At 63.2% G+C, this 56,483-nt stretch carries 52 protein-coding genes and 1 tRNA gene (2 of these 53 running past the window's edge); 24 read left to right on the top strand and 29 right to left on the bottom strand.

Annotated features, from left to right (window positions below):
* Both mscL and QQJ96_RS20640 read right to left on the bottom strand, forming a co-directional pair.
* Window positions 1-269 carry the 5' portion of a large-conductance mechanosensitive channel protein MscL gene (gene mscL / locus QQJ96_RS20645; protein WP_284333915.1) on the bottom strand. 133 nt of this gene lie to the left of the window's left edge, so only the first 269 of its 402 coding nucleotides appear in the window; it begins with the start codon at window positions 267-269; the stop codon falls past the left edge of the window.
* Window positions 270-354: 85 nt separating this feature from the next.
* Entirely contained in the window at window positions 355-1,041 is a 687-nt protein-coding gene (locus tag QQJ96_RS20640; RefSeq protein ID WP_284333914.1) for a fumarylacetoacetate hydrolase family protein, read from the bottom strand.
* A gap of 281 nt (window positions 1,042-1,322) precedes the next feature.
* On the opposite strand from QQJ96_RS20640, the gene QQJ96_RS20635 reads away from it, so the two are divergent.
* The 4 genes from QQJ96_RS20635 to QQJ96_RS20620 all read left to right on the top strand — a co-directional run bounded on the left by QQJ96_RS20635 (window position 1,323) and on the right by QQJ96_RS20620 (window position 5,859).
* On the top strand, window positions 1,323-2,591 hold the full coding sequence (locus QQJ96_RS20635; RefSeq protein ID WP_284333913.1) for an efflux RND transporter periplasmic adaptor subunit: 1,269 nt from the start codon (window positions 1,323-1,325) through the stop codon (window positions 2,589-2,591).
* A 70-nt stretch (window positions 2,592-2,661) separates the two neighbouring features.
* The gene (locus tag QQJ96_RS20630; RefSeq protein WP_284334045.1) at window positions 2,662-3,348 is read left to right on the top strand and encodes an ABC transporter ATP-binding protein; all 687 of its coding nucleotides are present in this window, start codon (window positions 2,662-2,664) and stop codon (window positions 3,346-3,348) included.
* A gap of 10 nt (window positions 3,349-3,358) precedes the next feature.
* A complete protein-coding gene (locus QQJ96_RS20625; protein ID WP_284333912.1) occupies window positions 3,359-4,528 on the top strand; it encodes an ABC transporter permease in 1,170 nt (389 codons plus the stop codon).
* 14 nt (window positions 4,529-4,542) lie between these two features.
* The gene (locus QQJ96_RS20620; protein ID WP_284333911.1) at window positions 4,543-5,859 is read left to right on the top strand and encodes an ABC transporter permease; all 1,317 of its coding nucleotides are present in this window, start codon (window positions 4,543-4,545) and stop codon (window positions 5,857-5,859) included.
* A 41-nt stretch (window positions 5,860-5,900) separates the two neighbouring features.
* Here the strand turns inward: QQJ96_RS20620 and QQJ96_RS20615 are convergent, their stop codons facing one another.
* On the bottom strand, window positions 5,901-7,340 hold the full coding sequence (locus QQJ96_RS20615) for an MFS transporter (RefSeq protein ID WP_284333910.1): 1,440 nt from the start codon (window positions 7,338-7,340) through the stop codon (window positions 5,901-5,903).
* 85 nt (window positions 7,341-7,425) lie between these two features.
* Between QQJ96_RS20615 and QQJ96_RS20610 the strand changes: the two genes are divergently transcribed.
* Complete coding sequence (locus QQJ96_RS20610) at window positions 7,426-8,304, top strand: LysR family transcriptional regulator (RefSeq protein ID WP_284333909.1); 879 nt, start codon at window positions 7,426-7,428, stop codon at window positions 8,302-8,304.
* A gap of 94 nt (window positions 8,305-8,398) precedes the next feature.
* Here QQJ96_RS20610 and QQJ96_RS20605 read toward each other — a convergent pair whose 3' ends face one another.
* The 4 genes from QQJ96_RS20605 to QQJ96_RS20590 all read right to left on the bottom strand — a co-directional run bounded on the left by QQJ96_RS20605 (window position 8,399) and on the right by QQJ96_RS20590 (window position 12,080).
* Window positions 8,399-9,787 (bottom strand): short-chain fatty acid transporter, encoded by a 1,389-nt coding sequence (locus QQJ96_RS20605; protein ID WP_284334044.1) that lies wholly within the window; start codon window positions 9,785-9,787, stop codon window positions 8,399-8,401.
* Window positions 9,788-9,885: 98 nt separating this feature from the next.
* Window positions 9,886-10,770 carry a drug/metabolite exporter YedA gene (yedA, locus tag QQJ96_RS20600; protein WP_284334043.1) on the bottom strand — a complete coding sequence of 295 codons (885 nt, stop codon included), beginning with the start codon at window positions 10,768-10,770 and terminating at the stop codon, window positions 9,886-9,888.
* A gap of 103 nt (window positions 10,771-10,873) precedes the next feature.
* Window positions 10,874-11,734 (bottom strand): methylated-DNA--[protein]-cysteine S-methyltransferase, encoded by an 861-nt coding sequence (locus QQJ96_RS20595; protein WP_284333908.1) that lies wholly within the window; start codon window positions 11,732-11,734, stop codon window positions 10,874-10,876.
* 70 nt (window positions 11,735-11,804) lie between these two features.
* The gene (locus QQJ96_RS20590; RefSeq protein ID WP_284333907.1) at window positions 11,805-12,080 is read right to left on the bottom strand and encodes a hypothetical protein; all 276 of its coding nucleotides are present in this window, start codon (window positions 12,078-12,080) and stop codon (window positions 11,805-11,807) included.
* Between the two features lie 76 nt (window positions 12,081-12,156).
* Here QQJ96_RS20590 and QQJ96_RS20585 point away from each other — a divergent pair, with 76 nt between their 5' ends.
* Window positions 12,157-12,501, top strand: a complete 345-nt coding sequence (locus QQJ96_RS20585) for a Rieske (2Fe-2S) protein (protein WP_284333906.1) — start codon at window positions 12,157-12,159, stop codon at window positions 12,499-12,501.
* Window positions 12,502-12,521: 20 nt separating this feature from the next.
* On the opposite strand, the gene QQJ96_RS20580 is transcribed toward QQJ96_RS20585, so the two are convergent.
* From QQJ96_RS20580 to QQJ96_RS20555, 6 genes are all read right to left on the bottom strand, one after another.
* A complete protein-coding gene (locus QQJ96_RS20580; RefSeq protein WP_284333905.1) occupies window positions 12,522-13,805 on the bottom strand; it encodes a nucleotide sugar dehydrogenase in 1,284 nt (427 codons plus the stop codon).
* A 58-nt stretch (window positions 13,806-13,863) separates the two neighbouring features.
* Entirely contained in the window at window positions 13,864-15,681 is a 1,818-nt protein-coding gene (locus QQJ96_RS20575) for an SLC13 family permease (RefSeq protein WP_284334042.1), read from the bottom strand.
* A 269-nt stretch (window positions 15,682-15,950) separates the two neighbouring features.
* Window positions 15,951-16,658, bottom strand: a complete 708-nt coding sequence (gene trmB / locus QQJ96_RS20570; RefSeq protein ID WP_284333904.1) for a tRNA (guanosine(46)-N7)-methyltransferase TrmB — start codon at window positions 16,656-16,658, stop codon at window positions 15,951-15,953.
* A gap of 11 nt (window positions 16,659-16,669) precedes the next feature.
* Window positions 16,670-17,470 carry a thiazole synthase gene (locus tag QQJ96_RS20565; protein ID WP_284333903.1) on the bottom strand — a complete coding sequence of 267 codons (801 nt, stop codon included), beginning with the start codon at window positions 17,468-17,470 and terminating at the stop codon, window positions 16,670-16,672.
* Window positions 17,471-17,493: 23 nt separating this feature from the next.
* Complete coding sequence (thiS, locus tag QQJ96_RS20560) at window positions 17,494-17,694, bottom strand: sulfur carrier protein ThiS (RefSeq protein ID WP_284333902.1); 201 nt, start codon at window positions 17,692-17,694, stop codon at window positions 17,494-17,496.
* 89 nt (window positions 17,695-17,783) lie between these two features.
* Window positions 17,784-19,874, bottom strand: coding sequence for a DUF6600 domain-containing protein (locus QQJ96_RS20555; protein ID WP_284333901.1), 2,091 nt, complete (start codon window positions 19,872-19,874; stop codon window positions 17,784-17,786).
* A 193-nt stretch (window positions 19,875-20,067) separates the two neighbouring features.
* Here QQJ96_RS20555 and QQJ96_RS20550 point away from each other — a divergent pair.
* From QQJ96_RS20550 to QQJ96_RS20530, 5 genes are all read left to right on the top strand, one after another.
* Window positions 20,068-20,141 (top strand) — tRNA-Gly (locus QQJ96_RS20550).
* 54 nt (window positions 20,142-20,195) lie between these two features.
* Window positions 20,196-20,648, top strand: a complete 453-nt coding sequence (locus tag QQJ96_RS20545) for an ATP-dependent zinc protease family protein (protein ID WP_284333900.1) — start codon at window positions 20,196-20,198, stop codon at window positions 20,646-20,648.
* Complete coding sequence (rimK, locus tag QQJ96_RS20540) at window positions 20,645-21,538, top strand: 30S ribosomal protein S6--L-glutamate ligase (RefSeq protein WP_284333899.1); 894 nt, start codon at window positions 20,645-20,647, stop codon at window positions 21,536-21,538. Before QQJ96_RS20545 ends, rimK begins: the two co-directional genes overlap by 4 nt.
* Window positions 21,539-21,873: 335 nt before the next feature.
* Window positions 21,874-22,560, top strand: coding sequence for a response regulator transcription factor (locus QQJ96_RS20535; RefSeq protein ID WP_115494911.1), 687 nt, complete (start codon window positions 21,874-21,876; stop codon window positions 22,558-22,560).
* Entirely contained in the window at window positions 22,544-23,830 is a 1,287-nt protein-coding gene (locus QQJ96_RS20530) for a sensor histidine kinase (protein ID WP_284333898.1), read from the top strand. The genes QQJ96_RS20535 and QQJ96_RS20530 overlap by 17 nt, the downstream gene beginning before the upstream one ends.
* A 117-nt stretch (window positions 23,831-23,947) precedes the next feature.
* Here QQJ96_RS20530 and QQJ96_RS20525 read toward each other — a convergent pair whose 3' ends face one another.
* A complete protein-coding gene (locus QQJ96_RS20525) occupies window positions 23,948-25,330 on the bottom strand; it encodes an L-serine ammonia-lyase (protein WP_284333897.1) in 1,383 nt (460 codons plus the stop codon).
* A gap of 75 nt (window positions 25,331-25,405) precedes the next feature.
* On the opposite strand from QQJ96_RS20525, the gene QQJ96_RS20520 reads away from it, so the two are divergent.
* Window positions 25,406-25,645, top strand: coding sequence for a glutaredoxin family protein (locus QQJ96_RS20520; RefSeq protein WP_284333896.1), 240 nt, complete (start codon window positions 25,406-25,408; stop codon window positions 25,643-25,645).
* A gap of 65 nt (window positions 25,646-25,710) precedes the next feature.
* Here the strand turns inward: QQJ96_RS20520 and QQJ96_RS20515 are convergent, their stop codons facing one another.
* From QQJ96_RS20515 to QQJ96_RS20505, 3 genes are read right to left on the bottom strand one after another with little or no spacing between them, the layout of a single operon-like run.
* Window positions 25,711-26,265: a YceI family protein gene (locus QQJ96_RS20515; RefSeq protein ID WP_284333895.1), complete on the bottom strand. Its 555-nt coding sequence runs from the start codon at window positions 26,263-26,265 to the stop codon at window positions 25,711-25,713.
* A complete protein-coding gene (locus QQJ96_RS20510) occupies window positions 26,262-26,837 on the bottom strand; it encodes a cytochrome b (protein WP_284333894.1) in 576 nt (191 codons plus the stop codon). The genes QQJ96_RS20515 and QQJ96_RS20510 overlap by 4 nt, the downstream gene beginning before the upstream one ends.
* Window positions 26,834-27,451, bottom strand: a complete 618-nt coding sequence (locus QQJ96_RS20505; RefSeq protein ID WP_284333893.1) for a YceI family protein — start codon at window positions 27,449-27,451, stop codon at window positions 26,834-26,836. The genes QQJ96_RS20510 and QQJ96_RS20505 overlap by 4 nt, the downstream gene beginning before the upstream one ends.
* A 179-nt stretch (window positions 27,452-27,630) precedes the next feature.
* Between QQJ96_RS20505 and QQJ96_RS20500 the strand changes: the two genes are divergently transcribed.
* Window positions 27,631-31,230, top strand: a complete 3,600-nt coding sequence (locus QQJ96_RS20500) for a hybrid sensor histidine kinase/response regulator (RefSeq protein WP_284333892.1) — start codon at window positions 27,631-27,633, stop codon at window positions 31,228-31,230.
* Window positions 31,231-31,292: 62 nt separating this feature from the next.
* Here the strand turns inward: QQJ96_RS20500 and QQJ96_RS20495 are convergent, their stop codons facing one another.
* On the bottom strand, window positions 31,293-31,715 hold the full coding sequence (locus tag QQJ96_RS20495) for a DNA polymerase III subunit chi (protein WP_284333891.1): 423 nt from the start codon (window positions 31,713-31,715) through the stop codon (window positions 31,293-31,295).
* Between the two features lie 8 nt (window positions 31,716-31,723).
* Window positions 31,724-33,214: a leucyl aminopeptidase gene (locus QQJ96_RS20490; RefSeq protein ID WP_284333890.1), complete on the bottom strand. Its 1,491-nt coding sequence runs from the start codon at window positions 33,212-33,214 to the stop codon at window positions 31,724-31,726.
* 97 nt (window positions 33,215-33,311) lie between these two features.
* Here QQJ96_RS20490 and lptF point away from each other — a divergent pair, with 97 nt between their 5' ends.
* The 4 genes from lptF to ltaE all read left to right on the top strand — a co-directional run bounded on the left by lptF (window position 33,312) and on the right by ltaE (window position 37,068).
* The gene (gene lptF, locus QQJ96_RS20485; protein ID WP_284333889.1) at window positions 33,312-34,415 is read left to right on the top strand and encodes an LPS export ABC transporter permease LptF; all 1,104 of its coding nucleotides are present in this window, start codon (window positions 33,312-33,314) and stop codon (window positions 34,413-34,415) included.
* Entirely contained in the window at window positions 34,415-35,518 is a 1,104-nt protein-coding gene (gene lptG / locus QQJ96_RS20480) for an LPS export ABC transporter permease LptG (RefSeq protein WP_284333888.1), read from the top strand. Before lptF ends, lptG begins: the two co-directional genes overlap by 1 nt.
* 22 nt (window positions 35,519-35,540) lie before the next feature.
* Window positions 35,541-35,969 carry a putative toxin-antitoxin system toxin component, PIN family gene (locus QQJ96_RS20475; RefSeq protein WP_284333887.1) on the top strand — a complete coding sequence of 143 codons (429 nt, stop codon included), beginning with the start codon at window positions 35,541-35,543 and terminating at the stop codon, window positions 35,967-35,969.
* 73 nt (window positions 35,970-36,042) lie between these two features.
* Window positions 36,043-37,068 carry a low-specificity L-threonine aldolase gene (gene ltaE, locus QQJ96_RS20470; protein ID WP_284333886.1) on the top strand — a complete coding sequence of 342 codons (1,026 nt, stop codon included), beginning with the start codon at window positions 36,043-36,045 and terminating at the stop codon, window positions 37,066-37,068.
* A gap of 65 nt (window positions 37,069-37,133) precedes the next feature.
* Here ltaE and QQJ96_RS20465 read toward each other — a convergent pair whose 3' ends face one another.
* Window positions 37,134-38,405, bottom strand: coding sequence for a polyhydroxyalkanoate depolymerase (locus tag QQJ96_RS20465; RefSeq protein ID WP_284333885.1), 1,272 nt, complete (start codon window positions 38,403-38,405; stop codon window positions 37,134-37,136).
* 136 nt (window positions 38,406-38,541) lie between these two features.
* On the bottom strand, window positions 38,542-39,036 hold the full coding sequence (locus tag QQJ96_RS20460; protein WP_284333884.1) for an RDD family protein: 495 nt from the start codon (window positions 39,034-39,036) through the stop codon (window positions 38,542-38,544).
* 84 nt (window positions 39,037-39,120) lie between these two features.
* Here QQJ96_RS20460 and xerD point away from each other — a divergent pair, with 84 nt between their 5' ends.
* The 6 genes from xerD (at window position 39,121) to QQJ96_RS20430 (ending at window position 47,587) form a co-directional block, all read left to right on the top strand.
* Window positions 39,121-40,044: a site-specific tyrosine recombinase XerD gene (gene xerD, locus QQJ96_RS20455; RefSeq protein ID WP_284333883.1), complete on the top strand. Its 924-nt coding sequence runs from the start codon at window positions 39,121-39,123 to the stop codon at window positions 40,042-40,044.
* 115 nt (window positions 40,045-40,159) lie between these two features.
* Window positions 40,160-40,936, top strand: a complete 777-nt coding sequence (locus QQJ96_RS20450; protein ID WP_284333882.1) for a disulfide isomerase DsbC N-terminal domain-containing protein — start codon at window positions 40,160-40,162, stop codon at window positions 40,934-40,936.
* A 168-nt stretch (window positions 40,937-41,104) separates the two neighbouring features.
* Window positions 41,105-44,965 carry a phosphoribosylformylglycinamidine synthase gene (gene purL, locus QQJ96_RS20445; RefSeq protein ID WP_284333881.1) on the top strand — a complete coding sequence of 1,287 codons (3,861 nt, stop codon included), beginning with the start codon at window positions 41,105-41,107 and terminating at the stop codon, window positions 44,963-44,965.
* Entirely contained in the window at window positions 44,953-45,708 is a 756-nt protein-coding gene (locus tag QQJ96_RS20440) for a hypothetical protein (protein WP_284333880.1), read from the top strand. The genes purL and QQJ96_RS20440 overlap by 13 nt, the downstream gene beginning before the upstream one ends.
* 119 nt (window positions 45,709-45,827) lie before the next feature.
* Window positions 45,828-46,694, top strand: coding sequence for a glycosyltransferase family 2 protein (locus QQJ96_RS20435; protein WP_284333879.1), 867 nt, complete (start codon window positions 45,828-45,830; stop codon window positions 46,692-46,694).
* Window positions 46,691-47,587: a DMT family transporter gene (locus QQJ96_RS20430; RefSeq protein WP_284333878.1), complete on the top strand. Its 897-nt coding sequence runs from the start codon at window positions 46,691-46,693 to the stop codon at window positions 47,585-47,587. The genes QQJ96_RS20435 and QQJ96_RS20430 overlap by 4 nt, the downstream gene beginning before the upstream one ends.
* Before the next feature lie 11 nt (window positions 47,588-47,598).
* Here the strand turns inward: QQJ96_RS20430 and QQJ96_RS20425 are convergent, their stop codons facing one another.
* From QQJ96_RS20425 to QQJ96_RS20410, 4 genes are all read right to left on the bottom strand, one after another.
* Complete coding sequence (locus QQJ96_RS20425) at window positions 47,599-48,087, bottom strand: DUF2127 domain-containing protein (RefSeq protein WP_284333877.1); 489 nt, start codon at window positions 48,085-48,087, stop codon at window positions 47,599-47,601.
* A 158-nt stretch (window positions 48,088-48,245) separates the two neighbouring features.
* Window positions 48,246-48,731 carry a DUF2127 domain-containing protein gene (locus QQJ96_RS20420; protein WP_284333876.1) on the bottom strand — a complete coding sequence of 162 codons (486 nt, stop codon included), beginning with the start codon at window positions 48,729-48,731 and terminating at the stop codon, window positions 48,246-48,248.
* 97 nt (window positions 48,732-48,828) lie between these two features.
* Window positions 48,829-49,017, bottom strand: coding sequence for a YbdD/YjiX family protein (locus QQJ96_RS20415; protein ID WP_284333875.1), 189 nt, complete (start codon window positions 49,015-49,017; stop codon window positions 48,829-48,831).
* Between the two features lie 3 nt (window positions 49,018-49,020).
* The gene (locus QQJ96_RS20410; RefSeq protein ID WP_284333874.1) at window positions 49,021-51,105 is read right to left on the bottom strand and encodes a carbon starvation CstA family protein; all 2,085 of its coding nucleotides are present in this window, start codon (window positions 51,103-51,105) and stop codon (window positions 49,021-49,023) included.
* Between the two features lie 178 nt (window positions 51,106-51,283).
* On the opposite strand from QQJ96_RS20410, the gene def reads away from it, so the two are divergent.
* Window positions 51,284-51,823, top strand: coding sequence for a peptide deformylase (def, locus tag QQJ96_RS20405; RefSeq protein ID WP_284333873.1), 540 nt, complete (start codon window positions 51,284-51,286; stop codon window positions 51,821-51,823).
* Between the two features lie 86 nt (window positions 51,824-51,909).
* Here def and QQJ96_RS20400 read toward each other — a convergent pair whose 3' ends face one another.
* From QQJ96_RS20400 to pyrF, 4 genes are all read right to left on the bottom strand, one after another.
* Window positions 51,910-52,740, bottom strand: coding sequence for an undecaprenyl-diphosphate phosphatase (locus tag QQJ96_RS20400; RefSeq protein WP_284333872.1), 831 nt, complete (start codon window positions 52,738-52,740; stop codon window positions 51,910-51,912).
* Between the two features lie 214 nt (window positions 52,741-52,954).
* Window positions 52,955-54,952 (bottom strand): S1 family peptidase, encoded by a 1,998-nt coding sequence (locus tag QQJ96_RS20395; protein WP_284333871.1) that lies wholly within the window; start codon window positions 54,950-54,952, stop codon window positions 52,955-52,957.
* Window positions 54,953-55,153: 201 nt separating this feature from the next.
* The gene (locus tag QQJ96_RS20390) at window positions 55,154-55,651 is read right to left on the bottom strand and encodes a hypothetical protein (protein ID WP_284333870.1); all 498 of its coding nucleotides are present in this window, start codon (window positions 55,649-55,651) and stop codon (window positions 55,154-55,156) included.
* Window positions 55,652-55,796: 145 nt separating this feature from the next.
* Window positions 55,797-56,483 carry the 3' portion of an orotidine-5'-phosphate decarboxylase gene (gene pyrF / locus QQJ96_RS20385; RefSeq protein ID WP_284333869.1) on the bottom strand. 126 nt of this gene lie beyond the right edge of the window, so the window shows 687 of its 813 coding nt (coding positions 127-813); its start codon lies beyond the right edge, outside the window; its stop codon occupies window positions 55,797-55,799.

The following is a 56,483-nucleotide window of genomic DNA, read 5'->3' as shown; positions in this document are numbered from 1 at the left end:
AAAGCAATGATGCTGTTGATGAAACTGCCGTAGGCGATGGCGATTTCGGGGATCTTGTGCGCAGGATTGCTGTTGTCGGCTTGCCGGATAACCACCTTCATGGCGGAGAAGTCGATGCCGCCGGTGATCCAGCCGAGCGGCGGCATGATTACGTCGTTCACCAGCGAGGTGACGATCTTGCCGAACGCGCCACCGATGACGACGCCTACCGCCATGTCGACCACGTTGCCGCGCATGGCAAATTCTTTGAATTCCTGCAACACGCTCATTGTCGTCTCCCCAGGTTGTACGCCGGATGGCATTGTGGACTGTAATGCATGGGTGTGCTGCCCGTGAGGCAAGGATCGAGCATCCTTAAATGACCCTGCCTTCGAGCATCGCGATGTCTTGCAGTTCGGCGCGGAAGCAATCGCCGCGTTGCAGTGCCGCTACGCCGGCTGGCGTGCCGGTAAAAATCAGATCCCCCGGCTTGAGCTCGAACAACTTCGACAAGGCGACGATGATGTCCGTCACGCCATGCACCATGTCGCCGAGCTTCGCTTCCTGGCGCAGTCCATCGTTCACTTTCAGGCTGATGCGAGTATCCGCGCGCGGGGCGGCCAAATTCGCCGGCATCAAAGCAGAAACGGGCGCCGAGTGGTCGAACGCCTTGGCCACGTCCCACGGATGGCTCTTGGCCTTGGCCGCTGCCTGAAGGTCGCGGCGGGTGAGATCGAGCCCGACACCGTAGCCGAAGATCGCCTGTGCAGCCCGCGCGGCATCCAGGTCGTGGCCGCCTGCCTGCAAGGCGACCACCATCTCCACTTCGTGGTGCAGCTCGCTGGTGGCTGACGGATAGGGCACGTCCGCACCGTCTGTCACCACCGCATCAGCAGGTTTACAGAAGAACATGGGAGCCGAAGCGTCTACAGTGGCGCCCATTTCGCGCGCATGCTCGGCGTAGTTGCGTCCAATGCAGAAAATGCGGCGGACCGGAAAACGTTCTTCGCGGCCGATTACCGGAAGGCTGGGCATGACAGGAGGATCGATGACGTAGCGCATGGCAAAAAGGGTAGCAGCTTCATGCACCTGGCAAGAAGATAGCCATGGCAGGTATCGCCGTTTGGCAGCAGTCAGCGCCACCTGCGATGGGAAGTCAGCGGCACGCAAGCGAGAATGACGACTCCAGGCAAATGGCGGGCGCCATCGGTAGTGTCGATTCCCGGCCCGCTCACACGTCGTTTGAACATGACAGCTGTCATTGGCATAGGTTGATGGGCGCACGTGGCAGGGCTCTCTCCGGCCCGTTATCGTGCGCATATCGGGGACAATAGGACACGAGCGTGAGCAATACCGATCTACTGAAGGAACTGAAGATCGAGCGTCACCAGCGCGAACATCATTCGGGTTCGGTTTCCGGCGCCGGTGGACGTGGGGGTGGAGGTCCAGGGCCTTGGCCGTGGATCGTCGGCGGCATCGTGCTGGTGCTGCTGGCACTCGGCTTCGGCGGCTGGTGGTTCGCTCATCGGCCCATACAAGTCCACGTCGCGCAGGCTGTCGCCGCGAGCAGCGACCCCTCTGCGGGCGCGGTGCTGCAGGCGACGGGTTATGTCACCGCGCGTCGCCAGGCCACGGTTTCCGCGCAGATCACCGGCACCTTGACGGCGGTGCTGATCGAGGAAGGCGATCGCGTCAAGCAAGGCCAGATCCTGGCCAAGCTCGATGACAGCCAGTACAAGGCCGCGCTCGATGCGGCTGTTGCCCAAGCCAAGGCAGGGCATGCTCTGGTGGACCAGTACGGGGCGCAGCTGGCGCAAAACCTGCGCGACGCCGACCGCGACGAAGCCTTGGCCAAGCAGGGCCTGGTGTCCAAGCAGGCGGCAGAGCAGGCGCGTACGCTGGCCAACAGCACGCGTGCGCAATTGGCCTCGCAACAGAAAAATGCTGTAGCCGCCGATGCGCAGGTGACCGAAGCACAAGTCAACTACGGCTACTGTCTTATTCGCGCGCCGTTCGATGGCGTGATCACCACCAAGGATGCGCAAGTGGGTGAAGTGGTGTCTCCCTTCTCCGCTGGCGGCGGCTTCACGCGCACGGGCATCGGCACCATCGTGGACATGGATTCGCTGGAGGTGGACGTGGACGTCAATGAAGCCTATATCGGTCGTGTCACGCCGAACATGCCGGCCGAGGCCGTGCTGGATGCATATCCGGACTGGCGCATTCCCGCGCATGTCATAGCCATCGTGCCGGCGGCCGATCGCGGCAAGGCGACGGTGAAAGTGCGCGTTGCCATCGAAAAGAAGGATGCCCGCGTGGTGCCTGACATGGGCGTGCGCGTGTCTTTCCTCGAAGCGAAACCGGCCGTCGCCACGCAGCAGGCGCCAAAGGGCGTGCTGGTGCCGGCCAAGGCTATCGTGAAGCGTGACGGCAGCGACAGCGTGTTTGTCGTGGTGGACGGCAAGGCACACCAGCAGACAGTGCAACCGGCCCCACAACAGCTTGGCGACATGCGTCTGATTCCCGCCTCGGTCAATGTGGGTGACAGCGTGGTGGTATCGCCAATGGATGATTTGCACGACGGTTCGTCCGTAAACGTGCAAGCCCAATAACCAGTTACAGGACCAGCGGAGCGCTCCCCTTATGCGCGACCAAAACAGTTCCACTCCGGAGGATGTAGCAATGGGTACGTTGATCGAGATTCGCGATCTTTCCAAGGTCTACGAACGCGGCCGGCAGAAAGTCGAGGTGTTGCATCACATCAACCTCGACATCGCCGAAGGCGATTTCCTCGCCTTGATGGGTCCGTCTGGTTCGGGCAAAACCACCCTGCTCAATCTGGTCGGCGGCCTGGATACGCCCAGCGGCGGCAGTATCGCTGTGGCCGGCCAGCGGATCGACCAGCTGGGCGCGGGCTCCCTTGCGCGCTGGCGTGCATCGAACGTCGGCTTCGTGTTCCAGTTCTACAACCTGATGCCGACCTTGAGCGCGCAGAGGAACGTGGAACTGCCGCTACTGCTGACCAAGCTTTCTGCCGCGCAGCGGCGCAAGAACGCGGCCATCGCCTTGCAACTGGTGGGACTGGCCGATCGCGCCTCGCACAAGCCGACCGAACTCTCCGGCGGTCAGCAGCAGCGCGTGGCCATTGCGCGCGCCATCGTGTCGGACCCGGCCTTGCTGGTGTGCGACGAACCTACCGGCGACCTGGATCGTCATTCGGCGGAAGAAGTACTGGGCCTGCTGCGCCAGCTCAACCGCGAACACGGCAAGACCATCGTGATGGTCACGCACGATCCGAAGGCGGCCGAATACGCCGACCACACCTTGCACCTCGACAAGGGCACGCTGGTCGAGCAGGCCACTGCATGAGGAACTGGTGATGAAATACTTTCATCTGATCTGGGCGGCGCTGTTCCGGCGCAAGACCCGCACCATCCTGACACTGGTGTCGATCACTGCTGCCTTCCTGTTGTTCGGCATGTTGGATGCCGTGCGCATCTCGTTCGACCAGGCCGGCAAGAGCGCCAATGGTGCGCAACGTTTGCAGACCGGCTCCAAGCTGTCGTTCATCCAGCCCTTGCCGCAAGGCCTGGGCGAGAAGATCGCCACCGTGCCTGGCGTAAAGTCGGTGGCGTATTCGAACTGGTTCGGTGGCGCGTATCAGGACCCGCACAACCAAGTGTTCACGTTCGCGGTGAGCGACAACTACATCGACCAATATCCGGAAGTGCAGGTTAGCGGCGATGCGCGCAAGGCGTTCACGAACACCCGCACCGGAATACTGGTGGGCGAAAAGCTGCTGGAGAAATACCACTGGAAGGTGGGGCAACAGATTCCGCTGCAATCGAATATCTTTCCGCAGCAGAACGGCAGCAAAAACTGGACTTTCGACATCGTCGGCGTGCTCCATCCCACCGACCAGAGCGTGGCCTTCTATGGCCAGATCATCCTGATGCATTGGAAGTATTTCGACGATGCAGTGATGAAGGGCTACAACAACGGTCAGGTAGGTTGGTATGTCGTGCGCGTCAACGACGTGCACCAGGCTGACCAGGTGGCCAGGGCCATCGATGCGTTGTCGGCCAATTCGGATCATGAAACACGCACCCAGACCGAAGCGGCTGCTACGGCATCGTGGATGAAGCAGCTGGCCGATATCGGCCTGATCGTGGGTTCGATCATGGGCGCGGTGTTCTTCACGCTGCTGCTGTTGACCGGCAACACCATGATGCAGGCCGTGCGTGAACGCACCTCGGAGTTGGCGGTACTCAAAACCCTGGGCTTTTCCGATCAAGGCGTGCTGGCCATGGTGCTGGCCGAATCCGTGCTGCTGGTGGTGCTTGGCGGTGTGATCGGCATTGGGCTGGCTGCGATGTTGATTCCAGGCGTCAGCGCCGGCAGTGGCGGCATGCTCAACTTGCCGACCGTCGGAGCGGACAGTTGGGGGCTAGGCGTCGGGCTGATGGTGGCCATCGGCCTGGTGGTGGGGGCGATTCCCGCGTGGCGGGCGATGCGCCTGAACATTGTCGATGCGTTGGCTGGCCGCTGACAGGAGCGAAGAACATGAAGTTCCTATTCAATCTTGGCGTGTTGTTGCTCTTGATCGCGGTGTTGTACGTGTGGGTGCACTTGCCCTGGTATGCAGTGCTTGCCTTGGTCGTCTTGTTCGCGGGGTGGATGGCGCTGACCCGGCGCGGCCGGCAGGCGGGATCGGTGACCGGCGTGGGTATCAGCACGCTCAGGCAACGCCTGGGTTCGTCATCGGTGGTGGTGATCGGCATTGCCGGCGTGGTCGGTGTACTGGTGGCGCTGCTTGCGATGGGCGAAGGCTATAGCGAAACGCTGAGCAAGACCGGTAGTGACGACACGGCCATCGTGATGCGTGGCGGCTCGGCCAGTGAGGTCAGTTCCGTGCTGAACCGCGACAGCATCGTGGTCATCGATCAAGCGGCAGGCATTGCCCGCGACAAACAGGGTAAACCCGTCGCGTCGGAGGAAATCGTGGTGGCGGCCAATCTGCCGGTCAAAGGCGGTGCTCCGGATGATGAGGGCAGCGTGCAGGTGCGCGGGGTAGGCGAGCAGGCTTGGACGTTGCGCCCGAACGCCAAGATCATCGCCGGTCGCAGCTTCCGGCCCGGTATGCGCGAGTTGGTGGTAGGGCAGGGTGCGCAGCGGCAATTTGTGGGCTTGCAACCAGGGCATGAGGTGAAGCTCGGAGCGCAAACATGGACTGTCGTCGGCGTGTTCGCTTCCGGTGATGCTTACGATTCGGAGATCTGGGGCGACGAGAATGTTGTCGCCGATACCTACCGTCGTGGCAGCAGCCGTACATCGGTGTTTGTGAAGCTTACCGATGCCAAGGCGCTGGATACCTTCAAGGCGGCACTGGCCGGGGATCCGCGTCTGCAAGTGGACGTGGACACCACGCTCAATTATTTCAGCAAGCAATCCGAGGGCATGGCCAAGGTGATGCGGGTCATGGGCATTACCGTGGGTTCGATCATGGCGATTGGTGCGATCTTCGGTGCGCTCAACACCATGTTCGCCGCCGTCGCTGTGCGTGCACGCGAAATCGCCACCTTGCGCGCGATCGGCTTTCGTGGAGTACCGGTGGTGGTGGCAGTGATGCTGGAAACCATGCTGTTGGCCCTGATCGGCGGCTTGATCGGCGGTCTGTTGGCTTGGCTGATCTTCAACGGCTTTACTGCGTCCACCCTGGCCAGCGGCACCACCGGGCAGCTTGCGTTTACCTTCAAGGTGACGCCGCTACTGCTGTGGGAGGGCTTGCAGTGGGCGCTGGCGATCGGCTTCGTCGGCGGTTTGTTTCCGGCCTTGCGCGCGGCACGCCTGCCTGTAACCACCGCCTTGCGCGAGTTGTGAGCCCGTAGTGACGCAGGCTGGACTGCAAAGCCCAGCCTGCGTCAATCGATCGCTGCCACGGCGACCGTGTTTGCGCTGCTACGCTTGATGCGGCCTATGCCCAACGACAGCAAGGCCACCACCATCAATGCGGCCATGTTGCAGCTCAGGCCCGTTGCAAAGGCGTGGTCATAGGCTTTTGCTCCGGTCTGTCCATGCAGCACGGTGTAGAACACCCCGCCGATGATCGCCACGCCCAGCGCGGCGCTGATCTGCAAGGCGGTGATGACCATGCCCGAAGCTAGTCCTGCATGCCTGGTCTCCACGCCGCTGATCACCGCTCTGATCAACGCCGGCATGGCGACGCCAAAACCAAAGCCTGCCACGGCAAGGCCTGATACGAGCGCTGCCTGCGGCAGCACGTGCAATACCGTAGTGATCAGAATGCCAAAGCCGAACGCCTGGCAAGCGCACGCCAAGGGCAACGCGCGGCGGCCCAGCGTATCGATTAAACGCGAAGCCAGCATCGAGCCGCAGAAATAGCCAATGGTGAACGGAACGGTTGCCAATCCGGCTTGCAAAGCGCTGTGCTGCAGGCCGCTTTGCAGATACACCGCATAGGTGAGGAAAAAGGATGAGGTGAGATAAATCCCCAGGGCAGCCAGCATTCCTAGCGAAAAATCGCCTTCGCCGAACAGCCGCACATCGATCAGTGGTGATCCGCCGTTCCTCGCCATACGCGCTTCGAAGCGCACGAATACGATGAACATGGCCAGCGAACCCGCCAGCATGGCGTAGGTCCACGCCGGCCAGCCTTGCTCGCGACCTTCCACTAGCGGATACACCAGCAAAGCCAAGGCGACCGACAACAACACAACACCACCCAGGTCCAGGCGATGTGCATGCTCTGCGCGTGATTCGCGCAACAGCACGAAACCTGCGACCAGGGCCGCACCGCCCACCGGCAAATTCACCAGGAAGATTAGCTGCCAGCCCATGCCCCACAGATGGCTCGACACCAGCGAGCCGCCCAGCAAGGCGCCCAGCGTTGCGGCGATTCCGAACGTGGCCGAATAAAGTCCCAGTGCACGAGGCTGTTCGGAGTGCGGAAACATCACGCGGATCGATGCCAACACTTGCGGCGCCAGGGCAGCAGCTGCCATGCCTTGCAACATGCGCCCGGCCAGCAACGCCGCAGACGACCATGCCAAGCCGCATAACAACGAGGCCAGAGTGAACCCGCCAATGCCGAGCAGGAACATGCGCCGCCGTCCGTAGAGATCCCCCAGCCGGCCGCCGGTGATCAGGAACACGGCGTAGGTGGCCGCATAAGCCGAAATCACGAACTGCAACTGCGCCGCGCTCGAATGCAAGGCGGCACGGATCGAGGGCAGCGCAACGTTCACGATGAAGAAATCCAGCGGCGGCAAAAACGCGCCCGTCAGCAAAACGGGCAAAGCCAACCAGCGCCGCGGATCGCCTGCGGCGTTTTCGGTATTCATGCCCAACTCCCATGGCAAAACCAGCTTGGCGCCCATGCTAGTTCGGTCCTAAGATAAGAGAAACTCATGGTTGTACGATTTAATCATGACAAATGAAAATGCTTACCTGCGCCGCCCGCTGGATCTGGATGCCGTCCAGGCTTTTGTGCTGGTGGCCGACCTCAACAGCTTTACCCGTGCCGCCGAGGCGATCGGTACGACCCAGTCCGCCATCAGCCTGAAGCTGAAGCGCCTGGAGGACCGTCTCGGGCATCGCTTGCTGGAACGCACACCGCGGCGCGTAAGCCTGCTGTCCGAGGGGGAGGCTTTTCTCAGTGCCGCACGCGAACTGCTGGATGCGCACGAACGAGCGCTGCATCGACGGGTCGAGGCCAGGCTCAACCTGCGCATCGGCATCAGCGATCAGGCCGCCGGCACGGATCTGCCGGCCCTGCTCGCCAAGCTGGGCGCCTACGATCGCTCGCTGTGCATGGAAGTGCGCGTGGGGGCATCGCATGGTTTGCTGGCGGCGTATGACCGCGGCGACGTGGATGTGGCGATCGTGTGCCGGGATGGCCCGCGTGGCGACGGTGAACGTCTCTTCGTGGAACCGTATGCCTGGTACTCGTTACCTGGCTTCGAGTGGGCGCCCAACGAGCCGCTGCGCATCGCTTCGCTGGCCGCGCCTTGCACGATTCGCGCGCGGGCGTTGAAAACCCTGGACGATGCGGGTGTGGCATGGACCGAAGTATTCGTTGGCGGCGGCTTGCCGGCAGTCGTGGCGGCAGCTGCGGCCGGACTGGCGGTGGCGCCATTGCCGCATCGGGTGTGTCCGCCCACCCTGGTCGACGTGGGCGAGCGCTTGAACCTGCCGCGTCTGCCGCTGACTGAAGTGATGCTGCACCACCGTGTCAGCGAACCGAGAATGCGCGGTGCAGTGCGTATCCTTGCTGCTGCATTGAGGGCGAGCGCAGCTGGGATTTAAAGGCACGCTAAGCGTGTAGGCTGGGATGACAATCCCAGCATCGCGACGCTGCGTGCATGGCAATGCTGGGATTGTCATCCCAGCGCGCCTGCGCCTAGGGCTGGACCGGCGGCACGTAAGGCAAGCTAAACCCAAGCAGCCACAGCAAGCCCAGCACCAGCGGGACATGCACTGCCAACTGGATGAAGGTGAAGCCGATGACATCGCGAGCCTTCAGGCCGAGCACGCCAAGCAGCGGCAGCATCCAGAACGGATTGATCAGGTTCGGTAGCGCTTCGGCCGCGTTGTAGACCTGCACCGCCCAGCCCAGGTGCACATGCAGATCATTGGCAGCTTGCATCACGTAGGGTGCTTCGATCAGCCACTTGCCACCGCCTGAGGGTACGAAGAAGCCGAGCACGGCGGAGTACGCGCCCATGACCAGCGGGAAGCTGTGGGTGGTAGCGATGTGCACGAACAGCCCGGATAAGCGATGGGCGAGCGTTTGCCCGTCTGCGCCTGCCGCATGCGTCAGCAGTGCGGCGATGCCGCCATACAGCGGAAACTGGATCAGCACACCGGCAGTGCTAGGCACGGCGCGCGTCACCGCGTTGAGAAAACTGCGTGGGCGCCAGTGCAGCAACAGGCCGACAGTGAGAAACAGGAGGTTGTAGGTATTGAGGTTGGCGATCGCGCTGACGGCCGGTTTGCTGGTGAATTCATGACCGAGCCAGCCCAGGCCGAGTACGCCGATCAGGATGGACAGCAGCGGGCTGTATTCCAGCCATTCGCCAGGGCGGCTGCGCGCTGGCAGGGCAGGCGTGGACATGTCTACACCACCGAAGTCCTGCACGGTGCGCGCCTGCGCGTTGGAAGGTGCTGTCAACCAGCAGATCACCAGTGACACCGCAATGAGCGCGACGGTGAGAATGACCGACTGCCACAGGAAAATCGTCTGGCTGAAAGGCAGCACGCCGGTGATGTTGAGCAGTGCCGGCGGCATGCTTTTGGGATTGGCCTGCAATTGCGCTGCAGAGGAAGAAAGGCCCATCGCCCATACCGCGCCGAGGCCCAGGTAAGCCGCCGCACCCGCTGCGCGATAGTCCATGCGCAGCTCTTCGCGTCGTGCCAGCGCCCGCACCAGCAGGCCGCCGAATACCAGCGAAAAGCCCCATGACAGCAGCGAGGCAAGCATGCTGATCAATCCCACCAGGCAGATCGCGCTGCGGCCTGTGCGCGGCACGCGCGCCAGCAAATCAATGAACCGCGCCACGACCGGAGCGCTGGCAACCACATAGCCACCGATCACCACGAAGGCCATCTGCATGGTGAAGGGAATCAGGCTCCAGAAACCGTCGCCGAATGAGTTGAACGCTGCGGTTGGCGTGGCACCGAAGCTCAGTACCGCGATGGCAACGACAGTTACTCCCAGTGCCGCGAAGACCCACGCATCGGGAAACCAGCGTTCCGCCCAGGCGGCGCTGCGCAAGGCGGCCTGGGCCATCCAGCCATCGGTTGCCTTGCCCATACGTGCATGCCTCCCTTAGCGATGACGCCATGGTGATGCGGCCGTTGGCGTAGCGGCAAGAGGCTGTGCGTCTCTTAATGCGTCCGTCGCTGCTTGGCCAAGGTAATGACCACCACGCCGAGCAAGATCACCGCCATGCCCGCCAGGTCATAGGGGCCTACCTTTTCCCCCAGCAGCAAGACGCCGAACAGCACCGCAATCGGCGGATTGACATAGGCATAGCTGGTGGCGAACGCCGGGCGTGCATGCTTGAGCGCGTAGAGGTAAGCACTGAATGCAATGAACGATCCAAACACCACCAGATAGGCCGCTGCCAAGGTGGCATGCAGGGTGGGATGGGCGGGCAGCTTCTCGCCACCCAGGGATCCTGCGGCGAGCAAGGCGATGCTTCCGCACAGCATTTGCGCGGCGGTATTCATCATGCCCGCGGGCATGTCCTGATGTTTGCTCCATACCGAACCAAAAGCCCACGCTATCGCCGCAACCAGCAAGGCTGCCGCACCGATATGCGAGCCGGATAGCGCATTGCCGAGATTCAAGACGATCACGCCGAGGAAACCAATCAGCAGTCCAATCGTCTCGCGGCGGGTCGGCCAATTCTTGTAGAGGCCGGCGAAGATCGCCGCGAACAACGGCATGCTCGCGACCACTACGGCCGAAATGCCCGAACTCACACTTTGTTCCGCGTAGCACACCAGGCCGTTGCCGAAACCCAGTAGCAGTACACCGGTGAATGCCGCATTCCGCCACTGGCGTGCGGTTGGCAGGGTGGCGCCGCGCAGGCGCAGATAGCCGAACAGCAAGCCGCCTGCGATGGCAAAGCGCAAGCCGGCCAGTAAAAACGGCGGATAGCTCTCAAGCGCAATACGGATGCCCAAATAGGTGGAACCCCAGACGATGTACAAAGCGAACATCGCCAGCGGCACCCACTTGCCGGCACGGCTTTCGTCGCCTGCCATGGCAAGCGTCTGGTTAGCGGAATCGTTCATCGGTGTGTTGGCGGGGGGGCAGGCCTAACGATACCTGCTTATCGGGCATGTAGGTTAGGGCTTGCGCGCCAGGCTACGAAGCGTGGCGCCGCCCTTCCTGCTCCAACAGGATACGCTTGCGTTCCACGCCCCAGCGCCAGCCGCCCAGCGAACCATCCTCGCGCACGATGCGATGGCAGGGCACGATCAGGGCCAGGCGATTGCTGCCGCAAGCCTGGCCGATGGCGCGCGCCGCACCCGGCTTGCCAAGCTCGGCGGCGAGTTCGCCATAGCTCTTGGTGGTGCCGGCGGGAATGCGTGTGAGCGCCTCCCACACGCGCCATTGAAATGCGGTGGCGGCGACATCGAGTGGCGGCATCTCCGGCGCTTCCCGATTGCTCCAGCCCAGTTCGCAGGCAATGCGGTCGATGACGGCGTCGAGCCATTCCTCACGTCCGTTATCGACGCGCTCGCGGACCGCTTGCGGGAATTCATCCTTCAGCCGCTGCTCCAGTTCCTGCTCGCTTGCACCCAGCGTGACGGCGCAGATGCCCTTGGCCGTCGCGGCAACTAGCAACTGTCCCAGCGGCGTGTTGGTGGTGGTGTAGCGAATATGGGCGCCGGCACCGCCGGCGCGGTAGCTGGCCGGTGTCATGCCGAGTAGACGATTGGTGTGTTCGTACACACGGCTGCCGGAACCGAAACCGGCGTCATACACCGCATCGGTCACCGCCGAGCCTTTGCGCAGGGCCGTTTTGAACTGGCCGAAGCGACGCGCCCGGTGGTATTCGGCCGGGCTCATGCCGTAACGGCGGCGAAACGCCCGTTGCAGATGGCTGGGGCTGAGCTTGGCGGCATCGGCCAGCGCCGTGAGAGTCGGAGCCTCCGTCGCACGCTCGATCAGCGCGCGCACGTGTTCCAGCGGAGCTTCAAGGGTGGCGAGGGAATTACGCATGGCAGTATCCGGAAAGGAACGTTGCCGTCAGCTTAGGTGCGCCACCCCAGTGGCGCTATCCGGATTTTGCTCAGTGGTGGGTTACGGGGCGCGAGTTATGGATCACCACGTACTCGCCCTCAAGCACTTCCGGCTGATGCGCATGCCGGGCCGCGCCTGGCACCGCAACGCGGCTGCGCTTCCACTGTCGCCATACCAGCCACAACGCGCCGCCGACGGCCAGCACGCCGGCGACGACCAACCCGAACACCATCAGCACGCCGACCACAATCAGGCCCAGCACCACGGACAAGGCCTGGGCGAGCGGGTGGCGGCGGCGGTGCAGGAGCGGGAGAACGACGCGCATGTTAAAAATCCGTATGGTAAAATCAAGGACTTACGCGTGTAACGATGAGGCCATACGGCCCATAAGGCAAGTGCCCATGGAAACAGTCACCCCGCCCCGCCGCCTCTGCCTGCTCCGCGAGATGCCCGATGGCGAGGCCGTGGCGCTGGACGTGATGCTGCCGGACGGCGAAGAAAGCGTGATTCTGCTACGTCGCGGTGATCACGTGAGTGCCTGGCTGAACATCTGCCCCCACGCCGGCCGTCGGCTGGATTGGGCACCGGGCAAGTTCCTGCTTTCCAAAGGCATGCTGGTGTGCGCAGCGCATGGGGCCTGCTTTGGCGTGGATACGGGGGAGTGCGTGAGCGGCCCATGTCGGGGCGAAAGCCTGCGGACGGTGCCGGTGCGGGTGGAGCAGGGCGAGGTGCTGCTGGACGAGTAGGCTGGGATGGCCATCCCAACCTACAAGCGCGCGTCAACCTGCTCTTTTGGCAGCACGCCCTTGATGTCATAGACCACGCCATTGGGCATAGTCAGCGCCCGCACGTCATACGCGCCACCCGCCTTGAACTGCTGGTGCGCCACCGCGAGCACTACGGCGGCGTAGCTCCCCTTCGCATCCACCTCTGACAACAAGTTCAAATCGTAGTGCTGGCGTGCTTCCTCGGCGTCCGCCCATGGATCGTGCACGTCGACGGCGGCGCCGAAGCTTTCCAGTTCCCGCACCAGCTCGACCACGCGCGTATTGCGCAGGTCCGGGCAGTTTTCCTTGAAGGTGAGGCCCAGCACCAGTACGCGGCTGCCGCGGATCGCGTGCCCCTGGCGGACCATCAGCTTGATCACTTCGGCGGCCACATGCTGGCCCATCGCATCGTTGATGCGGCGGCAGGCCAGCAGGATATCCGGGTAATAGCCGGTCGACTGGGCTTTTTGGATGAGGTAGTACGGATCAACGCCGATGCAGTGGCCGCCGACCAGTCCGGGTTGGAAGGGCAGGAAGTTCCATTTCGTGCGTGCAGCGTCGAGCACGTCCTGTGTGTCTATCCCTAAGCGATGGAAGATCAGCGCGAACTCGTTGATCAGGGCGATGTTGGCATCGCGCTGGGTGTTCTCGATCACCTTGGCAGCTTCGGCCACCTTCAGGCTTGGCGCCTTGTGCGTGCCGGCGGTGATGATGCGTGCGTACAGCGCATCGACGAAATCCGCCGCCTCCGGGGTGGAGCCTGAGGTGATCTTCGGAATCGTGGTGAGACGGCGCAGCTTGTCGCCAGGGTTGATGCGCTCGGGGCTGTAGCCCACGCTGAAATCGACGTTGAAGCGCAGATCGGAGGCGCGTTCCAGTTCCGGTACGCAGATTTCTTCGGTCGCACCCGGATAAACGGTGGATTCGTAGATCACTACGTCGCCGCGCTTGAGCACGCTGCCAACCATCTGGCTGGCGCGAATCAGCGGCGTGAAATCGGGACGCTTGTGCTCGTCCACCGGCGTAGGCACGGTGATGACGAATACGTTGCGATCGCGCAGTGCCTCCACCTCGGTGGTGAAATGCAGTTTCGTCGCCGCGGCAAGTTCTTCCGGCGAGGCTTCCTGGTTGCCGTCCGCGCCTCGCCGCAAGGCGTCCACGCGCGCGGTATCGATGTCGTAGCCCAGCGTGTCGAGGAGCCGTCCGAATGCCACGGCAAGCGGCAGGCCGACATAACCGAGTCCGATCACGGCGAGGCGAGGGTCGTGGGGGTAGGTGGTCACGGGTGTTTGATTGAGCCGCTGGAAGGACGGGCTGATGGTACAGCCCAGGTGCATCCTATCAACGGTACATAAGATTGATCGCTACCAGCGTGATTGCCAGCACGATAAACGTCAGCGGCACGCCCGCGCGCAGGAAGTCCCGGCTGCTGTAGTCGCCGGGGCCGGTGACCATCATCAGGGCGGGGTGGCCGGAACTCAGCAGGAAGGTGTTGGACGAAGACACCGCCACGATCAGCGCGTAGGCGGAAGGATTGCCACCCGTAGCCACCGCCACGCTGATCGCCACCGGCACCATCATCACCGTGGCGCCTACGTTCGACATCACTTGCGAGAACAGCAGGGTAAGGATCGCCAGCGAAAGCTGCAGGATCCACGGCGAAGCATGGCCCAGGTGCAGCAGCACTTCCTGCGCCAGCCACGCGGCCGTGCCGGTGGAATCCATCGACCAGCCCAGCGGAATCAGGCACGCGGTGACGAAGATGGTTTTCCAGTTCACCGCCTTGTAGGCCTCGTCCATGTTCAACACCCCGGACAGCAGCATGCCGATGGCGCCGGTCATCATCGCGATGGACAGGTCGAGGTTGGTGAACAGCGCCAGGCCCTTCGCCAGCAGGAAAAAGCCCACTGCCTGCCAGATCTTGTTGGGGCGCTGCTCTTCGCGGGGAATGTCGGTGACGACCACCAGGTCCTTGTCTTCGGAAGCGTCCTGCAGGGCTTTCCAACTGGAATGCAGCACCAGCGTATCGCCGGTGCGCAAACTCACGGAGCGCAAGTCGTCGCGATAGACCTGGTCGCCGCGCGTCACCGCCAACACCGAAATGCCGTAGCGCTTGCGCAAACGCAATTCACCGACCGATTGCTTGAGGAAACGCGAGCTGGGTGGAATCACCGCCTCGGAAATGCCCGCGCGTGTGGGATTGAACAGCTCGCCCAACTGGCGCATGCGTGGCGACACGCGGCACAGCTGGTTATTGGCGAAGCGATTCAGTTCCTCGCGCGGCCCGAGCACGCCGAGCACCGAGCCTACCCAGATCACCTGATCGGCCGGTGGCGCCATGCGCGCTTCGTTGCCACTCTTGATCGCCAGGATCAGCGGCGCGCCATGCAGTTGCTCCACCTCGCCGATGCTCATGCCGACCAGCGGGCTTTCGGCCGTGACGGTGAGTTCCGCGGTTTCGCCGACGATGCCGTAGGTCTCGGCGAAATAGCTTTCGGTACGGCCGGGCGTCACCTTCTGGCGCTCGTCCTCACGCTCCGGCAGCAGCTTGCTGGTGTAGAGGTAAAAGAACAGCACGCCAGCCACCGCCAGCGCCAGGCCCACCGGCGTCACGCTGAACAGCCCGAACTTCGGCACCGTCTGCGCTCCAGGCGGCAGGTTCGCGTTGGCGCTGGCGATCAGGTCATTGAGCACGATCAGCGGCGAGTTCGCGATCAGCGTGGTGTTGGTGGCGGTAAGAATGCAGAACGCCATTGGCAGCAGCAGGCGCGAGATCGGCACGCCGGTGCGTGCGGACAGGCGGCTGGTGACGGGAATCATCAGCGCGGCCAGCGCCTGGCTGGGAATCACCGCGCTGAACAGGCTAGTGACGGAGTTGATCACCAGGCCGAGCCGGGATTCCTTGCCCCGCGCCATGCGCATCACGAACTGTGCAGTCAGGCCGAGCACGCCGGCACGGTCCAGTCCGGCGCCCATGATCATGATTGCGATGATGGCGATCACGGCGTTGCCGGCGAAACCCTGGAAGACCTTTTCCGAGGGAATCAGGCCGGTCAGGCCGATCACCACCACCACCAGCAGCGCCACCATGTCGGCGCGGACCCACTCCAGCACCAGCATGACCATGGTGAAGCACACCAGCCCCAGGACCAGGATCATTTCGGGGGTAAGGGTCAGCGCCACTGTCGACTGACCCGGATGGGCTGGCAAGGCTGGATGCGGTGGGGCGGCAGTGGCTTCACGCGATGACTCATCCCTGTTTAGCGAGGAAGTATAAGCGTGCGTGCGGGCTTGCTGGTGAACCGTTGCCGCACTATGGCACCCCAATCACGCCTTTTCCGTTCCAGCTGGGACAACATCGTAGGCTGGGATGGCAATCCCAGCATCGCGCCGTTGCATGCATGGCAATGCTGGGATTGCCATCCAGCCTACGCGCGAGGGGTGCAGCGATAGAGCAGATCCCAAACCCCGTGGCCAAGCTTCAAGCCACGCCGCTCGAAGTGGGTCTCGATACGCCATGCCGGCTTCTCGGCAAACTGGCCCGGTCCCACCTCATTGCGCCAGGCCGGCGCCGCTTCCATCACTTCCAGCATGTGCTGCGCGTAAGGTTCCCAATCAGTAGCCAGATGCAGCAGTCCGCCGGGCGCCACGCGCGTAGCGAGCAGGGCGACAAAATCGGGCTGCACGATACGGCGCTTGTTGTGGCGCTTCTTGTGCCAAGGGTCGGGAAACCAGATGCGGACCTCGGCCAACGCGGCGGGAGGGATCTCATTTTCCAGCACTTCCACCGCATCGTGCTTGTACAGGCGCACATTGCCGGCGTCCCGCGCGGCCAGGGCATTCATCAGCCGGCCCACACCCGGGCCATGTACTTCCACGCCCAGATAGTCGCGCCCCAGGTCGTGCTCGCTCGCCCAGGCCAGGGCCTCGCCGTTGCCGAAGCCAATTTCCAGCACGCGTGGCGCTTGGCGGCCGAAATGAGTGTCGAAGTTCTGCGGCTTGCCACTGTAATCGATGCCGAAGCGCGCCCAGTGCATTTCGAACGCGCGCTGCTGGGCGGGCGTCATGCGGCCTTCGCGCAAGACGAAACTGCGGATCCGTCGAAGGTGGGAAGGTGCGTCGTGGTCGTCAGTCATGCTGGGCGGAGTCAGCCTATGGTCCCATCGATCGGACTTGACGCCGACGCAAAGCGCTTGCGCGGAATCCGCCCGGCGCGGAAGGCCGCGCGGCCGGCCTCGATGGCCAGCTTCATGGCGTGCGCCATCAGTACCGGATCCTTGGCCCCAGCGATGGCGGTATTCATCAGCACGCCATCGCAGCCCAGTTCCATGGCGATGGCGGCATCCGAAGCGGTACCCACGCCAGCATCGACGATGATCGGCACTTTCGCGTTCTCGATGATTTCCAGCAGGTTGTACTTGTTCTGGATACCCAGTCCCGAGCCGATCGGTGCGGCCAGCGGCATCACCGCCACACAGCCGATCTGCTCCAGCTTCTTGGCCAGAATCGGGTCGTCACTGGTATAGACCATCACCTCGAAACCGTCGGCGACCAGCTGTTCGGCGGCCTTGAGGGTTTCCACCACGTCGGGAAACAGCGTGCGCTCGTCGCCCAGCACTTCCAGTTTCACCAGTTGGTGGCCATCCAGCAGTTCGCGGGCCAGACGGCAGGTGCGCACTGCATCTACTGCGTTGTAGCAGCCGGCGGTATTGGGCAGCAGGGTGAACTCGCCCGGGGGTAACGCATCGAGCAGGTTGGGGGCGTTGGGATCCTGGCCCAGGTTCACGCGGCGGATGGCGGCGGTGACGATTTCCGCGCCGGCGGCCAGGGTGGCGCTGCGGGTTTCGTCCAGATCCTTGTATTTGCCGGTGCCAGTGAGCAGTCGCGAGCGGTAGCTCTTGCCGGCAATGACCAGGGTATCGGCGGTATCTTGAGTCTTGATATTCATGCTTGGGATTTGGGCGCGCGCGCTCAGCCGCCGCCGATGGCGTGGACGATTTCCACCTGGTCGCCTTGGCGCAGCGCGTAAGCGCCATGCTGGCTGCGCGGTACGATCTCTTGATTCACCTCCACGGCTACGCGCCGGCCGGCATAGCCGGCCTCGTGCAGCAGTTGGGTGAGGGTGAGGTTATCGCCGCAGTCGTGCGGGTGGCCGTTGAGGGTGATCTGCATCGGCCTATTGTAGCGCCGGGCCTGTGCTTTATCCCGCCAGGTAGCCAAGTGCGCCGTGTGGCAGTCGCTGGCGCACTCGGTGTAGGCATTCAGTGCTGTTGGTTGTCGTTCCTGGGTGGGGGCGCATGCTGCGGATGCGGCGCACTCTGCGGACGTGGTTGCTGCTCGGCCGGCCGAGCCATCTCCGGGCGCGGCGCGTACTGTACCGGTGGCTGGTAGCGATACGGCTGGGGCTGCATTTCGCGCGGCGCCGGCGCGTACTGGCGTGGTGCTTGCTGTTCCGGCACGTATTGATGCGCACGTTGCGCCGCTTCGAAGCGTTGCTGTTCCTGCTCGAGGGCTGCCTGCCGCTCGCGCTCTTGCTGTTGCTGCACGGATGGCTGCGGTGGCGTGTAGCGCGGCGCCTGCTGCATCGCTGGCTGTTGTGGTTCGTAGCGCGGCGCCTGCTGCACCACTGGCTCCTGTGATCGTGGGGCCTGTCGTACCTCAGGCTGCTCTGGCAGGTAATGCGGAGCCTGTTGCACCTGCTGCGCCGGCGCGAAATGCGGCACCTGCGGCAAGGCCGGTGCGGCCGGCCGCGGCGGAGCTTGTGGCTGAGGTGGCGTGCCATAGTGCGGGAAGCCTTGTCCCGAAACCACCCTGGGCGCGTTCTGCGGTTGCACGTTCAGTACATGCACATTGGAGGGCGGGGTAGCGTGGAATGCGGCGCCTGCCGCCATGGCCGGAGCCGGCGCCCGCACCGCCACTACCGGCCGATTGAACCCGGCCGCTGGCAACGGGCGTGTGTTCGCGCCACGCGGCTGGCCAAAGCTGGCCGAAGAGGGGCGTTGCATTGGTGCTGCCGCCATCACCGGAGCATGCGCGAGCTGCTGCGGGTCCACGCGGACTTGGTTGGCTTGCACGTTCCGCGCGCTGGCGAAGGCCTGCGCGGGAACCGCGGTAAAGGCATGCGGCGCGTCGCGGTTGACATAGTTCACGCCGGTGATCGGCCGGCCTGCGCGATACAGGTCGTACTGGTTATGGATGTTGTTGATCACCGTCACCTGGTTGACGTTACGCGTGATCTGGATGTTGGTGACGTTGACGTTGGTGTAGTAATTGCGCGAGGCGCGATACCACGGGTTGTACACCTCATGCGGGCCGAGCGGGAACCAGCCCACCGGACCGCCTGTACCGATACCGACGAAGGCAACCAGCGCTGGCGCGTACACCGGCCGTACGCGTGGCGGGCACGGTACCCATCCCCAGCGTTCGTGCAGATAGACCCAGCGGCCGTAGTGGTAGGGGGCGAAGCCCCACGGCATCGCATCCACCCAGGTCCAGCCCCAGGGGCCGACCCAGACCCAGTGGCCAAGGCGATAGGGCGCCCAGCCGGCGACCACGGTGGTGGGGTACCACACGGCACCGTAATCCTCCTCCTGCTGCCAATCGCCGTACTGGTTCAGGTCCTGCGAGCCGACCACGTCTGGCGATACGTATTGCGTACTGGCGGTATTGGAGTATTGCGCGTCGCGATCGTTGCACCAGGCGTCGAATTCATCGCGGCCCTCGATGTCGCTTACCGTCATGTCGTTCAACGAGGAATCGCCAAACTGGTAGCTGCGTCCGCTGAACACTTCGCGCTGGGCGTTGTTTTCGCCGTAGACGATTCCGCCCCCGTCGGACACGGTGACCGTGGTGCCGTTGCCATTGGCGCCGACGTCGACCCGGAACGTGCCAGGCTGATTGATCACCAGCGCAAGGGTTGGCGTATCGATTTCGTAGCTCGCGCCCTGGTCGATGTTGCGCACCGTGATGTTCACGGTGCCCTGCGTCAACTCGAACTGGCCGATCTGGTCGCTGAGGTTGAGTACCCCGATGTCGGTCTGGTTGCTGATGCGCAACGCGGCGCCGCCCAGTTCCAGTTCGGCGCGGGCGTCGGGTCCGCTGGACAGCTTGTCGCCATTGGTCAACGGCCGGTTCATGTCGGCGGCAGCCCATTCGGTGCCGCCCGCCGGCATCAGGCCCAGGTCGCCGGAAGTATAGGAAAGCCTCGCCACGCGGGCCGGCGGATCGCCGCCGTCACCGCCCTGGTTGTCGTCGGACTGGGCGAGCGCCAATCCGCTGCATAACAGCAGCAGAACGGCCAGGAACGCGCGCCACCCGCTCACCTGTGACACGACAGCATTGAACTTGCGCATAAGTCACTCCAGCCCGCTGCACGCGAAACGGTCGCGCCCGCCATCATCCCTGTCCGTGTAGACAATCTTGCGCGTGGATTATGAGCGCCGGCTTAGGGCAGGAATGGCCGTTGCCGACGGTTTAACTGCACGCTGTCTTTGCGTCCCTAAGGATTCCCAAAGCCGCATTCGCCGGTTACCATCGCCCGGCGTTGCGGGTGTAGCTCAATGGTAGAGCTGTAGCTTCCCAAGCTACTGACGAGGGTTCGATTCCCTTCACCCGCTCCATCCTCCCTTTTCGGTCCCCTCCGAGAGTTTCCAAACCCGACAGCGTGAGCTGACATGGCGGACGTGATCACCCTCGGTTGGCGGGAGCGATTGGCATTGCCGCAGCTCGGCATCACCACGCTCAAGGTCAAGCTCGACACCGGCGCGCGCAGCAGCGCCTTGCACGTGGACGAGTTGGAAACTTTCACCCGTGACGGACTCCCCTGGCTGCGTTTCATGGTGGGTCTCGGACGCCGCTCGGTACGGCAGGTGCAATGCGAGGCACCTGCGTGCGACCGGCGGGTGGTGGTCGACACCGGCGGCGGACGTAGCGAACGCTGGTTCATCCGCACCGAAGTGATGCTGGCCGGCGAGCGTTTCGAAGTTGACATAAATCTGACGGATCGCCGGCACATGCTGTTTCCCATGCTGTTGGGTCGCACCGCCCTGGTCGGGCGCTTCAAGGTCGACCCCGCACTGTCCTACACCCTGCCCAAGCCCTCGCACACGATGGTGCACAAGCCATGAAAATCGCGATCCTCTCGCGCAACGCGCGCTTGTATTCCACCCAGCGACTGGTCGAAGTGGCACGCGAGCGCGGGCATGTGGTGCGCGTGCTCGACCCGCTGCGCTGCTATGTGCGCATTGCGCCGGGCGAGGTCGAAATCCGCTACAAGGGCAAGGCTTTGCACGATATCGACGCAGCTATTCCACGCATCGGCACATCGAGCACGTTCTACGGCACGGCAGTGCTGCGCCAACTTGAGATGATGGGGGTGTATACGCCCAATTCCTCCGACGCCGTGCTGCGTGCTCGCGACAAGTTGCGCTGCTTGCAGATCCTTTCCGCCAAAGGTCTGGACATGCCGGTGACGGTCTTTGGGGACAACCCTGACGACACCACCGATGTGCTGGACATGTTGGGCGATCCGCCGCACGTGATCAAACTCAACGAAGGCAGCCAGGGCACCGGCGTAGTGCTGGCCGAAAAGCGCAGCGCCTCGCAGAGCGTGGTGGAGGCATTTCGCGGCCTGTACGCCAACTTCCTGGTGCAGGAGTTCATCGCCGAGGCCAAGGGCAGCGATCTGCGCTGCTTCGTGGTGGGCGGCCAGGTGGTGGCGGCGATGCAGCGTGAAGCGGTGGCGGGTGAATTCCGCGCCAACCTGCACCGTGGCGGCACCGCCGTGGCGGCAAAGCTGACCGCCGCCGAGAAGCGCATCTCGGTGGATGCCGCCCAAGCCCTTGGGTTGGGTATTGCGGGGGTCGACCTGTTGCGCTCCAAGCGCGGCCCGCTGGTGCTGGAAGTCAACGCATCGCCGGGGCTTGAGGGCATCGAGGCGGCGTCGGGCGTGAATGTGGCCGATCACATCATTCGTCATCTGGAGCGACATGCCGTGAAGGCGTCGAAACGCGCGTAGCCGCCTTCAGTGGCGGAGACAACGTGAAGGCGTGTATCACCATTAACCAAGCCGTGAGTGCCGGTTAACTACGGCGTAACCGCCCCGCCCCTATAAAGGCGTCACTGTTTGTTTGCTCGCCACTTCAAATCGCAAGTGCCACAGCAGACGACGGTATCGGGGCAGTAGCTTCAGCCCGGATGCAGCGACGCACAGTCGCCGTATCCGGGCTTTTTCTTTGCTCCGGCCCCCCCTCGCAGGCCAACGTTCAGCCTGGCGCTTAACAATTGCGCCATTCACTCGTTAAGCTTGGCCCCATCCCCGGCCTGCGCGCCGGTTGCGTAGCGGAGAGACGCATGCGCGTTCTAGTGATTGAAGATAACAGCGATATCGCGACCAACATTGGCGATTACTTGGAAGATCGCGGCCACGTCGTCGATTTCGCCGGAGATGGCGTTACCGGCCTGCATCTGGCGGTGGTGCACGACTTTGACGTTATCGTGCTCGACCTGACCCTGCCAGGCATGGATGGGCTGGACGTGGCCCGCAAGCTGCGCCACGAAGCCCACAAGCAGACCCCGGTGCTGATGCTGACCGCCCGTGACGCGCTCGAACAAAAGCTCACCGGCTTCGAATCGGGCGCCGACGACTACATGACCAAGCCCTTCGCCCTGCAGGAGCTGGCCGCACGCCTGGAAGTGCTGGCGCGCCGCGGCAAGGGCCCGCAAAGCAGGGTACTGAAGGTGGCCGACCTGACCTACAACCTGGATACGCTCACGGTGACCCGCGACGGCAAGTCCATCCAGCTCAATCCGATTGGGCTGAAGCTGCTGCAGGCGCTGATGGAAGCCAGCCCCTCGGTGGTCACCCGCCAGGATCTGGAGCAGAAGGTATGGGGCGAGGAGCTGCCCGATAGCGACAGCCTGCGGGTGCATATCCACGGCCTGCGCGCGGCGATCGACAAGCCGTTCGAAAAAGCCCTGATCCATACCAGGCACGGCATCGGTTACCGCATGGTCGATCCGGATGCAGTCCAGGCGTAAGCTGCGGTTCCGCCTGCTGATTTCCTTCGCGCTGTTCGGTTTCGGACTTAGCGCGCTGTTTGCCATGGCGTCGTTGTACGTGCGTGCCAAGGTCGAGAATCAGCTCGTCAATGCCAGCCTGCAAAGCGACGTCAACCAGGCGGTGGAGTCTACTCACGCGGACCCCAGCAAGCCGGTCGGCTCGCGGCTGATCGATGCCTGGATGTTTAGCGACCGCACCATCTACCGGGCGCCGCTGGGCTGGCAAAACCTCGCGTCCGGCGTGTACGACATGCACGACGTGGACAAGGACGGCCGTCCCCGGCATTACAAGCTGGCCGTTTCGCGCAAGTACAGCCTGATCGGCTTCATCAGTTACGACATCAGCCGCGAGGATCTGGGCAAGCGTCAACTCGTCGCATCGCTGGTCGCATCGGTCATCCTGTTCAGCTTGCTGTCGCTGGCGATCGGCATGTGGCTGTCGCGCAAGGTGCTGAAGCCCGTCACCGAGCTGGCGCGGCGTTTGCGTGATTTCCGCAAGACGGGGCGCGCCGAGCCGCTGGCGCCTTATTTTGCCGACGATGAAGTGGGTGAACTCGCCCTGGCCCTGGACGAATACTCCACGCGCCTCACGGCGATGGTCGAGCGTGACCGCGAATTCAATTCTGACGTCAGCCACGAATTGCGCACGCCATTGGCGGTGATTTCCAGCACTACCGAGCTGTTGCAAGGTTCGCCGGATCTCACCGACAAACTGCGCGAACGCCTTAAGCGCATCGAGCGCGCATCGCGCCAGGCCACGGAACTGATCGAGGCGCTCTTGCTGCTGTCTCGCGCCGAGCGCCGCGGACCGACGCGTGGCGAAATCACCGATGTGGCCAAGGTCGCTGCCGACGTGATTGAAAGCCAGCGCCCCCAGATTCGCGACAAGCCGATCGAAGTGGAGCTGACCCAGAGCGATCCGGTCACCGTCAATGCGCCGGCGTCCGTCTTGTCCGTGGCGCTTACCAACCTGATCGGCAACGCGATCAAGTACACGCTGGAAGGCCGGGTGACGGTGCAGGTGGAAAAAGGGCGCATCGAGGTAATCGATACCGGCCCCGGCATCAAGCCCGAGGATGCCGAACGGCTGTTTCAGCGTGGCGTGCGTGGCGAAGGTGCCGGTGGCAGTGGCGCCGGCTTGGGGCTGGCGATCGTGCGACGGTTGTGCGAACTGTACGGTTGGGATGTTTCGATCAGGCCGCGTACGGATGCCAATGGGGCGATTGCCAGCATCGTGTTCGAGCGCTGAGGTTGGGGTGTACCCCAACGGCCCCGGTTTGGCTCTCGCACGAATCCTGCACGGTTGCGACATGCAACAACAATGCGACGATAAAAGGGGGCAGTTGGGGGCACCCCCCAACCCGCCTCAGCACTCGATTACGTTGACCGCCAACCCGCCCCGCGACGTTTCCTTGTACTTGTCCTTCATATCAAGCCCAGTGTCGCGCATGGTCTTGATCACCTTGTCGAGCGATACGCGGTGCTTGCCGTCGCTTTTCAGCGCCATGCGGCTGGCGTTGATGGCCTTGACTGCGCCCATGGCATTGCGCTCGATGCAGGGAATCTGCACCAGGCCGCCGATCGGGTCGCAGGTGAGGCCGAGGTTGTGTTCCATGCCGATCTCGGCAGCATTTTCGATCTGGTGGATGCTGCCGCCCAGCGCCGCGGTAAGGCCACCGGCGGCCATCGAGCAAGCCACGCCCACTTCGCCCTGGCAGCCGACTTCCGCACCTGAAATCGACGCGTTCTCCTTGTAGAGGATGCCGACTGCCGCCGCGGTGAGCAGGAAGTCGACTACGCCGTGTTCGTCGGACTTGGGGCAGAAGCGATGGTAGTAATGCAGCACGGCCGGCACGATGCCTGCGGCGCCGTTGGTGGGGGCCGTAACAACGCGTCCGCCGGCGGCGTTTTCCTCGTTCACAGCAAGCGCATAGAGGTTCACCCAGTCGAGGATGGTGAGCGGGTCCTTGAGCGAGGCTTCGGGCTGGTTGCGCAGTTCGGCCGCCATGGCTGGCGCGCGGCGCGCCACCTTGAGGCCGCCGGGGAGCGTGCCGGGCGAGCGCAGGCCGCGCTCGACGCAGCCTTGCATGGCCTTCCAGATGGTCAGCAGGCCTGCGCGCACTTCCGCTTCGGTGCGCCAGACCTTCTCGTTTTCCATCATCAGCTGGGCGATGCTCAGGCCGTGCTGCTCGCACAAGGCCAGCAGTTGCTCACCGGTGTGGAAAGGATAGGGCTGTTCGGTGGTGTCGGCGACGATACGGTCTTCCGCCGCCTCATCGTGGTTGACCACGAAGCCCCCGCCTACGGAGTAGTAATCGCGCGTGGCCAACTCGTGGCCTTCGGCATCGTAGGCGGTAAAGCGCATGCCGTTGGTGTGAAACGGCAATTTCTGGCGCTTGTTGAACACCAGGTCGCGCTTTTCGTCGAACTCGACCTCGTGCTTGCCCAGCACCTGCAGGCGGTGGGTGGTGCGCACGCGCTTGAGGATCTCGGGAATCAGGTCAGGATCGACCGTATCGGGATGTTCGCCCTCGAAGCCGAGAATGACGGCCTTGTCGGTCCCGTGTCCCCGGCCGGTCATCGCCAGTGATCCGTACAGCTCCGCGCGCACGCGCGCTACGCGATCCAGCACGCCCTTTTCTTCCAGCCAGCGTTCCGAAAAGCGGGCGGCCGCTCGCATGGGGCCCACGGTATGGGAGGAAGATGGGCCAATGCCGATCTTGAAGATATCGAAAGCGCTGACAGCCATGGGTCGCTGCGGTGACGGGGATGAACCGGCTATTCTACGCGGGCGTCACCGCCGGAGCATTCTGCACTCGCACGTATGGCCGATTTCGTGCTTTATCAACGCGATTACTGTCACCTGTGCGACCGCGCGCTGGCGGTGCTGGCCGAGGCGCGCGTGCCGGATTTCGACAGTGTGTGGGTGGATGACAGCAAAGAGCTGGAGGGGCGCTACGGCACCCGCGTTCCGGTTTTATGCGATGTACGCAACGGGCGTGAGCTGGATTGGCCGTTCGACGCGGCGACGGTAACGCATTGGCTGACTGCCGCTGGGGCGTAGGCTGGGATGAGAATCCCAGCGCTGCGAAGCGGCGGACATGGCAATGCCGGGATTCTCATCCCGGCCTACTTTGCGCCGAGCACCAGATGCGCTGTGACCTTCACGTCCGGCCCAATCACCGACGTATCCGCGTACTGCCCGCCGCCTACGCCGAAATCCAGTCGCTTCAGCGTGCCGGTAACATCCAGCGTGGCGCCGTTGCCTTGCGGTTTGAATACCACGTTCAAGCTGACCGGCTTGGTGACTCCGCGTAGCGTAAGCATGCCGTCGGCAACCACCTGACTGCCTTGTTGATGGAAGGCGGTGGTGACGAAGTGCGCCTGGGGGTACTTGGCGGTGTTGAAGAAATCCGGTCCGGGCAGGGCGCTGTCGCGGTCGTTGTCACCGGTCTTGGCGCTGGCCAGATCGACCGTCACGTCGAACTTGGATGAAGCGAGCTTGACCGAGTCATAGCTGATCGCGGCCGTCCATTGGTTGAAGCGGCCATCGAAGCTGCTGCCCTGGAAGTTGCTGGTGAAGCCCAGCGTGCTGCCCGATTGCACTTTGTAATCGGCCCCGCTGGCGATGCACGGCGCGGCCAATGCAAGCAGCAGTGCAAGGGAGTAGGTGCGGATTTTCATGGAGACTCTCCTGAGGTTGCCTTGCCCAGGCGTGCGAACGGCAGCATGCGCCGCAATACGTTGTCCTGGTCGAAGAAATGATGCTTGAGGGCGCCGCCGACATGCCCAACCAGCACGAGCAGCAACACATAGAACAGCCATTCATGGACTTCGCCGGCGACGTGCGACAGATCGTCGTTCCTTGCTGCCAGCGCAGGCAGGTTGAACCATTTGAACCACTGCAACGGATAGCCATGCAATGAATTGAACAGCCAGCCGCTCAGCGGCATCGCAAGAATGAATCCATACAGCAGTGCATGCGTGGCGTGCGCGACGATACGCTGCCAGCGTGGCATGGGTTCGTCCGGCGGCGCACCGTCAAACAGGCGCCAGGCCAGGCGCAGCGCGAACAACGCCAGAATCGTCAAGCCGATCGACTTGTGCAGGGCGTAAATATTGATCTTGCTCATCGAGGGCGACATGCCGGTCATCAGCAGGCCCCATATGCCATTGCCTAGGATCCCCAAGGCCACGATCCAGTGAAAGAACTTCGCGACCGATCCCCAGCGGCGGCCGTCGGTGCGCAAACTCATGGATGCTCCTTGTCGTCGTTGCCGGAACTGTCGCGAATGCCTTCAAGTTCCAGCCAGATCGCCACGTTGTGACCCACCGCATTGGGGAAGCCACGGATACCGAACGCCGTGCGGTCGAGCGTGGCCGTGGCGGAAAAGCCGGCTACCGTGTGCATGCCGTAGATCGTCTTGCCGAGGCGATTGACGCGGAACGGGATATCGATCGGCTGACTGACGCCGTGCATGGTGAGCGTGCCATGCAGCTCACCATGGGTATCGTCCTTGCGTTCCACCGCGGTGCTGACGAAATGCGCGGTCGGGTACTTTTTGCAGTCGAGCAGCGAGGCTTTGCATGCAGCATCGTTCCAGGCAGCGTCCCCCATGTCCAGGCCACGCATGTCGATATCCAGTTCCGTGCTGGATTTGGACCAGTCCTCGGGATCGAAACGTAGCGAACCCTGGGTGATGTGCAGCCGTCCCAACGGCCGTGAGAAACCATCGTGGTCGATGCTGAAGACGATCTGGCTATGCACCGTGTCGTAGCGATAACTGCTCGCAGCCGCGAGCGCGGATGGCACGAGCAGACAGCCAAAACATGACGTCAGCAGCAGATTGGCGGCCCGGCGTAGGTTCATCCTGGAAGTCTGGCGGAATCCTGGTGGTTCTGCCAGCGCGTGGACAGAAACGGATTGTTGCGCTGCCATGAACAGCACGTGCGGGAGCCGGATGGATTTGGCATGATCGCCTCTTGCGGGGCATTAACAGGGTGGGCTCCGCTTGACGTACCTGAGGGGCCCATTAAGTGGCGGTTTTCATGTTGGGGCTGGCCTTTCTGCTGGGTGCTGTTGCACCCGGCGGCACTGTGTCGGCGACATCCGCGGCGAACGCACCGGCACCGACGGCGGTGGCCCATGCGTCCGAGGCCGCCCCGTTGCCCACGCCCCAGTTCCGGCGGTACGGCGTGCAGGACGGGCTGCCCAGCAGTGTCGTGTATGCCGTGGCCCAGGATCACGATGGCGCCATGTGGTTCGGTACCAAGGGCGGCATCGCCCGTTTCGACGGATTGCACTTTCATGTCTTCCGCCACATTGAAAACGATCCCGACTCCCTTTATGGAAACGAGATCTCGGCGCTGTTCGTCGACCGCCAGGGCATCCTCTGGGCTGGCGGTCTGGGACCAGGCCTGAACCGTTACGACCCGGCCACGGGCAAGTTCACCCATTGGGGGCATGATCCCGCCAATCCGCAGAGCCTGGCGCACGATCATGTATGGGTGATTGCGCAAACGCCAGACGGTTCGATCTGGGTCGGTACCGGCGAAGGTCTGGATCGCATGCGGCCGGACGGCCAGGGCTTCGAGCATGTGATCAATCCACTGATCGGCCTGTACCCGAGCGATTTCGGCATCGTCTACGCGCTGTATACCGACCCCAAGGGGCGCCTGTGGGTCAGCTGCGATCGTGGGACTTTTCGCCGCGATCTGGATGGCAGCTTCGTGCGCATCAAATCCGCCGATCCGAATCAGTCGCTGGACGCCTGGCGTATCGATGGCAATGGCGACGAAGTGCGCATTGCAACGGGGCAGGGGCTATTGGAGGTGGGGCCCGACGATGTGGCGCGCTTGTTCGGTGCGCCGAGCATTCCGCACCAGACCAATGTGATGACCAGCACTCGGGATGCGGCCGGCCATCTATGGGTCGGCACGCAGCGCGGCATGTACCTGCAGATGAGCCCGGATGCGCCGGTCGTCCAACTGGTCAACCAGCCGCTGCTGCATGGCAATCTGCCTGGTACCTGGGTGTGGCAGACCTTGGTGGATCGCGAAGGTGGGCTGTGGGTAACCACGTTCGATGGCGGCGTGGCCTATCTCGCGCCGGGATGGAACCGCTTCAGCCGCTACACGCATATTCCCGACGACCCCACCAGCCTGCGCGATTCGGTGGCCACCAGCATGGCGCGCGGACGCGATGGTCGGCACGTATGGGTGGGTGAGCGCGACGGCCGCATCGATCGGCTGGATCCGGTGACGGGCAAGGTCGAGCATGTCCTGGACGGATTGAGCGAGCGCGTGCTCGGCATGACCGAAGATTTCCGCCAACGCCTGTGGATCATTCCGCAAGGGTCGTTGTATCGGTACGACTACGTGCGTGGCCGGCTCGACCAGGTCGACCCACAGCACCGCGTGCTGGATCGCCCGCTGGAGGTCGAGCCCGGTCCTGACGGCCAGATGTATGCGCGTACTTTCGGCCACGGCATTTTCCGCATCGATCCGGACACGCTGGCGGTGTCGCCGGTGGCGATGGACAAGCCGAACGAGAAGGTGATGTGGGGCAGTCAGATGACGCTCTACAAGGGCACGTTCTGGTATGCCAGCGACGGCGGCCTGATGTGGTTCGATCGCGGCAGCGACCGATTCGTGATGGTGCCTGGCATTCCCTCCGGCAAGGCCATCGATGCCTTCGACTTCGATCGTACCGGCATCTGGGTGGCAACCGAGGATGGCCTTTCGCACTATCACTTCGATGGCCGACGTCTCGCGCTGGATCGCACGGTGGATGCCGAGCATGGCTGGCCATCGTTGCGCGCCGTGGACCTGGATGTCGATTGCCTGGGTCGGATCTGGATATTCAGCATCGAAGGCTTGTGGCGCTACGATCCCGCGCGAAGCAGTTTCTATCAGGTCGGCCTGCAGAACGGCCTGGCCAACGGCGAGTTCGATCGCGGCTATGCGCTGCTGCCCAGCGGTTACCTGTATGCCGCCACCAACGGTGGCGTGGTCGGGTTCGATCCGGACAAGGTGGATCCGCCGCCAATGCCGTCGGCGTTGTCGGTGACGCAAATTACCGTGCAGCGCAAAGGCGTGACGCGCAACCTGGCGCTGACGCCGCAACCCATCCGTGTCAGCTGGCGCGATAGCCAATTGCACATCCAGGCCCGGTTGTTCTCCTACATCAATCCTTCTGCCAATCAGTACCGGTTCCGTCTCAACGGTTTCGATAGCGACTGGGTGGACCGCGACAACCATGGCGAGCGCGAATTCACGGGTCTGGGCAGCGGCGACTACACGCTGGATGTCATGGCGCGCAGCTCGGAGGGCCGGTGGGTGCAGTTGGTCGCGCCATTGCACATTGTCGTGCAGGCGCCGCCTTGGCTGCGCTGGTGGGCGTGGCTGCTTTACGTGATCGTCAGCGTGGCCTTGGGCTTTCTCGTGCTGCTCGCCTGGCGCCGCCGGCTGGCGCATCGCCGCCGCATCCAGTTCGCCGAGCAGCGGCACCAGATTGCCGAACAGGCCAGCGCGGCGAAGAGCCGCTTCCTGGCCACGCTGAGCCACGAAATCCGTACGCCGATGACAGGCATGATGGGCATGTCCGAGCTATTGCTGGCCACGCCCTTGAACGATTCGCAGCGCGAATACGCCGAATCCATGCAACGCTCGAGCAATCTGTTGCTGAAGCTGCTGAACGATGCTTTGGACCTGGCGCGCATCGAAGCCGGCAAGCTGGTGCTGGATCCGGCGCCGTTTGAACTGAGGCCGATGCTGCAGGATGCCGTGCGCCTGCAAAAGGGCGCGGCGCAGGCCAAGGGTCTGGTACTTGAGCTGCACGTCAGCGAAGAGGTGCCGGCCTTGTTGGTAGGCGATGGGCTGCGCATTCGCCAAGTACTGTTCAACCTGGTCAGCAACGCCGTGAAATTCACCGAGCGCGGTGGCATACGCATCGATGTCGGCTGGACGGATGGTTCCATGTCGCTGGACGTGAGCGATACCGGCCCCGGCATTTCCGAAACCAGTCGGGTGCGCCTGTTCCGGCGTTTCGAGCAGGACGACGGTCCGCAACGCAGCATCGGCAGTGGCCTGGGGCTGGCGATCTGCAACGAACTGGTCGGCCTGATGGGCGGTCACATGACGTTGGAATCGATGCTCGGCAAGGGCAGTACTTTCCATGTGCGTCTGCCCTTGCAAGTCGCACAGGAAACGGCTCAGGACGAGATCGGCCGCGCCGGCCGCCCATGCGCGTTGAACGTATTGCTGGTGGATGGCGATGTCACGGCCGCGCATGCTGTTCGCGACATGCTCCAACAGCTGGGCCACCGCGTGCGTCATGCGAACCACGGCCTCAATGCCCTGGCGGAATTGGCGCTGGAGCCGTGCGATGTGATGCTGCTCGAATTGGATCTGCCCGGCATCGATGGATTCCAGGTGGCGCAGCTGATTCGTCATGGCGAGGTCGTCGGCGGACACGTGCCGATCGTTGCCATCACTACACGCGGTGATGAGGAGGAAATGGCACACGGAAGGCAGGTCGGCATCGACGCTTTTTTGCACAAGCCGGTGATCGGCGCGCAAACGGCGGCGGCCATGCAGGAAGCCATGACGGCGCGGGCCGCGGCGCCTAAGAAAATGAATCTGGTGTAGCTTGCGCGCCGCCATGCCCCTCTATCGCGGGCATGGTGGTCATGCATGAATGGGACGAGCAATTACATGTCGTGCTTGTTCACTTCGAAACCCAGTCGCTGATATTCGCGCCAGCGTAGGCGCGATCCCTCGCGTGCGGCCGGATCCGCCGCCACTACTTCCAGCACGCGGTCGCCGTGGCTAGGCGGGCATTGTTCGCGCAGATTGATGATCAGCGGGCGCGCAGGCGCGTCGACACCAGGCGGCGCGATCAGTACGGCGGTGTCTGCGTCGTCATCATCGCCGGCAAGTTGGTGCGGGATGTAGGCGTCTTCGTCGAACGACCACAGTAGCTCGTCCAGCTCTTCGGCCTGCTCGAAATCGCGAGTGAGAATGAGCGTGGGTTGCTGCGTGACAAATGCCTTGCGTGCCAGCTCGCATACCAGCAGAAGCGGGCGCTCGCTGAAGCGCGGCTTGGCGATGAGGTAGAAGTCGGCGCGAGGCATGGAGGCGATCAGCCAGCCCTGTCGATCAGCCATTGCGCCAGCAGCGGTACTGGCCGGCCGGTGGCGAGCCCTTTGCGGCCTTCATCCCATGCGGTACCCGCGATATCCAGATGCGCCCAACGCTGCCCCTCGGTGAAGCGCGAGAGGAAGCAGCCTGCCGTGATGGCGCCGGCGTTCTTGCCGCCGATGTTGGCCACATCGGCGAAACCGGATTCGAGCTGGACCTGGTAGTCGTCCCACAGCGGCAGGCGCCAGGCGCGATCAAGCGAGATTTCGCCGGCGCTCAGCAATTCCTCGGCCAGGTCGTCGTGCTTGCTCATCAGGCCGCTGGCGTACTTGCCCAGCGCGATCACGCAGGCACCGGTCAGCGTGGCGGCATCGATCAGCACCTTTGGCTGGAACGCTTGCGCCGTGTAGGTCAGCGCATCGCACAGGATCAGGCGACCCTCGGCATCCGTGTTGAGCACTTCGATGGTGAGTCCGGACAGGCTGGTGAGCACGTCGCTGGGGCGATAGCTGTCGCCGTCGGGCATGTTTTCCACCGCCGGCACCACGCAGACCAGATTGAGCTTGAGGCCGAGCTTCACGGCGGAGACGAACGCGCCGAGCACGCCCGCCGCGCCACCCATGTCGAACTTCATTTCTTCCATGCCCGGGCCGGGCTTCAGGCTGATGCCGCCCGTGTCGAAGGTGATGCCTTTACCCACCATGGCGTAAGGTTTTTCGTCCGCGCCGCCGTTGTATTCGAGCACGATCAGCTTGGGTTTGTTGGCGGAGCCGCGGCCGACGGCCAGCAGGGAGCCGAAGCCGAGCCGCTCCATTTCCTCGTGATCGAGCACCTTGCAGCTCACATGGCGTTCTGCATGGGCCTCGGCGAACTTCGTTGCCTGCTCGGCGATGTAGGCCGGGTTGCAGATGTTCGGCGGCAGGTTCGCCAGTTCGCGCGCAAAGCGCACGCCCTCGGCGATCGCCGTGGCCTGGTCGATGCCGGCCTGGGCTTGCGCGTCGGCACCGAAGGCGAGACTGCGCAGTTCTGGCTGGCCGCTCTTCTCGCGCGGCTTGAAGGTGGCGGTGTAGCGATAGGCGGAGTAATCGGCGGCCAATGCGGCGGTACGCACGCGCCACACGGCGTCGCGCCCGGGCACGTCGGCTTCGGTCAGGAAGCAAACGGCGCTGTCGATCGGCAGGCGGGTGAGCGCGCGCGCCGATTCCTGGCTCACTTTCTGGAAGCGTGCGGCATCGAAGCCCTTTTGCCCGCCCAGGCCGACCACCAGCACGCGCTTGGCCTGAACCCCTTCCGGCGCGAACAGCACGGTGGTGCTGCCGGCCTTGCCGGTGATGTCGCCGCTTTCCACCTGGCGCTTGATCACCCCTCCGGCGGCACTGTCCACCCGTGCCGCGGCGCTGGTCAGCAGTCCGTTTTCATAGACGCCGACCACCAGGCACGGGGTGTCGGCGGTTTCGGGGGCGGTGGAGGCGAGGCTGAATTGAAGCGTCATCGTCATTTCCTGCGAGGAGACCGGCACGCACCGAACCGGCTAGACTACGGGTTTGCCTCCCAGGACAGGCGAGGCACGGAACCCATAATTCTATCGCATGCTGAGCATCCTAGACCGGTATTTCCTGCGCGAGCTGGCCACGACCATCGGCGCCACGGTCATCGTGCTGCTGGTGATCATGGCCGGCACCACCTTCGCGCACGTGCTTGAACAGGTGGCCAAGGGCAGTTTCCCGGCCAGCGTCATGTTCCAGGTGCTAGGCCTGAACATGGTCGATACGCTGTCCAGCATGCTGCCGCTGGCCGGCTTCCTGGGCGTGCTGCAGACTTTCGGGCGCATGTACCGCGAAAGTGAAATGCACGTGCTTGCCTCCTCCGGCATGGGCATGGGCGGATTGCTGCGGCCGATGGGCATCGTCGCGGCGATCATGCTGGCGCTGGTCAGTGCGGTGTCGATGTGGCTGGGGCCGCTGTCGGCTCGGACTTCCGACAGTCTCGTGCAGGCGGCCAATCGCTCGATCATCGCCGCCGGCCTCGATGCCGGCCGTTTCACCGAGCTGCCGGGCAAGGGCGGTATCATTCTGGTCGACACGTTGAGCCGGGACGGGCAGCGCCTGGGCCGCACCTTCATCGCCGCCGAGCGCACCAACAAGGACGGCAGCCTGGTGATGAAGATGGTTACCGGCCAAAAGGGAAATCTGTATTCCAGCAGCGATAACAGCAATCGCTACCTGGCGCTGGAAGACGGCTGGCAGTATGAAATCCCGCTCGGCGCCGACAACTGGCGCCGCATGCAATACGAGCGCAATGACAGCGCGCTCTCGGCGATCCAGTCCGATGATGAAGCGGACCCGATCCATAACCTGGACATGGTCGACCTGATGCGCAACACCACCCCGGACGCGCGCGCCGAATTCGCGTGGCGCACGGTGGTGCCGGTGATGACGCTGGCGCTGTTGATGCTGGCAATGCCGCTGTCGCGGCAGACGCCTCGCGAGCCTCGTTACGGCCGCATGCTGATCGCGGTGCTCGGCTTCTTCCTGTATTACAACCTGCTGGAGTTGTGCCGTGGCCAGCTCGCCAAGGGGCACTGGCATCACTCCACGCCGCTGTGGGTGCTCAGCATCGCACTGTTTGGGGCAGCCGCCTTGAGCTTCCGCAACCAATACGCAGCGCGCGCCCCGCGCAAGGCGAGGGCCTGATGGCAAGCTTGCGCGTCAAGCGCGTGGACTGGCTGATCGGCACCACGGTGTTCGGTTCGATGCTGATGGTGTGGCTGGTGCTGGTGGGCCTGGATGCGATGATCCAGTTTGGCCGCCAGTTGCATTTCATCGGACGTAATGGCTACACGCTCAGCAATGCGATCTTCTATGTCGTGGTGACGATCCCGCGCCGCATGTACGAGATGTTCGGATTTGCCGCATTGATTGGCGGCCTGATGGGCCTCGGCAGCCTGGCCTCCACTGGCGAATTGACGGCATTGCGCGCGTCTGGCATGTCACGCTTGCGCATTGGCGCATCGGCAGCAGGCGTGGTGGCGATCCTGGTGGCTGGCGTGGTGGTGATGGGTGAAACCGTCGGTCCGTGGGGCGACCAGCAGGCGCAGGCGTTGACGTTGCGCTTGCGCTCGGGCGGCAGTCTTGGGCTTACCAGTAGTGGCCTGTGGGCGCGCGATGGCGACCGCATCATCAATGCCAAAAACCGCACACTGAGCGATACCGGTGACCATTCCCACGTACAGCTGATGGATGTGCGCGTTTTCACGCTGACCCCCGATGGTCGGCAACTGAGCCGCTTCGACCAGGCCAACACGGCCGAACATGTCGGCAAGGAATGGGTGCTGGATCGTGTGCGCAGCACCACCCTGGACGAAAAGGGCGTGCACAGCAGTACGTCTACGAATGAACACTGGGATTCCCAGCTCGACCCGGAAATCCTGCAGCAGTCGCTGATCCAGCCGCAGTACCTGTCGATGCGCGATCTGCAGCACATCATTACGTACAAGCTCAAGAATGGCGAGAACGCCCGCCCCTATGAAATGCCGTTCTGGGGGCGCGTGATGTATCCCATCAATACGCTGGTGCTGGTGTTGTGCGTCATGCCTTTTGCCTTCGGCGCGCTGCGCTCCGGCGGATTGGGCAAGCGCATCTTCATCGGCATCATCATCGCCCTGTGCTGGCATTTTGCGCAGGTCGCCATCGTCAACTTCAGCACGGTCTATGGCGCGCCTCCGATGATGGCAAACGTACTGCCGGTGCTGTTGCTGGTGTTCATCGCGTGGTTCTATTTCCGCAAGCATGCGTGATGCGTCCGGCGTACCGAGGCTCGTGCCCGATACCAATGTTTGCCTGGATTTGTTCGTGTTCGAAGACTCGGCAAGCGCCGCGCTGCTCGCAGCGGTACTTGCCGGTGAAGTCCAGCTGATAACCCGCGAGGATTGCCGTGCCGAATGGCTGGCGGTGTTGGCGTATCCGCGGTTGAAACTGCAAGAGCAGCGGCGCCTGCAGGCGGCCGGGACCTTCGACCGATACGTGCAATGCATCCCGCCGGCCGATAGGGGCATGCCCAGCGGCGTGGCGCTGCCGCGCTGTCGCGATCGCGACGATCAGAAATTCCTGCAGCTTGCGTGGCAGGCGGGCGCCGCAGCCTTGCTCACCCGGGACGACGAGTTGCTGCGTCTGGCCAGGCGCACGCAGCGCGATGGCTTGTTCGCCATCCTGTCGCCGACGGCGTGGCGAGATGCGCTAAGCCCGTAGACTGGGCCCGCGCTTGCCGATGGCTGCTGTACCCGGCAAAGTCATGGGCTCTTCATTCCTCCCTGGGGATGTCATGAACTGGATCGACCTGCGTAGCGACACCGTCACCCAGCCAACGCGCGCCATGCGCGAAGCCATGCTCGACGTTGAGGTGGGCGATGATGTCTACGGCGAAGATCCCACCGTCAACGCACTGCAGCGACGCCTTGCCGACGATCTGGGCTTCGCAGCGGGACTGTTCGTGCCATCGGGCACGCAATCGAACCTGCTGGCACTGATGTCCCATTGCGAGCGCGGCGACGAATACATCGTTGGCGCCGAAGCGCACACCTATAAATTCGAAGGCGGCGGGGCGGCTGTGCTGGGTTCGATCCAGCCGCAGCCGATCGCGCATGACGCGGATGGCACGCTGCCGCTGGAAAAGGTGGCAGCGGCGATCAAGCCGATCGATCCGCATTTCGCCCGCACGCGCCTGCTGGCGTTGGAGAACACCTGGCATGGCCGCGTACTGCCGTTGGATTACCTGCGTGCCGCTGGTGAATTTGCTCGTGAGCGCGGACTCGCTCTGCACCTGGATGGCGCTCGGCTCTACAACGCTGCAGTGGCCGCTGGGGTCCCGGCGCGGGAAATCGCGCAGCACTTCGACAGCGTCTCAGTGTGCTTGTCCAAGGGGCTGGCAGCGCCGGTAGGATCGGTGCTGGTGGGTTCGGCGGCCCTGATCGAGAAGGCGCGGCGTTGGCGCAAGGTGGCCGGTGGTGGCTGGCGCCAGGCGGGCCTGCTGGCAGCGGCCTGCCTGCATGCGTTGGACCATCACGTGGCGCGCTTGGCGGACGACCACGCGCGTGCTGCGCGACTCGCCGGCAGTTTGCGGGAGATCGCCGGCGTCAAACTGCTAGGCCAGCATACCAACATGGTATTCATCGACGTGCCTGGCGAGCGCTTGCGCGAACTGGATGCGCATCTGCGTAGCGCCTCGATACGCATAAGCATCGGCTATTTGCCGACCTTGCGGCTGGTGACGCATCTGGACGTCGATGATGAGGGCGTCGATCGCGTGATCGCTGCGTTCGCGTCCTTCTTTGCGCAAGGGGCTGCGTAGGCTGGGATGAAATCCCAGCTTTGGGGCAGGGGCTGGCCGGGATCATCCCAGCCTGCGTAACTGCATCAGGCCCGCTTGGAGGACACCAGCGCCATGTCAGAGCGGCGAATGAAATCGCGTACCTGCGGGTACACTACTTCACGCCAGCGACGGCCGCTGAAAATGCCGTAGTGACCGGCCCCTTCGACGACGCGATGTGCGCGCCGCGCCGTCGGAATGCCGGTGCACAGATCATGCGCCGCCTCGGTCTGCCCGATGCCGGAGATATCGTCCAGCTCGCCCTCGATGGTGAGCAGGCTGGTGCGCTTGATGGCCGCAGGGTTCACGCGCTCGCCATTGACTTCCCACAAGCCGCGCGGCAGCAGAAATTGCTGGAACACGGTGCTGATGGTGTCCAGGTAATACTCCGCCGGCATGTCGAGCACCGCGTTGTATTCGTCGTAGAACTTGCGATGCGCTTCGGCGTCATCCAGGTCGCCGCGCAACAGGTTGAGATAGAAATCCCAGTGCGAACTGAGGTGGCGGCCCGGATTCATCGCCACGAAACCCGCGTGCTGCAGGAAGCCTGGGTAGACCTCGCGTCCATGGCCGGGATAGTTGATCGGCACGGTGTGAATCACGTTGCCGCGGAACCAGCTCAACGGCTGCTGGGTGGCCAGGTTGTTGACACTGGTCGGGCTGCGGCGTGGATCGATCGGACCGCCCATCATCGTCATGCTGCGTGGCGTGGCTTCGCCGCGCGCGGCCATCAGCGAAATGGCAGCCAGCACCGGCACCGTCGGCTGGCATACCGAAATCACATGCAGGGATTCGGCGCCGATGTGGCGGATGAACTGCTCGATGGTCGCGACGTAGTCATCCAGATGGAACGGGCCGGCCGACGCGGGAATCATGCGCGCATCGGTCCAGTCGGTGATGTACACCTTGTGATCGAGCAGCAACGAGCGCACGGTATCGCGCAGCAGGGTTGCATGATGACCGGACAGCGGCGCCACCACCAGCACCACCGGCTCGGACTTCATCTTCTCGATGGTTTCCGGATCGTCGCTGAAGCGCTTGAAACGGCGCAGCTGGCAGAAGGGTGTCTCCAGATCGAGGCGCTCGATGATCGCGATCTGGTTGCCCTGTGGATTGGTGATGCTGTGGATATTGAACGCCGGCTTTTCGTAGTCCTTGCCCAGGCGATGGACCAGCTCATAACCCGCCGCCATGCGCTGTGCGCCCGGCAACTGGGCCAGGGGGCTGTTGGGGTCGGTGAGCATGCGGGCGCTGGCCTCGGCGTAGTGGCTCAAGGGGCCGAGGAAGGCGCGTTGCCATTCATGAAGCTGGTAAAGCATGGTGTGCGGGAGGCGTCGGCTAAAGTCATATGATAGCCGTTTACGGGCTGCAATGCTGCATTGCGACAGGTCTGTGTCGCTTTGTATATCAATAACTTACAGATTCATGCGTCTCAAGTGGTCAGCGACGGCGATTTCAGCCGGTCCGGCGCAGCTCGGAGCCGGCCAGCAGGTCATGCACCGCGCGGTGACGGCGATCGAACAGCGCCACCAAGAACCACACGAGCCAGGCCGCGGCCACCGCCCACAGTGCCACCCTCAGGCCCAGGGCGGGGGCCAGCAGCAGCCATAGCAAGGGCAGGGCGGCGGCGAACAGGCGCAGCAGCGCCTGTTTCAGGGTCAGTCGCGCGCCGCTGCTGCCGGCCACGCGGATGCGCCAAGGGCGCATGCCCAGGGTCTGTCCGCCGCGCAGCCAGGAAATCAGGAAGTAGGCCGCCACCACCAAGCCTTGCAGTGGCTGGTACCACCAGGCGATGTGCACCTGCGCGCCGGTGGTAATCAGCTGGCCATGTGTGGCGAGCTGGCAGAGCAATCCCACCACCATCACGATGGCCAATACCGCCACCAGGTCGTAAAGCAGAGCGAGCAGGCGCCGCCACAGCGGGCAGGTCATGGTGGTCGTTTGCGTCATGAAGTCCGCCAATCGGCTCCTAAAGGATGCTGCGCAAACGCATCACGCTTGCACAACCTGCGTGTAACTCCCAGCATCGTGCGCATGAAACCGAGCACGAGTAAAGAGTTGGTCGCCACCGCCGAAGCGGATGAAGGGGAAATTGCCGCCTTCCTGGAGCGCGTCTGGTCCGAAGACGGCCTCGCCGAGCGTACGCTGCAGGCTTATCGCCAGGACCTTGAAGCCCTGGCCCGTTGGTTGACAGGGCGCGGACGGACCCTGCGCACGGCGCGGCGCGAAGACCTTTCCGCGTTCCATGGCTCGCAACCGGTGGCGGTGCGTTCGATGGCGCGCCGCCAATCGGCGTTCCGCCGCTTCTACGCATCGATGGCACGTGACGAGCCCGGCTTTGAAGACCCTACGCTGTTGATCGAGCGCCCCAAGACGCCACGTAGCTTGCCCAAGGCGCTGGCCGAGCGCGAGATCGAAGGCTTGCTGCATGCGCCGGACGTGTCCACCACGCTGGGGTTGCGTGATCGCGCCATGCTTGAGTTGATGTATGCCTCGGGGCTGCGCGTTTCCGAACTGGTGGAGCTGCCGCTGGCTGCGCTCAACACCCGCCAGGGCGTGTTGCGCGTGACCGGCAAAGGCGGCAAGGATCGACTGGTGCCGGTTGGCGAAGTGGCGCTGGAATACATCCAGTCCTATCTCAGCCAGGCGCGCCCCACGCTGGCCAAAGGCCGGCAGCCGTCGGCGCTGTTCCTGAGCAAGCGCGGCGAAGGCATGACGAGGCAGATGTTCTGGACCCTGGTCAAGCGTCACGCCATGGTGGTGGGCATTAACAGCAAGCGCATTTCGCCGCACGTGCTGCGCCATTCGTTCGCTACCCATCTGTTGAACCACGGGGCGGATCTGCGTGCCTTGCAGATGCTGCTAGGGCATAGCGCGTTGAGCACCACGCAAATTTACACGCTGGTCGCCAAGGAAGGGTTGAAACGCTTGCACGCTCAGCATCACCCGCGCGGGTAGGTTTGCACCCCACCCTACCCAGGCATGCCATATGGGACTAGTCGTGACGGAGTGCTACGGCCGATATGTGATACTTACGTCTTTCCGTCACGTGGCCGCTCGGCAAAGAGGTTGTATGTCCAAGAAGTTCTGGCTGCTTTGCGTGAGCGTGTTGGCCATGCATGCAGGCATCGTGGTGGCGCAGGCCGCCGTTTCCGGGGCGACTGCGAATACCCCTGAAAGCGTGGTGCGCCAGACCTTGCTGCGGCTCGTGCCCAAGGCGAAGGTCGAGCAAATCACGCCGGCGCCGCTGCCGGGCTTCTATCAGGTGATCGCGTCCGGGCACATGGTCTACATCAGCGGCGACGGCAAGTACGTGATGAACGGCGAACTGATCGACGCCAGCAAAGGCAGCAGCCTCACCGAAGACGCCTGGGCGGCCTTCCGCAAAACGGAGCTGGCCAAGGTGCCGGTGTCGGACCGCATCGTGTTTGCGCCGGCCAAGCCCAAATACACGGTCACTGTATTCACCGACGTGACTTGCCCGTATTGCCGTGTGCTGCATGAGCAGATCAAGGCCTTCAACCAGGAAGGCATCGCGGTGCAGTATTTGGCCTGGCCGCGTGCCGGCGTCACCGGCGAGGACGGCAAGCCGACCTCGACGTACAAGGAGATGGTGTCGATCTGGTGCGCCGCCGATCGCAAAGACGCCTTCACCGAAGCCAAGAAGGGCCGTGAGCCGAAGGCCGTCGACTGCAAGAATCCGGTCAAGGATCAGTTCGATCTTGGTCTGCGCCTTGGCGTCACCGGCACCCCGGCTGTTTATGCCGAGGACGGTAGCCTGCTCGGCGGCTACCTGACGCCGCAGCAGATGCTGCAGGCGGTGCAGGAACACGCCGCCAAAGGCGGTTGATCCGTTGCAGCCCAGTGGCTGGGATGTCAATCCCAGCTCTCCGTATGGCGTTGTCAATGCTGGGATTTCATCCCAAGCTAAGCGCAACGGCCAGATTGCGCCGCGCAGGGAGGGGCGCTGCTCAGGTACAATACGCAGCTCCATCGCTTAGCGCCTTTTCCCCCCGCAATGATCGCACTCGACGGGCAGAGCGCCCTTTCGCCTTTCCGCCTGGAACGTCTCAATGCCCGCCTGGATGCCTTGCATCGCGGCGCCCGCGTGCAGGCGTGCTGGTTCGTCTACTTCGTTGATGCGGCGGTCGAGCCGGAGGGAGCGCAGCGCCAGCGCTTGCTGGAGGCGCTGGAGGCCAAGGACAGCAAGCCGGAACTGGCTTCGCTGTGGGTGGTGCCGCGCCTGGGCACCATTTCTCCCTGGTCGAGCAAGGCCACCGACATTCTTCACGACTGCGGTTTCGACGTGCGCCGCGTTGAACGCGGCACGGCCTATCAAGTAAGCGGCTTGCCGGCGATCCATGACGCCGGCTACGGCGAGTTGCTTGCCGTTTTGCACGACGCGATGACGCAATCGGTGCTCACTCGCCTGGAACAGGCACAAGGTTTGTTCCTGGCCGGCCAGCCCGGCGATCTGGTGCACGTCAAACTGGGGGCCGATCCGCGTAGCGCGTTGGCCCGCGCCAATACCGACCTGGGTCTGGCCCTGGCCGAGGACGAGATCGACTACCTTGCCGCCCGCTATGCGGAGCTCGGCCGTGATCCCACCGACGCTGAACTCTTCATGTTCGCGCAGGCCAACTCCGAGCACTGCCGCCACAAGGTATTCAATGCCAGCTGGACGCTGGATGGCGAAGCGCAGGAGAAAAGCCTGTTCGCGATGATCAAGAACACGCACCAGCACTCGCCCGCTTACACGCTTTCCGCCTACAAGGACAACGCGGCCGTGATCGAGGGCCACGCCGGCAAGCGTTTCGTTTGCGACGATGACGGCGTATGGCGCGCCAGCGAACAGCGCATCGATTACGCGATCAAAGTGGAAACGCACAACCATCCCACCGCGATCGCGCCCTGGCCTGGCGCTGCGACCGGCGCCGGTGGCGAAATTCGCGATGAGGGCGCTACCGGCCGCGGTGCCAAGCCAAAAGCCGGCCTCACCGGTTTCTCCGTGTCGGACCTGCGCATTCCCGGCCATCCGCAGCCATGGGAAGTGGAGCGCCCGCTGCCGCCACGCATGGCCAGCGCGTTCGAGATCATGCGCGATGGTCCACTCGGTGCCGCGGCGTTCAACAACGAATTCGGCCGCCCTTGCCTGGGCGGCTACTTCCGCACCTATGAGCATGAAACCGGAGAAGCCGGCGTACGGCGCGGTTACGACAAGCCGATCATGATCGCCGGCGGCCTGGCCAATATGCGCAGCGACCACGTGCAGAAGCGCGAAGTGCTGCCGGGACACGCAGTCATCGTGCTCGGCGGTCCGGCGATGCTGATCGGCCTGGGCGGTGGCGCGGCTTCGTCGATGGCGTCCGGCGCATCCAGTGCGGAGCTCGATTTTGCTTCGGTACAGCGCGACAACGCGGAAATGGAGCGTCGCTGTCAGCAAGTGATCGACAGCTGCTGGTCGCTCGGCGAGCACAATCCGATCGTCAGCATCCACGACGTTGGCGCTGGCGGCATTTCCAACGCCATTCCCGAATTGCTCAACGATGCGGGCGTGGGCGGTGAGATCGATCTGTCGAAAGTGCCCTGCGACGATCCCTCGCTGTCGCCGATGCAGGTGTGGAGCAATGAATCGCAAGAACGCTACGTGCTGGCGATTGCGCAGGAACACCTGCCGCAGTTCGAGGCGTATTGCGTGCGCGAGCGTTGCCCGTATGCCGTAGTAGGCGCTGCCACCGCGGAACGTGTGCTGCGCGTGACCGATCCACACCGCCAGCTCACGGTGATCGATCTGCCGATGGACGTGCTGTTCGGCAAGCCACCGCGCATGCATCGCGACGCCAGGCACATCAAGCCGCGCATCGATCTGATTCCGGACCTAAGCGGCATCGGCATGGACGAAGCGCTAATGCGTGTGCTGCGCCTGCCGACCGTCGGCAGCAAGAGCTTCCTCATCACCATCGGCGATCGCACTGTCGGTGGCCTGTGTACGCGTGACCCGATGGTCGGGCCGTGGCAGGTGCCGGTCGCCGATTGCGCCGTGACCTTGGCGGATTTCGATGGCTACCAGGGCGAAGCGATGGCGATGGCCGAGCGCGCGCCGGTGGCTGTGCTCAACAGTGCCGCGGCGGCACGCCTGGCGGTGGGCGAAGCGATCACCAACCTGGCCGCGGCGCCGATCGATCAGTTGGGCGAAGTGCGCCTTTCCGCGAACTGGATGGCTGCGGTCAATCACCCGGGTGAAGATGCGGCCCTGTTCGATGCGGTGAAAACCGTGGGCATGGAGCTGTGCCCGCAACTGGATATCTCCATTCCGGTCGGCAAGGATTCGCTATCCATGCAGACCGTATGGCAAGACGGCGATACGCCGCAGCGTACGGTGGCGCCAGTGTCGCTGGTGATCACCGGTTTTGCGCGAGTCGGCGACGTCCGGCGTACGCTTACGCCGCAACTGCGACTGGACCGCGGTGATTCCGATCTATGGCTGATCGATCTGGGCGCCGGCCGTGGCCGTCTCGGCGGTTCCGCGCTTACGCAAGTGTTCAACCGCGGTGGCGGCATGCCGCCGGACCTGGACGACGCCAAGCGCCTGAAGGCGCTGTTCGACCTGGTGCAGGAGGCGAGCCGCGAACGCATCCTGTTGGCTTATCACGATCGCTCCGATGGCGGCGTGATCGTTACCTTGTTGGAAATGGCATTCGCCGGCCGCTGCGGCCTGGAAATCACGCTGGACGGCTGGGCCGAAGCCACGCTGCGCGCGCTGTTCAACGAAGAGCTCGGTGCGGTATTGCAGGTGGCCACGGCCAATCGCGAGGCATTCGAGGCGCTGCTGATCAAGCACGGCCTCGCCGGCATGAGCAACCGCATCGGCCGTCCGAAAGAGAAGCTCGGCATCAAGCTGTTTCTCAACAAGGACACGCTGTTCAAGTGGAACTGGACGCAGCTGTTCAAGGCCTGGAACGAAACCAGCCACGCGATGCAACGCCTGCGCGACAATCCGGCGAGCGCGGATGCGGAACTGGAATGGCGCATCGACGACGCGGATGCGGGCATCAGTCCGAAGCTCACGTTCGATCCGGCCGAAGATATTGCAGCCCCCTACATCAAGCAGGGTGCCAAGCCGCGCGTGGCGATCCTGCGTGAGCAGGGTGTGAATGGTCAGGTCGAAATGGCCGCGGCCTTTACGCGCGCTGGCTTCGAGGCGGTGGACGTGCACATGTCCGACCTCGCCAGCGGCCGCATCAAACTCGGTGATTTCCGTGGTTTTGCCGCGTGTGGCGGCTTCTCTTTCGGCGACGTGCTCGGCGCGGGGCGCGGATGGGCGGCGTCCATTCTGTACAACGAGATGCTGCGCGCGCAATTCAGCGAGTTCTTTGCCGACGCGAGCAAGTTTGCGCTGGGCGTGTGCAATGGCTGCCAGATGCTGAGCCAGCTCAAGGACATCATTCCAGGCGCACAGCACTGGCCGAAGTTCCTGCGCAATGCCTCCGAGCAATACGAAGCGCGCCTGGCCACGCTGGAAGTGCTGGATTCGCCCAGCCTCTTCTTCAAGGGAATGACCGGCTCGCGCATCCCGGTGGTGGTCGCGCACGGCGAAGGACGGGTTAATTTCCCGGCCATGTGCAGTCCCTCCAAGGCGGGCGGAGCGGTACGCTTCGTCGACAACCGCGGCAAACCCACCGAACACTACCCGCTCAATCCCAATGGTTCGCCGGGCGGCCTTGCCGGCTTCACCGCCGCGGACGGACGCGTGACGGCCCTCATGCCGCATCCGGAGCGTGTATTCCGCACCGTGCAAATGAGCTGGCATCCAGAAAGCTGGGGCGAGGATTCCCCCTGGATGCGCATGTTCCGCAACGCCAGGGTGTGGTGCGGCTGAGATTTGCCGCGCCAGGGCGCCGATGGCCGGCCTGGCTGCTGGCCATCGCCTGGGCACTTTTGCTGGCAGGGATGCCGTGGTGGACCGGCCTGCCGCTGTTACTGGGGCTGGCCGCCATCCAGGCGATACAGCTACCCCGCTTGCAACGTTACAACGGTATGCTCCGGCCAGCGTTGCGCTGGGGATTGGCTGGCTTGCTGGCTGCGGGCTTTCGCGCATTCGACAACCACGGGCTTGGCCTGACCTTGACCGCGCTGGCGGCGCTGGCGGGTTTTACGCTGCTCGTGCTGCTCGAATCCTGGCAGGATCACAAGCCGCAACGCAGCGCAGCCGCCGCGGCGGCCTCGCCGGAATGGAGCGAACTGGCGCAGGCGCCAATCGGTCCTTCCGGCACGCTGATCGAGTTGCAGGCCCCGGATTGGATCACCCTGGACAGCGCTGCGACTAAGGTCTTGGGAGATGTAGCTATGCTCGACGCCCGTAGCTGCATAGTCGGTGCGGCGGCGCGCATCGACAACATTGAACTGAAGGTTTCAGTGGCGCCGGGGAGGCGTTGGTTGGCGTGGCCGATGGCGGCGTGGCGCGGCGTAGTGCTGTACGATCGCGCCGACGGCAAGCTGTATCGGTTGCGCAGCTGGCAACTGTACGGCTGGCACGCCGGGGAGGCCTGGTTGAGTCGCAGTGAGGAACAGCCCCCCTTGGCGTTGTCGCATGTACTCGGGCAGGATCAGCGCGACGAGTAGTGCGGCACAGCCTGGCCGCGTTTGCTCTTGCTTCGCCGGAACGATGATCCGGTCCGGGCCATCCATGACGAGTGACCTGGATTTTTCGTACGATTGGAACCTCACAGCGACGTTCAATCATGTCCGCCCTCGACCCGTCACGACCGCTAGTCAGCGTCATCATCGTCTCCGCCGACAGCGGTGCGAGTTTGCGCGACTGCGTGAAGAGCGTCCTGGCCTGCACGACTCCGCTTGAATTGCTGCTGATCGACAACGCATCGGTGGATGGCATCCCGCAAGCAATCGCCCGTGCACACGAGAGTGATGCGCGTTTCAAGCCGATCTACAACCACGCCAATCTCGGCTTCGGTCCGGCGGTCAATCGCGCCGCGACGCGGGCGCAGGGCGAAACCTTGCTGATTCTCAATCCGGACTGCCTGATCGACCAGGCTGCCTTGCAGCGTCTGCTGGAGGTACAGGCCAATGAGCAGAAGGCGGGCCTGGTGGGGGCGGTGGTCTGCGATGCGCACGGTGTACCCGACCCGGCCTCGTTCCGTCGGGATCCCGTCCTTAGGCGCGCACTGGCCACGCTGTTCAAGCGCGAGGGTGGCGTAAATGCGCGAAGCATTCCCGGCGAAGTGGTGGAAGCCGAAGCCGTATCGGGGGCAGCGATGCTGATGCCGCTGCGTGTGTTCGAAACGTTGCACGGTTTCGACGAGAACTATTTCCTGCATTGCGAGGACCTGGATCTGTGCCGTCGTGTGCGTGACGCAGGCTGGCGCGTCCTGCTTGCTGGTGACGTGCGCGTGCCGCATGGCAAGGGCGGATCGAGTCGGCATCGTCCGGTGTTCGTGAGCTATCACAAGCACCGCGGCATGTGGCGTTGGTTTCGCAAGTTCGATCCCTCCGCACGCCAGCCGCACGTGGCCGCCGTGGTTTGGCTGGGCGTCTGGTCGCACTTCCTCATAAAAATTCCCGGGCAGTGGTTGCGGATGTCGCGGCGATGAGCGCCGCTAAGCGCATCAGCATGCTGGCGACCTTCGGTCTGCTGGTAATGACCGCCGTGTGGGGCTCCACCTTCGTGCTGATCAAGGATGTGGTCGGTCGCATGCCGGTGGCAGATTTTCTGGCAGTACGCTTCATCGTGGCCACCCTCGCCATGTTTGCGCTGTTCCATCGCCATGTGCTGCGGCTGGAACGCAGGCAACTGTGGCGAGGCGTGGTGATGGGCGTGCTCTATGGCTGCGGACAGTTGTTGCAGACCTGGGGGCTGGCGCTGATTTCGCCCAGCGTCAGCGGCTTCGTAACAGGTATGTATGTGGTGTTTACGCCGATACTCGCCACTGTGCTGTTGCGTCAACGCATGCCGCTGACGGTGTGGCTGGCGGTCGGCTTGGCGACGCTTGGCTTGGCGCTACTCTCGCTCAATGGTTTTTCCGTGGACCCCGGAGTTTGGCTGACACTCGCTTCCGCGCTGCTTTATGGCCTGCACATCGTGGCATTGGGGCACTGGTCACGGGCTGATGAGGCGTTTGGTCTGTCCGCTGTGCAGATGGCCGTCATCGCGCTCGTGTGCCTGCTAGCCACGCTGGGACATGGTGGCCCGGTGCTGCCGCCGGATCGCAGCGCATGGATCGCCGTGCTGTACATGGCGCTGGTGGCCGGCGCGGGTGCCATGCTAATGCAGACCTGGGCACAGGCGCACTTGCCGGCCACGCGTGCAGCCATCGTGATGACCACGGAACCGGTTTTCGCCGCGGCCTTTGCGGTGGCGTTCGGCAGCGACATACTTACGTGGCGCATGCTGTGCGGCGGCATTTTGGTGCTGGGCGCCATGTACCTGGTGGAGCTAACGCCGCGTCGAGCGCCGCCAGCCGAAGCGATCCATCACGAGGTATAAATCAACGCAAGCTAAGGCGCTTTGCGTCCATGTGGCTGCATAGCAATTCGAACCAGATAGATCACGATCGCCACATTGCCGATCAGTGCGCCCAGCTTCAGCCAACCGAACTTGTGGAACATCTCATAGGCTTCCACCGGGATCAGCGAACCGGTGGCGATCACCGTGAACCATTCGGCCCAGTGCTTACGTAGCCACAAGCCTATGCCTTCTGCCGCGAAGACCGCTGCGTAGGCCAGTGCCACGATGCCGATGGCCATGAACTTGCTGGGTCCCATTTCCTGCAGCAATTCCACCAGGCGCCAACGCATGCCGCTGCTGTCCTGCAATGAAAGATGCTCCAGCGTATGCACCAGGCGCTCGAAGTTCTGCTGCTGGTGCAGGCCGAATGCGACAAAGGCCACGAAGATCAGGCACAGCGTTTTGATCACCTCGTAGATGGCGATCACGCGCAGGCCGAAGCTGTGTCGGGCCTCGATCTCGGAAACGGGCTTGGTCATGTGGGGGTGCCCAGGGCGATGGCTCGGGTAAAAGGGTAGAGTCTAATCGCAGGTGGATACGGCAAGATCATTTCTTTCACGGGACATGATCTCGGATTTCCGGCCGGCCGAGCGAGGCGCCGGCCGCGATGTGCCTGGCGGGGTTGCCGCGGGCGGATTCAAGGTTGGCGTCCGTGCGGCTGCATCGCAATGCGGATCAAATAGATTACGATCGCAATGTTGCCGATTAACGCGCCCAGCTTTAGCCCGCTGAACTTGTGGAACATCTCATACGCCTCCACCGGAATCAGGGAGCTGGTCGCGAGCACCGTGAACCATTCTGCCCAGTGCCTGCGCAACCATAGGCCTATGCCCTCCGTCGCAAAGATCGCCGCATAGGCAAGCGCCACCATGCCGACGGCTTTGAACTTGCTAGGTCCCCATTTCTCCAGCAAACCGACCAGGCGCCAGCGCATGCCGCTGCTGTCCTGCAATGATAGATGCTCCAGCATGTGGACCAGACGCTCGAAGTTCTGTTCCCGATGCAAGCCGAACGCGACCAAGGCCACACCGATCAGGCACACCGATTTGATCGCCTTGTAGACGGCGATTATGCGCAAGCCGTAACTGTGTCGGGCTTCGATTTCGGAAATGGGCTTGGTCATGTTGGGACACCCGGGTGACTATGGCCAAGGTAGTGGCAGAGCCGGGCAAATACCTCAGGGCGTCCCTGCGGATTTCCAGGGTGACAAACGACAGGGGTCAGCAGCAACGCCCTCCTGTGCCCTTATAGCGTGCTGTTTGCCGCTCGCGGAAGAACTCGGCATAGGTGGGTATCTTGCGTTCCGGATGGTGGGCGCGCAGATGGGCCACGTAGACGTCGTAATCCGGCACGCCGCAGCTCAGGCGAGCGGTTTGCACCAGGCGTTGCCAAAGTTTCCGGAGCGACATGGGTCAGGTACTCCGGCTTGCCACACTGGCCAGGGCGACGCGCGGTGCCTCGCGCGCGGTGGGCACGTTGCTGCGCAGGGCCTTGAAGATGGCATGCACGCTGAAACCGAGCATGCTCAGCACCAGCAGCACGAACACCGCTGTGAGCGTGGCGTCCACCCTGTTGTTGGTGATGATGCGCTGCATTTCATCCAAGGATTTGGCCGGCGCCAGCAGCGTGCCGGCTTGCAGGGCCTGGGTGTACTTCTGCGCGGCGGCGCTGAAGCTGATCGGGCCGACGAGTTTTTCGCAGCCAGCCGTGAGCGTGCAAATCACCAGCCACACGGCCGGAATACCCGGTACCCAGGCGTAGCGCTCGCGTTTGAGCTTCACTGTGACCAGGGTGGCAAGCATCAACGCAATGGCTGCCAGCATCTGGTTGGCGATGCCGAACAACGGCCACAAGGTATTGATGCCGCCCAGGGGGTCGACCGCGCCCTGATACAGGAAATAGCCCCATAAACCCACGCAGATGGTGGTGGCCAGCACGTTGCCGACCCACGATTCGGTGCCTTTCAGCGGCGCATACACCAGACCTGCGATTTCCTGGATCATGAAGCGTCCCACGCGCGTACCCGCATCCACCGTGGTGAGGATGAACAGGGCTTCGAACAGGATCGCGTAGTGGTACCAGAACGCGACCATGCCTTCGCCGGGCAGGATGTTGTGCAGCAGCTGAGCCATGCCTACCGCCAGCGTGGGCGCGCCGCCGGCACGGCTGAGGATGCTGGTTTCGCCGATGTCCTTCGCGGTGCGCACCAGCTCATCCGGCGTAACCACGAAGCCCCACTGGCTGATCACACTGGCGGCATGCTCAACCGTGGTGCCGATCGCCGCCGAAGGCGAGTTCATCGCGAAATACACCCCCGGATGCAGCGAGGAAGCGGCGATCAAAGCCATGATGGCGACGAACGCTTCCATCAGCATGCCGCCGTAGCCGACCATGCGCGCCTCGCCTTCGCTGGAAAGCAGCTTCGGCGTTGTGCCCGAGGCAATGATCGAATGCCAGCCCGATACCGAACCGCAGGCAATGGTGATGAACAGGAACGGGAACAGCTGCCCCTGGAACACCGGGCCGGTGCCGTCGATGAAGCGTGACACGGCCGGCATCTGCAGTTGCGGTGCGGCCAGGATGATGGCGAGGGCCAGCAGCAGGATGGTGCCGATCTTGAGGAAGGTGGACAGATAATCGCGGGGCGCCAGCAACAGCCATACGGGCAGGACGGAGGCTACGAAGCCGTAGATGATCAACAGCCATGCCAGCGACTTGGCGTCGAAATCGAACAACCTGGCCAGTTCCGGCGTTGCGGCTATATGTGCGCCGTAGGCGATGGATGAGATCAATAGCACCAGGCCGATCAGCGAGACCTCCAGGATGCGCCCGGGACGCAACCAGCGCAGGTACACGCCCATCAGCAGCGCAATGGGAATGGTGCAGGCGACCGAGAAAGTGCCCCATGGGCTGTGGGTGAGCGCCTTGACCACCACCAGCGCCAGCACGGCCAGCACGATCATCATCAACGCCAGCAGGCCGAACATGGCCACCACGCCGGCCAACGCGCCCAGCTCCTCACGCAGCATGTGGCCGAGCGAGCGTGCATCGCGGCGCACCGACAGGCCCAGCACCATGAAATCTTGCACCGCACCACCCAGTACCACGCCGAACAGGATCCACAAGGTGCCCGGCAGGTAGCCCATCTGTGCGGCCAGCACGGGCCCCACCAGCGGGCCTGCGCCGGCAATCGCGGCGAAGTGGTGGCCGAACACCACCCACTTGTCGGTGGGCACGTAGTCCAGCCCGTCGTTGCGTAGCACCGAGGGTGGCGCGCGGCTGGGGTCCATCTGCAGCACGCGGTGTTCGATGAACTTGCCGTAGAAGCGGTAGCCGATCAGGAAAATCGCCACCGCCGCGGCCACCAGCCAGATGGCGTTGACCGGCTCGCCGCGGCGCAGGGCGATTACCGCCAGGCAGGCGGCGCCGATGGCAGCGATGACCGCCCACAGAACTCTGCCGGCTACGCTGTTGGGCCTCATTGCGACACTGTCCATATGCACTCCGGATCCGCCTAAACCTAGCCTAGGTTCGTCCCGTCGGCGGCAGGGGTCAATAGCGGATCGGACGCGTTTTTGATGACGGAACGGTAGCCGCCGGGATCGGCTTGCATTCACGGCAGCTCGGCCGCAGTTAGACTTCCGGGTAACCGGTAACGCTTGCTACGAGGTTGGCATGATCCGCGAGATTCTGAAAATGGGTGATCCACGCCTGCTGCGTGTCGCTCCGCCTGTGCCCGATGGCATGCTCAACACTGCCGAACTCGATGCGCTGATCGCCGACATGTTCGACACCATGCATGCCGCCGGTGGCGTCGGCCTTGCCGCGCCGCAGATCGGCGTGGACCTGCAGTTGGCGATCTTCGGCTTCGAGCAGTCCGAGCGCTATCCGGACGCGCCGCCGGTACCACAAACCATTCTGCTCAATCCGGTCATCACGCCACTGTCGCAGGACATGGAGGAGGGCTGGGAAGGCTGCTTGTCGGTGCCGGGTCTGCGCGGAGCGGTCAACCGCTATTCGATGATCCGCTACGAAGGCATCGATCCGAAGGGCTCGCGCATCGACCGCAACGCGCAAGGCTTTCACGCGCGCGTGGTGCAGCATGAATGCGATCATCTGATCGGACGCCTGTATCCTTCGCGCATTACCGATTTCAGCAAATTCGGCTTTACCGAGGTGCTGTTTCCCGGCATGGATCCGGTCGCCGAGGATTGATCCGCCAGGATTCTCACGTAGCAAACTTAAGCAGGCACGTGGCTGCGGCGCGTTGAATTGTCGAGCCGCCAAAGTGAAAGGCGGATTTATGCCGGCTGGGGATGGAACAGGAACCAGCCCAGGAATGCCGCGCCGGCAATCAGGCAGTAGGTGCCGAACGACGCAAGCCGTCCACGACCTTCGAAATAGCGCATCAGAAAGCGCAGGCTGAGCCACGCCGCGATCGCCGTCAGCACGCCACCGAGGAAGGCGTCGCCCAGTTGTTCCGGTACCTTGAACAGTTTCGGAATTTCCAATACGCCGGCGGCAAGAATGATCGGCGTGCCGAGCAGGAAGGAAAATTCGGCGGCCTTTTCCTTGTCCAGGCCGGTGGCGGACCCGGCGATCATGGTCAGGCCGCTGCGCGAGAAACCTGGAATCAACGCGCCCACTTGCGCCAGCCCGACCAGGAACGCCTGTCGAAAACTGAGCTTCTCCGGCGCCTTGTGCAGACGAGTGCGCTCCAGCCGGTCACCGAGCCACAACAGCAAGCCGTTGACGATCAGCGCCACAGCGACGATGCGCAGATCCTTGAACACCAATTCCAGTCGTTTTTCCAGCAGCAACCCCACCACGCACGCGGGAATGGTGCCGATGATCAGTGCCCACATCATGTGCCCTTCGTCGTTATGGCGTCCGGCCAGCGAAGCGAAGAAGCCGCGGATCAGAGCGATCCAGCGTTGGCGGAAATAACCGAGCAACGCCACAGCCGTACCCAGGTGCAGGGCGACCAGAAAGGGAATCAGTTGCGGCGCGTGCTTGTCGATGTGCACCCCGAACAGCGCGGGCACCAGCAAGGTATGGCCAAGGCTGCTGACCGGGAAAAGCTCTGTTACACCTTGCAGCACGCTCAGGAAAATCAGGAACCACAAACTCACGCGTCGATCCTTTATGGGAGTGAAGACGTTATCCGTGGCCGGCTGTTGGCGGGGCTTGCGCCGGCCGGCCTGTCATTATCGGGTATGAAGATGAGGAGAGTGCGAATGCAAGCCGTTGGCCAATGTAAGCTCGACGACAGACAACGCTATGGTATGAATGCGAATTCAGCTAGGGGCAGCACCCTCTCCCGGTCGGAGAGGGCGTTGCCGGGCTTCAGTGCGACTTCACCTTGAGCTGCTGTGTCAGCAGCTTCAGCTTCGCCTTCATCGCTTCGGGCTTGTGCGTTCCCTGCGTGCCGTAGAAGGCGGTGTACAGCTCCTGCGGCGCATCGCTCGCGGGTGGATCGATCACCGCGGCCACGTCCATCTCGTCACCGTCGTTGTAAGGCACGCCATCAAAGGGATGCTGCTTGTGCAACAGCTTGCCCCAGGCTTCCTTGAAATTGTCGTCGAGGTCGGGGCTGGGGGTGATGTGCCGCTTGACGCTGATGCGATCGGGATCGGTGCTGTTCAGACGGACCTGGATCACACCCGGTTGCAGCGCGAACTTGCCGTGGTCCTGGTAATAGCCCACACCCAGGAAAAGCACGTTGTCCGGCGTGATCGATTGCAACGCGGAGGGGTAGCCGAAGCTGATGTTGCTGGCGTCGTAGCTGAAGTGTTTGCTGTAGTCGAAATCGATGTGTGCGTCCCTCAGCACTTCAGGCAGCAGCGAGGAATCGGCAAGGAATTGCTTCCATTGGGCGAGCGTACCGCCGTAATCCACGTTGAAGAAATCGGTGAGCGCCTTCATGTCGGCCAAACTGTCGTGCGTGCCCATCGACGGGTTCATGCGCATCATGATCGCCAGGCCATCCGGTACCGGCAGGGCGAACACTTCCATTTGCCCGTTGATGTAGGGCAGCGACCACACGAATACTTTCCAGTGGCGCAGCCAGTCATCCGTGTAAGTGCTGCTGCTCGCAGGCTTGCCCAGGGAGGTGATCTTGATCTTCTCGGGACCGATTTCCCGTGTCCAATAGCCGGTCTTCAGGATCAGATCCATCATCTGCTTGGGATCGTTGTAGAACGTGGTCGCCTGCATGTCGTCAGGGCGGCGCAGATGGATCAGGAAATTGTGGCCGACATAGCCGCTGGCCACGTAACCGTTGCCGCTGAGCGGCACACGGTTGAGTTCGCGTCCCGTGTACGACCACTGGCCGCTGCGGTTGCGGACGATAAGCTCGGGAAACAGGCTCAGCTCGGGTGTTTCATGCAGGATGTGATTGGAACCCGGACCATGCGGAAACAAATCGTCGCCCTGCTGCTGCAACAGTTTCTTCAGTTGCTCGTCGCCCTGGGCGTAGAACAGCTTCAAGTAAGTGGCGCTGAAGTCCGCATAGGCCGCAGGCAAGGGAAACTGCGCCTTGAATGTGCTGGTCTGAGTGTCCTCCACTACATCCAGCTGATACGTGATGCGCTTGTCCATCACCGCCGCATTGTCCGGGGCGTTCAGCACTTCGCCGATCGGCAAGGCGTAGTTGAGGTTTTCGTTGGGCGATTTCATCAGTACCACGCCGATGACCTTGCCATTCTGGTCCAGCAACGGGCCGCCGCTGTTGCCGGGCGATGCGGCGGCGGAGAAGCGCATCCATTTCCAGCGGCCGTTCTCGTCTTCGGGCGTGTCGGAGGTGTACAAGCCGTCGCGAATCACCACGCCGGTGCCCAGCGCGTTGCCCACCGCATACACCACGCTGTTCAACGCAGCCTTGGTATTGGTTGCCAGAGAGGCGTTGTCATGAGGCTGTTCCTTCAGCGAGAACATCACGAAGTCCTGCTGCAGCGAGAATTTTTCCACTTTGTCGATAGCGTAGACATGGCCGCTGGCATCGCGCAGCGCCGGTGCACCGGTGAGATCACCGACCGCCGCCAGCAGCACGTGGCCTGCGGTGACGTAGTGATTGTGTCCAATCGCAAAGGCCGTGCCGACGGAAAAGTATTTGTCGGTGCGCTCCTGGTAGGGCAGCAAATCGAGCGGCAGGGGCTTCTCGTAGGTAAGCGGATCGTTGCCCGCCCTGGGAATGACTACCTCGAACGTCGCCGCGTTGATTTTCGCAACCAGGGACGGATCGGGACTGGCGGCATGAGCCCATTGCACCGGTCCGAGCACCAACGCGGCCAGCCATAAAGTCCACCCTGTTCGCCGCAAAAAACCGCAAATTCTTGAACCCATGGCCTGCCCGTTCAGTGTCCGCATACGTTCCCTCTGGAGGATTCCCCGATCGGCACTGGGCCGATTTCCGCGCCTGATACTGACACAGTGCCGTTGCGCGGGGGAGGGCAGGAGGCTTGGGCGTGGAAGGTAGGCTGGGATGGCAATCCCAGCATCGGGAAGCTACCTAGAAAGCTGGGATTGTCATCCCAGCCTACGCGCTCAACGGCTGCCCAGGCCAAAATTCCATATCGCCTGCATGGCCAGCATCAGCAATCCCATGCCTATCAGGCTGCCGCGTGCCGGACGACGCAGGTCGGGCGACGCCGCATAAAGGATCAAACCGGCTACCATCACTAACGCTTCCAGCAAAAAATCGGCCCACGGCGTCGCGTACAGATGTAATCCGATATCCGGGCCGTGGCGCCACAGCGGTAGTCGGCTGGTCAGATAGTCGACGCCAACATGGGAAAGCACCAGCAAACCGCTGCCCAAAGCCAATGACACTTGCCGGAACAGAATCGCCGCCAGCAAGGTGACGATCAGCGCAGCACCCGTGACGCCAACGAGGGTATGCGTGTCCGGCCCGATGCTTAGCGCCGGAATCGCATTGCCCACTGCGTCATGCAAATCCGGTTCGATCGAGGCGAACAGCAGCCACGCCATCGGTAGCGGCCTCAGCCAGCGGCGCGCACCAAGGGCGATGGCATAGTGGCCCATGTACATCAGCGCGATGCCCGGGTGAGGCGTCTATGGATCAGGCAAATGATCGCGCCAGGCAGGATGAAGCCCAGCAACATCAGCAAATCGAAGTTCGGCATGGACGCCCCTTCCTCGAAAACAGGAGGTTTCGGATCAATCAACCCTATCGATAGTGATTGATGCTATCGCGCAGGTCGAGCGTCGCTTTGCGCGCCACGGCGGCGAAATCCTCACCGCTGCCCGCATAGAGAATGGCGCGGGAGGAATTGATCATCAGGCCGGTGCCGTTCGCGGTACGGCCATGGCGTACTACGGCTTGCACGTCGCCGCCCTGTGCGCCGATGCCGGGTACCAGCAACGGTGTGTCGCCGATCAGCGCACGTACTTCGGCCAGTTGCTCTGGATAGGTGGCGCCGGTGACCAGTGCGCAATTTCCGTGAGTGTTCCATTCTTGCGCGATGATGCGCGCAACGTGCTGGTACAGCGGCTTGCCGCCGACGTCCAGATCCTGCAGGTCGGCGGCGCCGGGGTTGGAGGTATGGCAGAGCAGGATCACGCCCTTGTCGGCACGATCGAGGAAGGGCTGCGCGGAATCCCGGCCGAGATAAGGATTGAGCGTGACCGCATCGGCGCCATAGCGCTCGAACGCTTCGGTGACGTAATGCTGTGCCGTGCTGCCGATATCGCCGCGCTTGGCGTCGAGAATCACCGGTACACCGGGGTGCCTGGCATGGATGTGCGCGATCAGGCGTTCCAGCGCGTCTTCCGCGCGCAGGGCAGCGAAATGGGCGATTTGCGGCTTGTATGAGCAGACCAGGTCGGCGGTGTCGTCGACGATGGCGCGGCAGAA

Source organism: Dyella flagellata (assembly GCF_030160275.1).
Lineage (GTDB): Bacteria > Pseudomonadota > Gammaproteobacteria > Xanthomonadales > Rhodanobacteraceae > Dyella_B > Dyella_B flagellata.
This window is presented reverse-complemented; position numbering and strand designations above follow the sequence as displayed.

Excerpts from the sequence above, each read along its gene's own strand:
- QQJ96_RS20575 (WP_284334042.1), bottom strand. The coding sequence starts at position 15,681 with ATGATCCTGGTCCTGGGGCTGGTGTGCTTCACCATGGTCATGCTGGTG.
- QQJ96_RS20465 (WP_284333885.1), bottom strand. The coding sequence starts at position 38,405 with ATGCTTTACCAGCTTCATGAATGGCAACGCGCCTTCCTCGGCCCCTTG.
- QQJ96_RS20410 (WP_284333874.1), bottom strand. The coding sequence starts at position 51,105 with ATGGACAGTGTCGCAATGAGGCCCAACAGCGTAGCCGGCAGAGTTCTG.
- ltaE (WP_284333886.1), top strand. The coding sequence starts at position 36,043 with ATGAACTGGATCGACCTGCGTAGCGACACCGTCACCCAGCCAACGCGC.
- trmB (WP_284333904.1), bottom strand. The coding sequence starts at position 16,658 with ATGACTGACGACCACGACGCACCTTCCCACCTTCGACGGATCCGCAGT.
- QQJ96_RS20585 (WP_284333906.1), top strand. The coding sequence starts at position 12,157 with ATGGAAACAGTCACCCCGCCCCGCCGCCTCTGCCTGCTCCGCGAGATG.
- rimK (WP_284333899.1), top strand. The coding sequence starts at position 20,645 with ATGAAAATCGCGATCCTCTCGCGCAACGCGCGCTTGTATTCCACCCAG.
- QQJ96_RS20510 (WP_284333894.1), bottom strand. The coding sequence starts at position 26,837 with ATGAGTTTGCGCACCGACGGCCGCCGCTGGGGATCGGTCGCGAAGTTC.
- QQJ96_RS20450 (WP_284333882.1), top strand. The coding sequence starts at position 40,160 with ATGTCCAAGAAGTTCTGGCTGCTTTGCGTGAGCGTGTTGGCCATGCAT.
- QQJ96_RS20625 (WP_284333912.1), top strand. The coding sequence starts at position 3,359 with ATGAAATACTTTCATCTGATCTGGGCGGCGCTGTTCCGGCGCAAGACC.
- QQJ96_RS20425 (WP_284333877.1), bottom strand. The coding sequence starts at position 48,087 with ATGACCAAGCCCGTTTCCGAGATCGAGGCCCGACACAGCTTCGGCCTG.
- QQJ96_RS20640 (WP_284333914.1), bottom strand. The coding sequence starts at position 1,041 with ATGCGCTACGTCATCGATCCTCCTGTCATGCCCAGCCTTCCGGTAATC.
- QQJ96_RS20490 (WP_284333890.1), bottom strand. The coding sequence starts at position 33,214 with ATGACGCTTCAATTCAGCCTCGCCTCCACCGCCCCCGAAACCGCCGAC.
- QQJ96_RS20590 (WP_284333907.1), bottom strand. The coding sequence starts at position 12,080 with ATGCGCGTCGTTCTCCCGCTCCTGCACCGCCGCCGCCACCCGCTCGCC.
- QQJ96_RS20530 (WP_284333898.1), top strand. The coding sequence starts at position 22,544 with ATGCAGTCCAGGCGTAAGCTGCGGTTCCGCCTGCTGATTTCCTTCGCG.
- lptF (WP_284333889.1), top strand. The coding sequence starts at position 33,312 with ATGCTGAGCATCCTAGACCGGTATTTCCTGCGCGAGCTGGCCACGACC.
- QQJ96_RS20565 (WP_284333903.1), bottom strand. The coding sequence starts at position 17,470 with ATGAATATCAAGACTCAAGATACCGCCGATACCCTGGTCATTGCCGGC.
- QQJ96_RS20395 (WP_284333871.1), bottom strand. The coding sequence starts at position 54,952 with ATGGGTTCAAGAATTTGCGGTTTTTTGCGGCGAACAGGGTGGACTTTA.
- QQJ96_RS20420 (WP_284333876.1), bottom strand. The coding sequence starts at position 48,731 with ATGACCAAGCCCATTTCCGAAATCGAAGCCCGACACAGTTACGGCTTG.
- QQJ96_RS20520 (WP_284333896.1), top strand. The coding sequence starts at position 25,406 with ATGGCCGATTTCGTGCTTTATCAACGCGATTACTGTCACCTGTGCGAC.
- QQJ96_RS20630 (WP_284334045.1), top strand. The coding sequence starts at position 2,662 with ATGGGTACGTTGATCGAGATTCGCGATCTTTCCAAGGTCTACGAACGC.
- QQJ96_RS20555 (WP_284333901.1), bottom strand. The coding sequence starts at position 19,874 with ATGCGCAAGTTCAATGCTGTCGTGTCACAGGTGAGCGGGTGGCGCGCG.
- QQJ96_RS20525 (WP_284333897.1), bottom strand. The coding sequence starts at position 25,330 with ATGGCTGTCAGCGCTTTCGATATCTTCAAGATCGGCATTGGCCCATCT.
- thiS (WP_284333902.1), bottom strand. The coding sequence starts at position 17,694 with ATGCAGATCACCCTCAACGGCCACCCGCACGACTGCGGCGATAACCTC.
- QQJ96_RS20495 (WP_284333891.1), bottom strand. The coding sequence starts at position 31,715 with ATGCCTCGCGCCGACTTCTACCTCATCGCCAAGCCGCGCTTCAGCGAG.
- QQJ96_RS20515 (WP_284333895.1), bottom strand. The coding sequence starts at position 26,265 with ATGAAAATCCGCACCTACTCCCTTGCACTGCTGCTTGCATTGGCCGCG.
- QQJ96_RS20545 (WP_284333900.1), top strand. The coding sequence starts at position 20,196 with ATGGCGGACGTGATCACCCTCGGTTGGCGGGAGCGATTGGCATTGCCG.
- yedA (WP_284334043.1), bottom strand. The coding sequence starts at position 10,770 with ATGGCAGGCGACGAAAGCCGTGCCGGCAAGTGGGTGCCGCTGGCGATG.
- QQJ96_RS20415 (WP_284333875.1), bottom strand. The coding sequence starts at position 49,017 with ATGTCGCTCCGGAAACTTTGGCAACGCCTGGTGCAAACCGCTCGCCTG.
- QQJ96_RS20460 (WP_284333884.1), bottom strand. The coding sequence starts at position 39,036 with ATGACGCAAACGACCACCATGACCTGCCCGCTGTGGCGGCGCCTGCTC.
- QQJ96_RS20615 (WP_284333910.1), bottom strand. The coding sequence starts at position 7,340 with ATGAATACCGAAAACGCCGCAGGCGATCCGCGGCGCTGGTTGGCTTTG.
- QQJ96_RS20505 (WP_284333893.1), bottom strand. The coding sequence starts at position 27,451 with ATGAACCTACGCCGGGCCGCCAATCTGCTGCTGACGTCATGTTTTGGC.
- QQJ96_RS20605 (WP_284334044.1), bottom strand. The coding sequence starts at position 9,787 with ATGGCCCAGGCCGCCTTGCGCAGCGCCGCCTGGGCGGAACGCTGGTTT.
- purL (WP_284333881.1), top strand. The coding sequence starts at position 41,105 with ATGATCGCACTCGACGGGCAGAGCGCCCTTTCGCCTTTCCGCCTGGAA.
- lptG (WP_284333888.1), top strand. The coding sequence starts at position 34,415 with ATGGCAAGCTTGCGCGTCAAGCGCGTGGACTGGCTGATCGGCACCACG.
- QQJ96_RS20620 (WP_284333911.1), top strand. The coding sequence starts at position 4,543 with ATGAAGTTCCTATTCAATCTTGGCGTGTTGTTGCTCTTGATCGCGGTG.
- QQJ96_RS20535 (WP_115494911.1), top strand. The coding sequence starts at position 21,874 with ATGCGCGTTCTAGTGATTGAAGATAACAGCGATATCGCGACCAACATT.
- QQJ96_RS20500 (WP_284333892.1), top strand. The coding sequence starts at position 27,631 with ATGTTGGGGCTGGCCTTTCTGCTGGGTGCTGTTGCACCCGGCGGCACT.
- xerD (WP_284333883.1), top strand. The coding sequence starts at position 39,121 with ATGAAACCGAGCACGAGTAAAGAGTTGGTCGCCACCGCCGAAGCGGAT.
- QQJ96_RS20435 (WP_284333879.1), top strand. The coding sequence starts at position 45,828 with ATGTCCGCCCTCGACCCGTCACGACCGCTAGTCAGCGTCATCATCGTC.
- QQJ96_RS20430 (WP_284333878.1), top strand. The coding sequence starts at position 46,691 with ATGAGCGCCGCTAAGCGCATCAGCATGCTGGCGACCTTCGGTCTGCTG.
- QQJ96_RS20595 (WP_284333908.1), bottom strand. The coding sequence starts at position 11,734 with ATGCGTAATTCCCTCGCCACCCTTGAAGCTCCGCTGGAACACGTGCGC.
- QQJ96_RS20390 (WP_284333870.1), bottom strand. The coding sequence starts at position 55,651 with ATGGGCCACTATGCCATCGCCCTTGGTGCGCGCCGCTGGCTGAGGCCG.
- def (WP_284333873.1), top strand. The coding sequence starts at position 51,284 with ATGATCCGCGAGATTCTGAAAATGGGTGATCCACGCCTGCTGCGTGTC.
- QQJ96_RS20610 (WP_284333909.1), top strand. The coding sequence starts at position 7,426 with ATGACAAATGAAAATGCTTACCTGCGCCGCCCGCTGGATCTGGATGCC.